53 protein-coding genes, 1 tRNA gene and 1 pseudogene (1 of these 55 running past the window's edge) are annotated in these 56195 nt (G+C 66.7%); 35 read left to right on the forward strand and 20 right to left on the reverse strand.

Translation table 11 applies throughout. The features are described 5' to 3' along the window. The first annotated feature begins 59 nt into the window (after positions 1-59). Positions 60-665 (forward strand): sensor histidine kinase, encoded by a 606-nt coding sequence (locus tag AC3WLD_RS16485; RefSeq protein WP_492558065.1) that lies wholly within the window; start codon positions 60-62, stop codon positions 663-665. Between the two features lie 117 nt (positions 666-782). Here the strand turns inward: AC3WLD_RS16485 and AC3WLD_RS16490 are convergent, their stop codons facing one another. Together AC3WLD_RS16490 and AC3WLD_RS16495 are read right to left on the reverse strand one after the other, a co-directional pair. After that, positions 783-1238 carry an Lrp/AsnC family transcriptional regulator gene (locus AC3WLD_RS16490; protein ID WP_492558066.1) on the reverse strand — a complete coding sequence of 152 codons (456 nt, stop codon included), beginning with the start codon at positions 1236-1238 and terminating at the stop codon, positions 783-785. After that, positions 1235-1699: an Lrp/AsnC family transcriptional regulator gene (locus AC3WLD_RS16495; RefSeq protein WP_492558067.1), complete on the reverse strand. Its 465-nt coding sequence runs from the start codon at positions 1697-1699 to the stop codon at positions 1235-1237. The genes AC3WLD_RS16490 and AC3WLD_RS16495 overlap by 4 nt, the downstream gene beginning before the upstream one ends. A gap of 537 nt (positions 1700-2236) precedes the next feature. Between AC3WLD_RS16495 and AC3WLD_RS16500 the strand changes: the two genes are divergently transcribed. The 8 genes from AC3WLD_RS16500 (at position 2237) to AC3WLD_RS16535 (ending at position 13389) form a co-directional block, all read left to right on the forward strand. Then, complete coding sequence (locus AC3WLD_RS16500) at positions 2237-3940, forward strand: N-acyl-D-amino-acid deacylase family protein (protein ID WP_492558068.1); 1704 nt, start codon at positions 2237-2239, stop codon at positions 3938-3940. Between the two features lie 56 nt (positions 3941-3996). After that, positions 3997-5670, forward strand: a complete 1674-nt coding sequence (locus AC3WLD_RS16505) for a TonB-dependent receptor (protein WP_492558069.1) — start codon at positions 3997-3999, stop codon at positions 5668-5670. Beyond that, positions 5667-6254, forward strand: coding sequence for a TonB-dependent receptor domain-containing protein (locus AC3WLD_RS16510; protein ID WP_492558139.1), 588 nt, complete (start codon positions 5667-5669; stop codon positions 6252-6254). The genes AC3WLD_RS16505 and AC3WLD_RS16510 overlap by 4 nt, the downstream gene beginning before the upstream one ends. 36 nt (positions 6255-6290) lie before the next feature. Next, positions 6291-6554 carry a 4Fe-4S dicluster domain-containing protein gene (locus tag AC3WLD_RS16515; RefSeq protein ID WP_492558070.1) on the forward strand — a complete coding sequence of 88 codons (264 nt, stop codon included), beginning with the start codon at positions 6291-6293 and terminating at the stop codon, positions 6552-6554. Continuing rightward, the gene (locus AC3WLD_RS16520) at positions 6500-7894 is read left to right on the forward strand and encodes an FAD-dependent oxidoreductase (protein ID WP_492558071.1); all 1395 of its coding nucleotides are present in this window, start codon (positions 6500-6502) and stop codon (positions 7892-7894) included. Before AC3WLD_RS16515 ends, AC3WLD_RS16520 begins: the two co-directional genes overlap by 55 nt. A gap of 1 nt (position 7895) precedes the next feature. After that, positions 7896-10049 carry a molybdopterin-containing oxidoreductase family protein gene (locus AC3WLD_RS16525; protein WP_492558072.1) on the forward strand — a complete coding sequence of 718 codons (2154 nt, stop codon included), beginning with the start codon at positions 7896-7898 and terminating at the stop codon, positions 10047-10049. Between the two features lie 132 nt (positions 10050-10181). Then, complete coding sequence (locus tag AC3WLD_RS16530) at positions 10182-12074, forward strand: N-acyl-D-amino-acid deacylase family protein (RefSeq protein ID WP_492558073.1); 1893 nt, start codon at positions 10182-10184, stop codon at positions 12072-12074. A gap of 4 nt (positions 12075-12078) precedes the next feature. Continuing rightward, entirely contained in the window at positions 12079-13389 is a 1311-nt protein-coding gene (locus AC3WLD_RS16535) for a cytochrome P450 (protein ID WP_492558074.1), read from the forward strand. A gap of 163 nt (positions 13390-13552) precedes the next feature. Here AC3WLD_RS16535 and AC3WLD_RS16540 read toward each other — a convergent pair whose 3' ends face one another. Beyond that, positions 13553-13708 carry a hypothetical protein gene (locus tag AC3WLD_RS16540; protein WP_492558075.1) on the reverse strand — a complete coding sequence of 52 codons (156 nt, stop codon included), beginning with the start codon at positions 13706-13708 and terminating at the stop codon, positions 13553-13555. Between the two features lie 185 nt (positions 13709-13893). On the opposite strand from AC3WLD_RS16540, the gene AC3WLD_RS16545 reads away from it, so the two are divergent. From AC3WLD_RS16545 to AC3WLD_RS16555, 3 genes are all read left to right on the forward strand, one after another. Continuing rightward, complete coding sequence (locus AC3WLD_RS16545) at positions 13894-16827, forward strand: TonB-dependent receptor plug domain-containing protein (protein WP_492558076.1); 2934 nt, start codon at positions 13894-13896, stop codon at positions 16825-16827. 343 nt (positions 16828-17170) lie between these two features. Beyond that, the gene (locus AC3WLD_RS16550; protein ID WP_492558077.1) at positions 17171-17824 is read left to right on the forward strand and encodes an NrsF family protein; all 654 of its coding nucleotides are present in this window, start codon (positions 17171-17173) and stop codon (positions 17822-17824) included. Positions 17825-17929: 105 nt separating this feature from the next. Then, positions 17930-18850 (forward strand): YeeE/YedE thiosulfate transporter family protein, encoded by a 921-nt coding sequence (locus AC3WLD_RS16555; protein WP_492558078.1) that lies wholly within the window; start codon positions 17930-17932, stop codon positions 18848-18850. On the opposite strand, the gene AC3WLD_RS16560 is transcribed toward AC3WLD_RS16555, so the two are convergent. Together AC3WLD_RS16560 and AC3WLD_RS16565 are read right to left on the reverse strand one after the other, a co-directional pair. Further along, positions 18822-19268 carry a DoxX family protein gene (locus AC3WLD_RS16560; protein WP_492558079.1) on the reverse strand — a complete coding sequence of 149 codons (447 nt, stop codon included), beginning with the start codon at positions 19266-19268 and terminating at the stop codon, positions 18822-18824. The two genes, AC3WLD_RS16555 and AC3WLD_RS16560, sit on opposite strands and share 29 nt — an antisense overlap. 68 nt (positions 19269-19336) lie before the next feature. Continuing rightward, positions 19337-19606: a BufA1 family periplasmic bufferin-type metallophore gene (locus tag AC3WLD_RS16565; RefSeq protein WP_492558080.1), complete on the reverse strand. Its 270-nt coding sequence runs from the start codon at positions 19604-19606 to the stop codon at positions 19337-19339. A 229-nt stretch (positions 19607-19835) separates the two neighbouring features. On the opposite strand from AC3WLD_RS16565, the gene bufA2 reads away from it, so the two are divergent. From bufA2 to AC3WLD_RS16580, 3 genes are all read left to right on the forward strand, one after another. Beyond that, the gene (gene bufA2, locus AC3WLD_RS16570; protein WP_492558081.1) at positions 19836-20105 is read left to right on the forward strand and encodes a BufA2 family periplasmic bufferin-type metallophore; all 270 of its coding nucleotides are present in this window, start codon (positions 19836-19838) and stop codon (positions 20103-20105) included. A gap of 113 nt (positions 20106-20218) precedes the next feature. Continuing rightward, a complete protein-coding gene (gene bufB / locus AC3WLD_RS16575) occupies positions 20219-21049 on the forward strand; it encodes an MNIO family bufferin maturase (protein WP_492558082.1) in 831 nt (276 codons plus the stop codon). After that, positions 21046-21795: an HvfC/BufC family peptide modification chaperone gene (locus tag AC3WLD_RS16580; protein ID WP_492558083.1), complete on the forward strand. Its 750-nt coding sequence runs from the start codon at positions 21046-21048 to the stop codon at positions 21793-21795. The genes bufB and AC3WLD_RS16580 overlap by 4 nt, the downstream gene beginning before the upstream one ends. 13 nt (positions 21796-21808) lie before the next feature. Here the strand turns inward: AC3WLD_RS16580 and AC3WLD_RS16585 are convergent, their stop codons facing one another. Together AC3WLD_RS16585 and AC3WLD_RS16590 are read right to left on the reverse strand one after the other, a co-directional pair. Continuing rightward, the gene (locus tag AC3WLD_RS16585; RefSeq protein ID WP_492558084.1) at positions 21809-22378 is read right to left on the reverse strand and encodes a sigma-70 family RNA polymerase sigma factor; all 570 of its coding nucleotides are present in this window, start codon (positions 22376-22378) and stop codon (positions 21809-21811) included. Between the two features lie 145 nt (positions 22379-22523). Then, on the reverse strand, positions 22524-23786 hold the full coding sequence (locus AC3WLD_RS16590; RefSeq protein WP_492558085.1) for an NAD(P)/FAD-dependent oxidoreductase: 1263 nt from the start codon (positions 23784-23786) through the stop codon (positions 22524-22526). On the opposite strand from AC3WLD_RS16590, the pseudogene AC3WLD_RS16595 reads away from it, so the two are divergent. Then, positions 23785-24081, forward strand: a pseudogene (locus tag AC3WLD_RS16595) (DUF2924 domain-containing protein); the annotation flags it as partial. The gene AC3WLD_RS16590 and the pseudogene AC3WLD_RS16595 overlap by 2 nt on opposite strands. Positions 24082-24135: 54 nt before the next feature. Here the strand turns inward: AC3WLD_RS16595 and AC3WLD_RS16600 are convergent. Beyond that, positions 24136-24222, reverse strand: a tRNA-Leu gene (locus AC3WLD_RS16600). 98 nt (positions 24223-24320) lie between these two features. Continuing rightward, positions 24321-25166 (reverse strand): zinc-ribbon domain-containing protein, encoded by an 846-nt coding sequence (locus AC3WLD_RS16605; RefSeq protein ID WP_492558086.1) that lies wholly within the window; start codon positions 25164-25166, stop codon positions 24321-24323. 138 nt (positions 25167-25304) lie between these two features. Here AC3WLD_RS16605 and ftsE point away from each other — a divergent pair, with 138 nt between their 5' ends. The 4 genes from ftsE to AC3WLD_RS16625 are packed head-to-tail and all read left to right on the forward strand — an operon-like array spanning position 25305 to position 28202. Then, positions 25305-26036, forward strand: a complete 732-nt coding sequence (ftsE, locus tag AC3WLD_RS16610; protein ID WP_492558087.1) for a cell division ATP-binding protein FtsE — start codon at positions 25305-25307, stop codon at positions 26034-26036. Continuing rightward, positions 26036-26971, forward strand: coding sequence for a cell division protein FtsX (locus AC3WLD_RS16615; protein ID WP_492558088.1), 936 nt, complete (start codon positions 26036-26038; stop codon positions 26969-26971). Before ftsE ends, AC3WLD_RS16615 begins: the two co-directional genes overlap by 1 nt. After that, positions 26968-27510 (forward strand): YdcF family protein, encoded by a 543-nt coding sequence (locus AC3WLD_RS16620; RefSeq protein WP_492558089.1) that lies wholly within the window; start codon positions 26968-26970, stop codon positions 27508-27510. Before AC3WLD_RS16615 ends, AC3WLD_RS16620 begins: the two co-directional genes overlap by 4 nt. Then, positions 27507-28202 (forward strand): lysophospholipid acyltransferase family protein, encoded by a 696-nt coding sequence (locus tag AC3WLD_RS16625; protein WP_492558090.1) that lies wholly within the window; start codon positions 27507-27509, stop codon positions 28200-28202. Before AC3WLD_RS16620 ends, AC3WLD_RS16625 begins: the two co-directional genes overlap by 4 nt. A gap of 30 nt (positions 28203-28232) precedes the next feature. Here the strand turns inward: AC3WLD_RS16625 and AC3WLD_RS16630 are convergent, their stop codons facing one another. Together AC3WLD_RS16630 and AC3WLD_RS16635 are read right to left on the reverse strand one after the other, a co-directional pair. Further along, positions 28233-29150, reverse strand: a complete 918-nt coding sequence (locus AC3WLD_RS16630) for a prephenate/arogenate dehydrogenase family protein (RefSeq protein WP_492558091.1) — start codon at positions 29148-29150, stop codon at positions 28233-28235. Next, entirely contained in the window at positions 29147-30247 is a 1101-nt protein-coding gene (locus tag AC3WLD_RS16635) for a pyridoxal phosphate-dependent aminotransferase (RefSeq protein ID WP_492558092.1), read from the reverse strand. The genes AC3WLD_RS16630 and AC3WLD_RS16635 overlap by 4 nt, the downstream gene beginning before the upstream one ends. A gap of 340 nt (positions 30248-30587) precedes the next feature. Between AC3WLD_RS16635 and metX the strand changes: the two genes are divergently transcribed. From metX to AC3WLD_RS16650, 3 genes are read left to right on the forward strand one after another with little or no spacing between them, the layout of a single operon-like run. Then, on the forward strand, positions 30588-31697 hold the full coding sequence (gene metX / locus AC3WLD_RS16640; RefSeq protein ID WP_492558093.1) for a homoserine O-acetyltransferase MetX: 1110 nt from the start codon (positions 30588-30590) through the stop codon (positions 31695-31697). Next, positions 31694-32302, forward strand: coding sequence for a methionine biosynthesis protein MetW (metW, locus tag AC3WLD_RS16645; RefSeq protein WP_492558094.1), 609 nt, complete (start codon positions 31694-31696; stop codon positions 32300-32302). Before metX ends, metW begins: the two co-directional genes overlap by 4 nt. 4 nt (positions 32303-32306) lie before the next feature. Next, positions 32307-32948, forward strand: coding sequence for a phosphoribosylanthranilate isomerase (locus AC3WLD_RS16650; protein ID WP_492558095.1), 642 nt, complete (start codon positions 32307-32309; stop codon positions 32946-32948). A 71-nt stretch (positions 32949-33019) separates the two neighbouring features. Here AC3WLD_RS16650 and AC3WLD_RS16655 read toward each other — a convergent pair whose 3' ends face one another. Next, the gene (locus tag AC3WLD_RS16655) at positions 33020-33481 is read right to left on the reverse strand and encodes an outer membrane protein (protein ID WP_492558096.1); all 462 of its coding nucleotides are present in this window, start codon (positions 33479-33481) and stop codon (positions 33020-33022) included. A 332-nt stretch (positions 33482-33813) separates the two neighbouring features. On the opposite strand from AC3WLD_RS16655, the gene trpB reads away from it, so the two are divergent. From trpB to AC3WLD_RS16675, 4 genes are all read left to right on the forward strand, one after another. Further along, positions 33814-35034 carry a tryptophan synthase subunit beta gene (trpB, locus tag AC3WLD_RS16660; protein WP_492558097.1) on the forward strand — a complete coding sequence of 407 codons (1221 nt, stop codon included), beginning with the start codon at positions 33814-33816 and terminating at the stop codon, positions 35032-35034. Positions 35035-35651: 617 nt separating this feature from the next. Then, positions 35652-36431 carry a tryptophan synthase subunit alpha gene (gene trpA / locus AC3WLD_RS16665; protein ID WP_492558098.1) on the forward strand — a complete coding sequence of 260 codons (780 nt, stop codon included), beginning with the start codon at positions 35652-35654 and terminating at the stop codon, positions 36429-36431. Between the two features lie 225 nt (positions 36432-36656). Further along, positions 36657-37505: an acetyl-CoA carboxylase, carboxyltransferase subunit beta gene (gene accD / locus AC3WLD_RS16670; protein ID WP_492558099.1), complete on the forward strand. Its 849-nt coding sequence runs from the start codon at positions 36657-36659 to the stop codon at positions 37503-37505. A gap of 109 nt (positions 37506-37614) precedes the next feature. After that, the gene (locus AC3WLD_RS16675) at positions 37615-38922 is read left to right on the forward strand and encodes a bifunctional folylpolyglutamate synthase/dihydrofolate synthase (protein ID WP_492558100.1); all 1308 of its coding nucleotides are present in this window, start codon (positions 37615-37617) and stop codon (positions 38920-38922) included. Here the strand turns inward: AC3WLD_RS16675 and AC3WLD_RS16680 are convergent. Beyond that, complete coding sequence (locus AC3WLD_RS16680; RefSeq protein WP_492558101.1) at positions 38900-40582, reverse strand: AmpG family muropeptide MFS transporter; 1683 nt, start codon at positions 40580-40582, stop codon at positions 38900-38902. The genes AC3WLD_RS16675 and AC3WLD_RS16680 overlap by 23 nt on opposite strands. Positions 40583-40641: 59 nt before the next feature. Between AC3WLD_RS16680 and AC3WLD_RS16685 the strand changes: the two genes are divergently transcribed. The 4 genes from AC3WLD_RS16685 to AC3WLD_RS16700 all read left to right on the forward strand — a co-directional run bounded on the left by AC3WLD_RS16685 (position 40642) and on the right by AC3WLD_RS16700 (position 44052). After that, positions 40642-41802 carry an aromatic ring-hydroxylating oxygenase subunit alpha gene (locus tag AC3WLD_RS16685; RefSeq protein WP_492558102.1) on the forward strand — a complete coding sequence of 387 codons (1161 nt, stop codon included), beginning with the start codon at positions 40642-40644 and terminating at the stop codon, positions 41800-41802. A 71-nt stretch (positions 41803-41873) separates the two neighbouring features. Continuing rightward, positions 41874-42935, forward strand: a complete 1062-nt coding sequence (locus AC3WLD_RS16690) for a pseudouridine synthase (RefSeq protein WP_492558103.1) — start codon at positions 41874-41876, stop codon at positions 42933-42935. Next, positions 42932-43483, forward strand: a complete 552-nt coding sequence (gene rsmD / locus AC3WLD_RS16695) for a 16S rRNA (guanine(966)-N(2))-methyltransferase RsmD (RefSeq protein WP_492558104.1) — start codon at positions 42932-42934, stop codon at positions 43481-43483. The genes AC3WLD_RS16690 and rsmD overlap by 4 nt, the downstream gene beginning before the upstream one ends. A 59-nt stretch (positions 43484-43542) precedes the next feature. After that, a complete protein-coding gene (locus AC3WLD_RS16700; RefSeq protein ID WP_492558105.1) occupies positions 43543-44052 on the forward strand; it encodes a YybH family protein in 510 nt (169 codons plus the stop codon). A 14-nt stretch (positions 44053-44066) separates the two neighbouring features. Here the strand turns inward: AC3WLD_RS16700 and AC3WLD_RS16705 are convergent, their stop codons facing one another. The 6 genes from AC3WLD_RS16705 to AC3WLD_RS16730 form a co-directional block, all read right to left on the reverse strand. Then, complete coding sequence (locus AC3WLD_RS16705) at positions 44067-45326, reverse strand: MFS transporter (RefSeq protein ID WP_492558106.1); 1260 nt, start codon at positions 45324-45326, stop codon at positions 44067-44069. A gap of 180 nt (positions 45327-45506) precedes the next feature. Continuing rightward, positions 45507-45758 carry an SLAP domain-containing protein gene (locus AC3WLD_RS16710; protein WP_492558107.1) on the reverse strand — a complete coding sequence of 84 codons (252 nt, stop codon included), beginning with the start codon at positions 45756-45758 and terminating at the stop codon, positions 45507-45509. 124 nt (positions 45759-45882) lie between these two features. Further along, on the reverse strand, positions 45883-47049 hold the full coding sequence (purT, locus tag AC3WLD_RS16715; protein ID WP_492558108.1) for a formate-dependent phosphoribosylglycinamide formyltransferase: 1167 nt from the start codon (positions 47047-47049) through the stop codon (positions 45883-45885). Between the two features lie 88 nt (positions 47050-47137). After that, entirely contained in the window at positions 47138-49306 is a 2169-nt protein-coding gene (locus tag AC3WLD_RS16720; RefSeq protein ID WP_492558109.1) for an EAL domain-containing protein, read from the reverse strand. 95 nt (positions 49307-49401) lie between these two features. Next, positions 49402-51000: a GMC family oxidoreductase gene (locus tag AC3WLD_RS16725; protein ID WP_492558110.1), complete on the reverse strand. Its 1599-nt coding sequence runs from the start codon at positions 50998-51000 to the stop codon at positions 49402-49404. A gap of 98 nt (positions 51001-51098) precedes the next feature. Then, entirely contained in the window at positions 51099-51629 is a 531-nt protein-coding gene (locus AC3WLD_RS16730) for a hypothetical protein (RefSeq protein WP_492558111.1), read from the reverse strand. Positions 51630-51795: 166 nt separating this feature from the next. Here AC3WLD_RS16730 and AC3WLD_RS16735 point away from each other — a divergent pair, with 166 nt between their 5' ends. The 4 genes from AC3WLD_RS16735 (at position 51796) to AC3WLD_RS16750 (ending at position 54996) form a co-directional block, all read left to right on the forward strand. After that, the gene (locus tag AC3WLD_RS16735; protein ID WP_492558112.1) at positions 51796-52029 is read left to right on the forward strand and encodes a hypothetical protein; all 234 of its coding nucleotides are present in this window, start codon (positions 51796-51798) and stop codon (positions 52027-52029) included. Continuing rightward, positions 52026-52271 carry a hypothetical protein gene (locus AC3WLD_RS16740; protein ID WP_492558113.1) on the forward strand — a complete coding sequence of 82 codons (246 nt, stop codon included), beginning with the start codon at positions 52026-52028 and terminating at the stop codon, positions 52269-52271. Before AC3WLD_RS16735 ends, AC3WLD_RS16740 begins: the two co-directional genes overlap by 4 nt. Before the next feature lie 45 nt (positions 52272-52316). Beyond that, on the forward strand, positions 52317-54599 hold the full coding sequence (locus tag AC3WLD_RS16745; RefSeq protein ID WP_492558114.1) for an ATP-dependent helicase: 2283 nt from the start codon (positions 52317-52319) through the stop codon (positions 54597-54599). A gap of 94 nt (positions 54600-54693) precedes the next feature. After that, entirely contained in the window at positions 54694-54996 is a 303-nt protein-coding gene (locus AC3WLD_RS16750; RefSeq protein ID WP_492558115.1) for an endonuclease domain-containing protein, read from the forward strand. Between the two features lie 136 nt (positions 54997-55132). Here AC3WLD_RS16750 and AC3WLD_RS16755 read toward each other — a convergent pair whose 3' ends face one another. Beyond that, positions 55133-56195, reverse strand: partial view of a DEAD/DEAH box helicase gene (locus AC3WLD_RS16755; protein WP_492558116.1) — the 3' portion only. 332 nt of this gene lie beyond the right edge of the window; 1063 of the gene's 1395 nt are visible here — the last part of the coding sequence; its start codon lies off the right edge, out of view; its stop codon occupies positions 55133-55135.

The following is a 56195-nucleotide window of genomic DNA, read 5'->3' on the forward strand; positions in this document are numbered from 1 at the left end:
AAACCATCGAAATGAGGGGTCCCTTTTAGACGCCGATCACCCCGCTAACGGGGTCCTTTTTGCACGCCGATCCACAGATTCAGGGTGTCCAGGGCCTCATCCTTCGTTTTCAGGCGGTTGCAGATCGGTTTGCTCATGATCACGAAGTTCAGGCGGTACTCGCCCCTGCACTGGAACGCGCAGAGGAAATGCTCGTCGAAGGCCGCGAGCGGGTTACCGGCCTGCGTCAGCACAAACGGCGCGATCTCCTGACCGAGCTGGCAAGAATTCTCGCCGACGATATCTACCCGCAGGATCTGATTGCCCCGCTCGAGATCCAGGGCACTCCACGTCCGATCATTGAAGGCTTGCTCGACGACGTGCTGGCTGTCCTGTGCGAGGCATTGAACAATGCCGCGTGCCATTCCAAGGCTTCACGGATCGAAGTTGGCGTGCGGTATGGGCGCTGGGAATTTTCGGCACACGTCCGCGACAACGGCATCGGCATGCCGAGCGAGGTGCTCGAGAAGGGCAGTCCGCACGGCCATTTCGGTGTGATCGGCATGCGCGAACGGATGCTATCGATCGGCGGCAGATTGGGTGTGGAAAGCGCTGAGGGCTTTGGCACAGATATAACCATCAGGCTGCCCGCGAAGCTGGCCTATGGCAGATCCGCGAAGATGTGAGCTTGAAGGGTCGGTCGGGGGTTGCTCAGCGCACCCTGATCGGCCAGTTGCGCGATGCGTTTTTGGATCTGGTGGCCTTGAACGCGGCTTGTTGAAAAACGACGTCGACCCGACAAATCAGTCGCGAATGAACGTCACGTCCAGTCGCATCCCTCCGACGGCAACCGTTTCCACGACCTCGATATCGTGAATGCCTGGCAGGGTGCGGATGGACTTCTGGATAAGCCGGACGAGAGCTTGCCGATCCGCGGCATTGACGAGGACGGCGATATTGAAGCGCCCAGTGACCAGCGCGACATAGGAAATCGCGGTATTGTCGCGCAAGGCGGCGGCAATCTCGCGGGTGCGGGCCGGTTCGGTCTGCAGGCGCACAAACGCCGAGGCCGATATGTTCGCGGCCGCTACATGAACAAGCGCGGTGAATTTCGCCGAGCGATCGCGTTCAAGCGCGGTCAGCCGCTTGCGCACCGCGGTTTCGGATATGCCCAATGCCTCGGCGACCTCGCGGTTGCTGGTCCGCGCGTTTCTGCTCAGGATCGCGAAGATCTGTTCGTTGAGATCATCGTGCTTCACAGGTCATCTCCTTCCGAACGATGCCGGTTGTCGAACTTCAAGAGTTCGGTGGAGATGGACATGTCTTTGAAGAACAACCCTTCGAACTGGGAAAACTTTGTGTCGATCAAATGCTGAAGCTCTACGACATCTTTCACGCAGACATGAACGATGAGATCGGGGTCGCCCATGGTGATGACAACCGCGAGGGCTTCCTCCATTTCGTAGAGCTTTGCAGCGACCGACTTGATGTCCTTCGCCACAATATTGATGTACAAGAGGACGCTCAGATACTCGGGCCCCAGGTTGCGCTGAAGGACGATCCGGAGAGCCTCCTGCTCTTCCATCGCGCGAATGCGATTGCCGACCGATGCCTCTGATATCCCGATGCGCCGGGCAATCTCGTTGTTCTTCAGGCGGGCATTTTCCTGAAGTGCTTCGATGATTTTCCAATCCGTTTCATCGAGCTTGATGTTCCGCAACACATGCTCCTTTCGCAGCGAACGTTGCCGCGTTCAGGGCGGGTAGCCTGCCCTATTCGCACTGTCCAGCAGCCGACAACCAGACCATCGAGCCTAGCCGGACCATTTCCAGAAACAAACTCATAACACGACCTATGCGCGCGAAAATTCGCAGAAATTGGCGCTTCGCCGCGATTGCCGAACCTAATACGGTTTATATGGCAATCAAAATGCATTGATGGATGCGGGACTGCGTGCCTAGCATGCAAAAAACAAAAAGCGACTCGGTGGAGAGACTGAAGGGCAAACCGACCCCGAATGCGCGATCCGATCGTACCGCGGCGATACTGCGGCGAAGGCTGAATTCTCGCAATCAGAAGAGCTGGGCCGCTGTAGCAACTTGGCCTGCCCTTCAGACAACTTCGAACAAGATTTGAAATGACGGTTGATGTCGGGCGTGTCTCGCCCCGGCCCCGCCGTGTGTGCATTGCATCGGGCAAAGCCCGAGGGGAGATTCCTGTGGCTCACTACAATCTTATCATCCGAGGCGGCACTGTCGTGGACGGAACCGGCGCCGAACGCCGTGTTGCGGACGTCGCGATCACTGGCGGCAAGGTTGCAAGGATCGGCGACCTTTCAGCGGACAGTGCCGACCGCGACATCGACGCGACCGGGCTGATCGTCGCGCCGGGGTTCATCGATCTTCACACACACTATGACGCGCAACTGTTCTGGGATCCCTATTGCACCATCTCTGGCTGGCACGGGGTTACCTCGGTCGTCATCGGCAATTGCGGTTTCGGCTTCGCCCCTTGCCGAAAGGAGGACCGCGAACGTTCGATGCTCGCAATGACCCGCAACGAGCAGATCGACATGGAAGCGATGCGGCAGGGCATGCCGTGGGACTGGGAGACGTTCCCCGAATTCCTCGACAGCGTCGAGCGCACGCCCAAGGGCGTCAATGTCCTCACTTTTGCTCCGCTCACGCCGATCATGATCTGGGCGATGGGGCTGCAGGAAGCCAAATCACGTCGGCCCAACCCGGAGGAACTGAAGAAGATCCAGGGCTTGATCCACGAGGCGATGGATCACGGGGCGGTCGGCTGGTCAGTGCAGCGACTGGGCGAGAACTCGGTGCAACCGGACTATGACGGCACGCCGATGGTGACCGACATCATGACCGACGAGGAAGGCTACGCCTTTGCCGAAGTGCTCAAGGAGCGCGGTGAAGGCGTGATCCAGCTGACCTATGCCCCGATCGGCAAGGAGAATCTGGCTCAGTCCTTCCTCAATCAGCGCGTGTTCGATTGGGAAGAGCGGCTGGCGGAGATTTCCGGCCGGCCGATCATCCACAACATCATCGCCGCCACAAACGGACTGCCAGAACTGCACCGCACGCCGATCGAATGGCTGAAGGCGTGCCAGCAGCGCGGCCTTGAAATCTACGGACAGGGCGAGACCAATCGCAACTGGCAGCAGTTCGACTTGACCACCTGGAACGGTTTCGATCTCGCCCCCTCGTGGAAGTCGGCGCTGATGGGGACTCCGTCCGAGCGACTTGCGAATATCCGCAATCCGGAGATCCGGGCGGCCATGCTGGCCGATTCCGCCTATATCGACATTCTCGGCTCTCAGGGGGCGCCGATCGATGTCTATCGGCTGACCGGTGACGGCGGCAATGCACAGCTGACGCCGTTGATCGGCAAGACCATGGCGGAAATCGGGGCGCTGCGGGGCAGCACGCCGCTTGAGGCCTTTATCCAGATTGCCGATGAATCCGAGCTGCTGGCCGAATTCATGTCGCCGTTCGTTCGGGCGCCAAGCGCCGAATACACCGCGGAGATGATCAAGTCGGGCGTTATCATGCCGGGCATTTCGGATGGCGGTGCGCATACCAAGTACTTCATTGGCGGCACCTACACCACCGACTTCCTGACCTGGCTGGTCCGCGATGCTGGCGTGCTGACGCTGGAAGAAGCGCACGAGGCGCTGAGCGGACTCCCGACGAGGGTCGCGGGCTTCAAGGATCGCGGTACGCTGGTCGAAGGCAATGCGGCAGACATCGTGGTCTACGATCTGCACAAGCTCAAGCGTACGCCGGAGGATACGTATCTCACCTTGCACGACCTGCCCGGCGGAGACTGGCGCCGCGTGCAGAAATCGGAGGGCTACCGCTACACTATCGTCAATGGCGCGGTGACGTTTGAGGACGGGACGACAACCGGTGCGCATCCCGGGCGGCTGCTGCGCCACGGTGCGTGAATGGCCGCGCGCCACAAATAGGACTTTAAAAAGACAAAGATTGCGGAGGGGGAGTTATGAAAATCAAGTTTGAGAGCATCATCCCTGCTATTGTTCTTGCCGCTGCAGCCGGTGCTGCGCCGGCCTTCGCCGAGGATGCTGCTGCAGCAGATGCAAGCGCAGAGGATCCCCGCGAGATTATCGTGACGGCGCAGAAGAGCGCGCAGTCTCTCCAGTCTGTCCCGATGGCGATTTCGGCGGTGTCGGGCGAAGACCTCTCATCCCGCGCAGTGATGAACATCGGGGATGTCACGCGCGCGGTTCCCGGTCTGAATTACCAGGAAACGAATGGTGCCATCCAGATCACCATTCGCGGCGTTGGCCTGCAGGTCCAGACGGGTCTGGCCGAGCCAAACATCGCACTGCACATCGATGGGGTGTTCCAGCCCGCCTCAACCGAGGCAGATGTGCCTATCGTCGATCTGGAGCGGGTGGAAGTGCTGCGCGGCCCGCAAGGTACGCTCTATGGGCGCAACGCCACCGGCGGCACGATCAACTTCATCACGAAGAAGCCCACGCCGACGCTGGAAGCGGGCGCATCGCTCGGCACCGGATCGTTCAATGCGGTGCGCGGCAATGCCTACGTGTCAGGGCCACTTTCGGGCGACACCCTGATGGCCCGCGTGTCCGGCTACTACAACCGGGACGACGGCTACTATTACAACTCGTTCCTCAAGACGCGCCAGATGGGCTTCGAGAAGTGGGGACTCAAGGGGGCCATTCGCTACGCGCCCAGCAATGATGTCACGGTCGATCTCAGCGGTTATTACCAGCACGGCAGCGGGGATACGCCGGTCCAGTCGATCTTCCGCGGCACAAACCCGCTGATCGATGGTCTTGTCGCGGCAGGGTTCCTGCCTGCCGGCAGTGTCGCCATCGATACGGGCAACTGGCGCACGGCTGGGGAAACGCCCAGCACCGCCAAGTTCTGGACGGCCGGTGCCACGCTTGACGCGCAATACGATGCGTCCGATGCGATTTCCGTCCGGTCGATCACTGGCTTCATCAAGCATCGCTATGGTCCCTTCGTCTACGATGCAGATGGCACCTCGCTCGGGATCGTCACCGTAGGCTCGCCGACCGGGGAGGCGCGCTCGCAAGGGTCAAAGTCGATCAGCCAGGAGTTCAATTTCTCCGGCCAGGCCGGCGGCCTGAAGTACGTCGCGGGCCTGTTCTATTTCCATGAGGATGCGGATGCGGTTTCGCCCGCGTATTTCCCCAGTCCGCTGATCCAGGCCGTCTTCGGCGCGGGCTTTGCGCCGTTTACCGGCTCGCCCAACACGCTTTACACCGGCCTGCGCTCGGCGATGACGGCGAAGACTGAGGCGTATGCCGGCTTTGCGGACTTGACCTACTCGTTCACGCCGTCGCTCAGGCTCAACGTCGGCTTGCGCCAGACTTTCGATCGCAAGACTTTTGTGCAAAGCGGCGAGAACAACCTCCTCGTTGATGGCGCGCCGTTGTCACTGGTCAGCTGCACGGCGCAAGTGACCAAGCAGCGCTACGACCGGTTCGACTACAAGGTGCGCGGCGAGGCCGATGTCTCGGATCGCGTGCTTGTCTATGGCCAGTACCAGACCGGCTTCAAGGACGGCGGCGTGAACCTTTCGGTCTGCGGCGACGAGTTCGGGCCAAAAAAGTCCGCGCGTTCGAGGCCGGCATCAAATCGACCACGTCGGACAAGACGCTGACGCTCAATGCATCGGCATTCCACTATAACTATGTCGGTCTGCAGGTGCTCTCGTTCATCTCTGCGACCGTTCCGCTGATCGAGAATGTTGACCGGGCAACCGTAACCGGCGGCGAAATCGAGGCGGTGCTGCGGCCCTCGCGCCGGCTGACCACGAACCTCGCGTTCTCGTTTCTCCATACCGACATAAAGAAGTTCTCGAGCTTCGACTCCCGACCGAATATCCTGCGTGATCTCAAAGGCTTGCCGCTACCCAGCGCACCCAAGTTCACCGTCAACGCGGGCCTCGAGTATTCCATCCCCGTAGGAGACAACAACATCTTGCTGCGGGCGGAGACCTTCTTCTCGTCGGCCTACAACTTCCGTCTGTTCAACGACAAGGAAGACGAGCAGGGTTCGTACACGGTGACCAACCTTTCGGCTGCCTACGAATTTTCCGGCGGCAAGTATCAGGTACGCGCCTTCGTGAAGAACATCGAGAACACTGCCTATCAGCTCAACGGCCTCTTCGCGGGCACCGTCGGCAGCGCGGGCACCTGGGCGCGTCCGCGCGAATGGGGCATCGATGTCAGCGCACGGTTCTAGACCGGCAGGGCAGTTTGCCCGGGAGCAGGGCGCGCCATGACCTATGTCATCGCCGCGCCCTGCGTTGCCGACTATTCGTGCGTGGAAATCTGTCCGGCCGATTGCATCGGTCCACATCCCTCGAGCCCGGAGTTCGACACGGCCGAGCAGCTCTACATCGATCCCGCAAGGTGCATTTCCTGCGGCGCGTGCGTGGGAGCCTGCCCCGTCGATGCCATCTTCCGCCATGATGAACTGCCCCAGCGTTGGCGGCACTACGCCGAGGTGAATCGGCAACATTTCGCAGCGGTGAGCGGATGATGGAGCACTCGCGCGCCATTGCGATCGTGGGAGCAGGACCTGCGGGCGCCTATGCCCTGCAGCATGTACTCGTTCGCGCGCCGTTCCCGGTCGAGATCGACCTATACGACCGGCAGCCGGTCCCTTGGGGTCTGGTCCGGCACGGCGTGGCGGCGGACCATCAGGACAAGAAGCGGATCATCGACCGGGCGTTCGAGCCGCTGATGCGGGACAGCCGGGTGCGCTTTCTTGGCGGGGTGGAAGTCGGCAGCGCGCCGGGATTCGATGACCTGAGAGACGCCTATGATGCGGTCATCTGCGCGGTGGGCGCGGATGGAGACAATCGGCTCCATATTCCGGGCGAAGATCTTTCCGGAAGCTGGTCCAGCCGGGAGTTCGTCGGCTGGTGCAATGGTGATCCGCGCCACGCGCGGCACGCGGTCGCGCTGTCCGGCGAGCGAGCGGTGATCATCGGCAACGGCAATGTCGCCCTTGATATTGTGCGGCTGCTCCTGCGACCGGCCAGCGACCTTGGTACGACGGATATTGCCGATCATGCGCTGGATGTGCTGGCGAAAAGCACGATCCGGGAAGTGGTCATCGCGGCGCGGCGCGGTCCCCGTGATGCTGCTTTCCACAATCCGGAGCTGGAGGAGTTTGGCCTCCTCGAGGATCTCGATGTCGCGGTGGCGCCCTCGATTGGCGCGCTTGATAAGGCACTGGGCGATCCAGATCTGCCAGGCGGCACGCGGCGAAAACTCGAAACCTTGCATGCACTGGCGCTCCGGCCGCAGCGCGGTACCAAACGCCTGATCTTCCGCTTTTTCGCCGCCCCCGCCGCCATTTGCGGGACCGAAACGGTAACCGGCATCCGGCTGGCCGCGAGCAGCGAGCCACTGGAAAGCGAACTGCCGGAAAGCGAACTGCCATGTGACATTGTGATCCGTGCGACGGGCTATCGCGGTACGCCTCGCCCCGGGCTTCCTTTCGACCCCGAGACCGGCGTCGTGCCCACGCAGCAGGGGCGGGTGATCGGTTCGAGCGGTGTCATCAGCGGGCTCTATGCGACCGGCTGGGCACGGCGCGGATGCAAAGGTGTGATCGGCAGCAATCGCAAGTGCGCCGGCGAGGTGGTGAACGCCGTTCTCGACGATCTCGCCGGGGTCTCGTTCAGCGCGGAGCGGGCCGCGCACCGCGCGGCCTTGCGGCGCAGGTTCGAGGCATCAGACGCAGTGCTGGACAAGGCAGGCTGGTGGGCACTCGACCGCGCCGAGCGCTTGCGCGGGCTGCAACGCGGCAGTCCGCGGGTGAAGTTTACCAGCGCCGGGCAGATGGTGCAGGCGGGGCGGATCGGGCGGTAGGATGACGTACAGAGAGACCCACACCTTCTGCCGCATCTGCGAACCCTCGTGCGGCCTGATTGCCTCGATCGACGCCGAAGGAGACGTGGTGGCTCTACGGCCCGATTCCGGGCACCCGGTCGGAGGAACCGCCTGCCACAAGGGCCTTTCGTTCCTCGATATCCATCGTGACCCGGACCGGCTCAACTGGCCGCTGCGGCGAACCAACGCCAAGGCTGATTTCCCTGGCAGCTTTGAGCGGGCCGAATGGGCGGACGCGCTGGATGCCATTGCGGACAAGGTTGCACAGCTCAAGCAGGCGCATGGCCCGAACTCTGTCGGGATTTACTTCGGCAATCCGTTCGGTGTCGGAAACTCGGCCGGCTGGGCTGCCGTGGAGCCGCTGCGTCAGGCCATCGGCACCCAGATGATCTTCAGCGCGGGCACGCAGGATGTGACCAACAAGACCGCCGTGGCGCAGGAAGTCTACGGCGCCGCCGGTGTACTCACGATCCCTGATCTTGCGCGGACCAGCTACCTGCTGTGCATCGGCGCCAATCCGCGCGTTTCGCGCTGGACGGCGATGTCGCACCCGAACGATGACCTGGCCAGCATCGAGGCGATCCGCGCGCACGGCGAAAAGGTTCTGTTCGTCAATCCGCGCCGGATCGAATCCTCGGGCCCCTCGACCGGGCCGACCCTGCACATCAGGCCGGGGACCGATGTCTATTTCCTCGCGGCGCTATTCAACGAACTGAAGGCAATCGGAGCGTTCAAGGCCGACCTCATCGCCAGCCGGGCCAAGAATTTCTCGAGGCTTGCGGACCATGCCGCGCGCTTCACGGCCGAGGAAGTCGAAGCCGTCACCCAGATCGCGCCGGAGCAGGTGCGCGACATCGCGCGCGACATTGCCGCGGCATCAGGGGCCGCCGTCTACATCTCGACCGGCGTGAACCAGAGCCGACACGGTGCGCTCGCGTATCTGCTTTCCGAAATGATCAACTTCGCCACCGGCAATCTCGGCCGGACAGGGGGCACTTTCAAACCCGGCGCCCTCGTCGAGAGCTTCGTGCCAGTGGCCTCGATGACGACCGTCAAGACCTCGATTGGCACCTTCACGCTCCCCGAGCCGCTTGGCGGGGCCACCTTGCCCGCCGCCGCCATCGCCGATCTGATCAAGGGCGGCGACATTCGCGCCATGATCATCTGCGGCGGGAATCCGATCCTCACAGTGGGCGGCGAGGCCAGCATGCGGGAGGCATTTGCCGGTCTCGACCTGCTCGTCGCGATCGACATCTTCCAATCGGCCACCGCCGAGCTTGCAGACTACGTCCTGCCTTCAGTCGACTGGCTCGAGCACAGCGACGTGAATCTCCTCGGCAGCGGCCTCCAGCCCCGCCCCTATGCGCAATACACTCCGGCGGTCGTGAAGCCCCGGCATGAGCGTCGCAATGGCTGGTGGATCCTGCATTCGCTGACGCAGCGGCTGGGTGGACAGACCCCGCTTGAAGTTCTGCCGGACGATCATGACGGCGACAGCATGTTCGACGCCATCCTCGGCTCAAAAGGCTTGTCGATCGCAGACCTGCTGGCACGGCCCAGCCACACAGCGCTGCTCGATGCCTTGCCGCCCGAGACCTTCTTCGATCGCTGCGTGGTCCATCCGGACCGGCTGATCGATTGCTGCCCCGCGGCCATGGTCAACGCCGGCCTCTTTGCGCGGATGGACAGGATCTTCGCCGAATTGGCAAACGAGGGAAGTGGCACGCTCAAGCTGATTTCGATGCGCACGCGCACCATGCACAACAGCTGGATGGGCAATTCGGCCCGCATGAGAGGAGCCGACCGGCGGGGTGGCATGCTCCACATCAATCCCGGTGACGCGACGGCGAGAGGGATGGTCGAAGGCGACCGGGTCGTGGTCCGCAGCGCCGCAGGGGCAATCGAAACCAACATTGTCCTCGATGCCGACCTCGGCCCCGGCGTCGTCGCGATGACGCACGGCTTCGGCCAGTCGCGGGCACCCGGCATGCGCGTTGCAAGCCGCAATGCCGCCGCAAACTGCAACGCCCTGATGCCCACCACCGCGCAGGACATAGAACCGGTCAGCCACATGTCGTGGATGACCGCGATCCCGGTCGAAATCGAACGCGCAAGATTGTCCACCAGGCCGTAGCGCCGCCGAGTCCCCGGATGGCCGCCTACCAGCGATTGCACGTGCCAGTTCGCGCGGCTCGGTGGTGTGACCTGTCACGCGGAATGGATGTATATAACGAACCAATATTAGCTTTATAGGTTCGCAAAATATTTGACTCAGGACCGATTCGCAAATATCTCGCTTCCAGAAGAGCGACCGGGGCCTCATGCTCGAAGCGGCCTGCTGATAGAAGAATGCCAGAGGCGCAGCGCGATCGGCGGTTTGATTGGCCGCCATCCCGCACCGCCCTTTGCGAGGGAGAGACAGATGTACGATCTCATCATCAAGAACGGCACGATCGTGGACGGCACCGGGGCGCCCCGGTTTGCCGGGGACATCGCCATACACGATGGCGTCATCGCGAGGGTGGACAGTGCGATCTCCGCGCCCGCCGGCCGCACCATCGATGCGCAGGGCCGCATCGTCGCACCAGGGGTGATCGATCCACACACGCACTATGATGCGGCAGTGCACTGGGATCCCTATTGCACAAGCTCCAGCTGGCACGGCAACACCACAGTAGTCGTCAGCAATTGCGGCTTCGGCTTCGCGCCCTGCCGTCCCGCAGATCGCGACCGTTACATGCTGATGATGGAAAACACCGAGCAAGTGCCCGCAACCGCCATGCGCACGGCCCTGCCGTGGACCTGGGAGTCCTTCCCGGAATGGATGGCCCACATGCGCAAGCTCAACAAGGGCATCAACCTTGCATCCTACATGCCGCTCAATTCACTGATGATCTATGTCATGGGGTTGGATGCGGCAAAGTCCCGCCCGGCGACGAAGACCGAGCGCGGCCGGATGCGCGATCTGCTGCACGAGGCCATGGACGCGGGCGCGATCGGCTTCGCACTGTCCCATCTCAACGAGTACAACGGCCACAAGGACATCGACTTCACACCGATGCCGACGGACTCGATGCTCCCGGAAGATGCGATCTATCTCTCCGAGGTCCTGCGCGAGCGCGGGCAAGGCGTGATCCAGTGCCTCGCGCAACTGAATGCCGTAGTGAACAACAGCTTCCTCGTCGAGGAAATGGCCCGGGTTTCCGGCCGGCCGATCCTCCACAATGTCGTCATCGGCTTCGATTCCGCACCCGAACATCACCTCAACGTGCTCAAGTGGCTCGACAGCACGGCAGAGCGCGGCCTGAACATCTACAGCCAGTCTCTGGTTCATCGCTCATGGGCGGAATTCACCGCGCTCACGGTCGATACGCTATGGCAGAATGTCGAACCGTTTGCCGAGTTCAGCACTTACGTCGGGCCGGAGGACAAGACGCGCGTGCTGCATGACGCATCCTTCCGCCAGCGCGCCCGTGAGCGGTACAATCCCGATGTGATGTACGCCTCGGGCGGCCCCATCGAATCGCACAAGCTCGTCGATGCCAAAGCCTCCCGGTTTGCGAAATACAACGGCAAGCTGGTTGCCGAGATCGCGCGGGAGGAAGGCTGCCTTCCTATCGATGCGCTTTTTGACATCATCGCGGAAACGGGTGGCCATGCCGATTTCCGGACAACGGAAGCAACGACAAAGGACCCCGAGAAGGTCGATGCCATCCTGCGTCATCCGCGTGTGCTGGCGGGCACTTCGGATGGCGGAGCTCACGTGAAGTTCAGCGACGGCGGCGTCTTTGCGACCGACACGATCGCCTGGATGGAACGCGAGGAACAACGCTTTACGCTCGAGCAGCTGCACCAGCTCCTGTCGCAGCGGCCTGCCGATGTCCTTGGGCTCGAGGATCGCGGCTCGCTCGTCGAAGGCAAGGCAGCCGATCTCTACATCTACGATTACGACAAGCTCGACTACAACCGCGAGCAGATGGACATTGCCTACGACCTGCCGAACAACGACTGGCGGCGCGTGGTGAAGGCGCAGGGTGTCGATTGGGTTGTCGTCAACGGCGAGCCGATCCTGCGCAACAGCCAGCCAACCGGGGCGATGCCGGGCCGCATGCTGGAAACGGTACGCGACAAGCAGGTTCTGCCTGAGCCGGCGGAGTAGGTTCGTGAACCAGCGCCGAGCTGCCGCAGGAAATGCGGTGGACGCGAGCGTCCCGGACGATTTCGCCCGGGCCGTGGTGACGCCAGCATCCTACGCTGCCCCGGAGCGCCTGCACGAAGGCTTTGCCTGGCTGCGCGGCAATAGACCGGTCGCAAAGCTGACAGCGCCCAACGCACGGCCTTTCTGGCTCGTGACACGCCACCAAGACATCGTCCGGATCGAACGGGATCCGGACTTGTTTCACAATGGCGACCAGTCGACCGTCTATGCCCCTGCCGACATGCTGGCGGGCATCGAAGCCGCCACAGGGGGGCCGCATCTGACCCGCAACATGGTCAACATGGATGGGGCGGAACTTCGTGCCTACCGGTCACTGACACAATCCTGGTTCATGCCAGGCAACGTCAAGAAGCTGACGGATCGCATCCGGCAGATTGCCCGCACACATGTCGATCGCCTGCTGGCAACGGGCAGCACGTGCGACTTCGTTCGGGACGTGGCGCTGCACTATCCGCTGCATGTGGTCATGGAGATCCTCGGCGTTCCCCGCGAGGACGAAGGCCGGATGCTGCTCCTTACCCAGCAGCTGTTCGGTGCGCGTGATCCGGAACTCGGGCGATCTTCGGCGGCGAGGGCCGATCCTGCGCAGGCGCTGCAGGTGTTTCAGGCCGTCCTCGGCGACTTCTACGCTTATTTCCGTGCTCTCACTGCGGAACGCCGCCGCGCGCCGCGGGATGACGTCGCTTCGATAATTGCCAACGCCGTGATCAAGGGAGAGCCGATCGCCGATCATGAGGCGAACAGCTATTATATCCTGCTGGCGACTGCCGGGCACGATACGACGTCGGCCTCGACATCGGGCGCCATGATGGCGCTCGCGCAGGATCCGGAGCTGCTATGCACGGTGCAGGCCAATCCGGCGCTGATCGGCAACCTGGTGGATGAGGCCATCCGCTGGACCACACTCGTCAAGCACTTCATGCGCAGCGCGACCCGCGACTGCGAACTCGCCGGGCAGCAGATCCGCCAGGGCGACTGGCTAATGATGTCGTATATGTCGGCCAACCGGGATGAAGCAGTCTTTGCTGATCCCTTCGCCTTCCGTCTCGACCGTGATGGCAGCAGCCACCTCGCTTTCGGCCAGGGCGCGCACCTCTGCTTCGGTCAGCACCTCGCCAAACTCGAGATGCGCATCCTGTTCGAGGAACTGCTTCCCCACATCAAGGAACTGCGCCTCGATGGTGAACCGGTCTGGACACAGTCCGTCTTCATCAGCGGCCCGAAGCATCTGCCGATTGGTTTTGTGACACATTGACGGGCGATAGCGCGCTCTGACAGCCCGTTTTTCCTCCGACGTGCTGCGACGGTTCGAACGACAGCTTACAATTCTAAGCGGACATACAACCGCCTCCCGTTGAATGGCGTGTCTGGAGGGCCGACCTCCGGCCAACTCATGATTCCTGCCGATATTCAAGATCCTACGCGAACAGTCGTGATGGCACCATCTCCGCCATCCCCATCGCGTCATCGGCGGGGTTTCCGAGGGCTGCCGCGACCAGGCTGGCAACGCTGCGGGCGTCCGCGCGGTGCATGCCGGGCAGCTCGCCGGGTCTTTCGGCGCCTTGTCGCAGCATGGCTCCAGCCCCTTTTCACAACCCCGAACGGAGTTGGCGGTCGCCAGCCGTGCCAAGCGTGCCCGACAGCCACGTCCACAGCGCAAACCTTGCATTGACATGCAACATTCGTGGCGCTACGAATTCTGCACATGAGGTCATATTAAGGGCGGGGAACGTGCCCGCCCTTCATGGGAGGATGCAAAATGAAGGTTCGTGCTTTAGCGACATTGCTGACCACCAGCGCGCTCTCGCTCGCGGTTCCGGCCTATGCCCAGGACGCCGCGTCCGATGGCGACCAGTCCGCCGACTCGGCCCCTGCTTCGGACATCGTCGTCACGGGCACCCGCATCGTCCGTGACGGCTATACCGCTCCGACCCCGGTGACCGTGGCAACGACCGAAGACCTGCAGAAGTCGACGCCCTCGAGCATTCCCGACGCGCTCAACAAGCTGCCGCAGTTCCAGAACTCGCTCAGCCCGGCGAAGTCGGCGAGCAACTTCTCGGCGATCCCGATCCACGGCAACATCCTGAACCTGCGCGGCCTGGGCACCCCGACCGCGAACCCCAAGGGTCCGCTGCGCACGCTGATCCTGTTCGACGGCGTCCGCGTCGCGCCGACCACCTACATCGGCACGATCGACACCAACGTGATCCCGAACCTGCTCGTGCAGCGGGTCGACGTGGTCACCGGCGGCGCCTCTGCAGCCTGGGGTTCCGATGCGGTGGCCGGCGTCGTGAACTTCATTCTCGACAAGAAGTTCACCGGCATCAAGGGCGTCGCCCAGGCCGGCATTTCCGAGCGCGGCGATGTCGGCAACCAGCGCATCGGCGCGGCCTATGGCACCTCGTTCGGTGACGACCGCGGGCACATCCTGCTGAGCGCCGAATTCTACAACAACGAAGGTCTCCGGCGGAACCAGCGCGATATCGGGACCAAGGGCTTTGCCTATGTCGGGTCGACCGTGGGCTGCGCCGTGCCGACCGGCCAGCCGGCCAGCCTGTGCTCGCCCGGCGGGGCGCTCAACCCCTATACGCTCGCCAGCGATGTCCGCCTCTCGGCAGCAAGCGAGTTCGGCAAGATCCTCGCCCCGGGCAATCCCTTCAATAACTACAAGCTCGACGCAAACGGCGTACTGTCGCCGTTCAACAACGGCACCGCGACCGGCTCTGCCTCCGTGTTCATTGGCGGCGACGGCTATCGCATCCCCGACCGCACCACCGCGATTGCCCCGTTCAAGACCTACCAGACCTTCGGCCGCCTGAGCTACGATGTCGCCGACGACGTCAACGTCTATGTCCAGGGCACCTATTCGCGCCAGGACCTGGCATACGACGCGCTGGCCAACAGCCTTGTCCAGGGCAACCCGACCGCGACCCTTTACCAGGGCAACCCGTTCCTGCCGCCCGCGCTGGCCGCGACCCTCGCCCCCGGCGGATCGGTCGGCTTCAACGCCTACTGGGGCGCGCAGCAGGCGACCACCGTCAAGGAACGCACCGACTTCTGGCAGGCGACCGGCGGTCTCGACGCCACCTTCGGCGGCTGGAAGGCCGCGGTGAGCTACACCCACGGCGAATCCGTGCACAAGATGGCCCAGTCGGGCCTGTTCGACTGGCGCAAGTTCTTCGCCGCGGTCGACGTCGTCTCGGTCAATGGCACCCCCACCTGCCGCGTGCTGACCGATCCGGCGTTTGCCGCCTCGTTCGCGGGTTGCCAGCCGATCAACCTGTTCAACGGTGCGCCGATCAACGGCAGCAGCGCCGGCTATGAATACGCGACCGGCACTTCGCGCTACCGCGCCAAGTTCAACCATGACTCGGTCGTGGCCAGCCTGAGCGGTTCGTTGTTCGATTTGCCGGCCGGCCCGGTCGACGTCGTGATCGGCGCGGAATACCGCAAGCAGTCGCTCCACCTGACCTCGAACGCAGACCCGGCGCTGCTCGATACCGCAGGCGAGAAGGCCGCCTACTTCGCGGGTCTGCGCGGCGTGCAGGCGTCCTCGCTGTTCTACTGGCTGACCAATGTCGGCGTCGCCAACGGCAGCCTCGACGTCAAGGAAGCCTTCGGCGAAATCGCGGTACCGATCCTCAAGGACACACCGTTCTTCCAGGAGCTCAGCATCAACGGCGCGGCGCGCGTGACCGACTATTCGACCTCGGGCACCGTGACCACCTGGAAGGTCGGCGGGACCTGGAAGCCGGTTGAGGACTTCCTGCTGCGGGCTACCTATTCCCGCGATATCCGCGCGCCCAATCTCTACGAGCTGTACCGCGGCGATACCTCGAGCATTTCGATCGTGCTCGACCCTGTCTCCACGCTTAACCAGAACGTCTCGCAGGTCAGCGGCGGCAACCCGAACCTGAAGCCGGAAGTGGCGAAGACGCTGACCATCGGCGGCGTGTTCAGCCCCTCCTTCATGCCGGGCTTAAGCATTTCGGTCGATTACTACCGGATCAAGCTGAAGGGCGCGATCGACGCACTGACCGCACAGCAGATCCTCAACAACTGCTCGCAGTTCGGATCGGGTACACCCGAATGCCAGCTCATCACCCGGCCCTCGGCCAACGCGTTCCCCTCGCTGGTGCGCATTTCGGAAGCCAACATCGCGTTCCTCAACACCTCGGGGATCGACTTCGACGCAAGCTACCGTACCGGCCTTGGCAACGGCGCTCTCAGTATCCGGCTCTACGCCAACTACCTGAAGAACTTCGACACCCAGGCCTTCGCCGGCCAGCCGGTGATCCACTATGCCGGCGCCAACGTGATCGGGTCCAACCCGGTCGCCTATCCGCACTGGCGGGGCTCGCTCTCGGTCGACTACTCGACGGAGAACTTCGGGGTGACGGTGAGCGAGCAGTACATCGGCACGATGGACCGCTTCATCAACGCCTCGGCGCCGCTGCTGTCGAACTTCACCGATCCGGGTGTCGGCGCGGTCGTCTACACCGACCTGTCGCTGCGCTATCGCATCCCCAGCGGCAACGGGTACTTCGAGCTGTTCGGCACGGTGAACAACCTGTTCGACAAGGATCCGCCGCTGCTGCCGGGCACCACCCCGGGCGTCAACATTCCCACGAACTTCTCGACCTACGACATCGTCGGCCGGGCGTTCACCGCGGGCGTGCGCGTGAAGATGTAAAGGCCTCCCTCAGGGCGGCCATGACGCGGTCGCCCCATCCAACGAAAGAGCCGGCCGGATCACCCGCGCCGGCTCTTTTTTGTCCGTCCAGTGTCACGCTGCTGCGCTGCGGCCTCAAACCGCGCGGCGGCACCTGACGGGAATCAGGCCTGCGCAGCCCGAGCAGGCTCGAACACGCCGGTGGACTTGGCGCCGTCGCCGGACGATGCCGCCGCGCTTCGTGGGCGGCCATTCGATCTGCGCATGATTATGGCAATAGCTGCAACCAGACGGCCCTCCGCGCCGAACCCGTTGAAAAGGGTTGCCCTCCGGGTGCTGCCGGTTTCGGATGCCTGGAGGTTGGATGACCAGCGAGGAAGACCTGATCGATCGGCTCAGCCGGAAAGCCGCGCCGATCCGCCCCAACAGGCTCCGCTCGATCCTCGCGCTGCAGGTCCTTGCCCTATCCGCTACCTTGATGATGGCGGCATTCTGGCCAGGGCTTCGGGCGGATCTCGCTGCCGGAGCGCCGGCCGGCCAGCTGGTCGCAAGGGAGCTGATCCTGGGCATCGCAGCCCTGTGCTTCATGGTCGGCGCAGCGCGGGAAGGGTTTCCTGCAAGCTGGAGCCCGGTCCCGATCAGGATCGGCCTGGGCGTGCTGATGTTCCTTCCCGTCATGGCGCTCGTGTCGCTGGCGGGACAGGACTCGGGCGACCCCATCCGGGCCGACGCTTTTGCGGAGCTGCGCGCCTGGCACCATTGCTTCGTCTCTGCGAGCGTGCTCGCGCTGCCCAGCGTTGCCGCTCAGGTCTGGTGGATCCGCACACGCGGGACCAGCACCGCGCCGCGCCGCGCAGCCGGTTCGATCGGCCTTGCGGCGGCCGGAACGGGGATGTTGGCCTATGGCCTGACCTGTCCATCAACCCATTGGCTCTATGCCGGGACCGTATACCCGCTCGTGATCCTCGCGGTCGTGACGTCGGCGCGGGCGGGGCTGGCGGGCATTCTGCGATGGTGACTCCGCCGCCTGTGCGCAGACCTTGTGGTTCGAGGTAACCTCCGGCCCAGCCTGCACGAATATGCGAGGTTGTGCCCCATCCTGCGGGCCGCGGGAGAGGAAATCGTGACCGGACTGATCATGGCGCTGGCGGTGGCAGGCGTCCTCGGCTTCGCCAACCATCGCGGAAGCACCTGCCTGGTGGCGGCGGTGGCCGAGCCTTTCCATGCGCGGCGCGCGACGAGGCTGCTGGTTCTTGCCGAGGCGAGCCTGTGGGCGCTCGTCGCCGGAAGCATAGGCAGTGCGGCAGGGTTCGGTACGGCGGCACATGCGCCTCCTTCGCTCGGCCTTGCAGTACTGGCCGGCGGTATTCTGCTTGGCCTGGGCGCATGGCTCAACGAGGCCTGCATCTTTGGAACGGTCGCACGGATCGGCTCGCGCAATTTCCACTACCTGCTGACCCCGCTCGGCTTTTACCTCGGCCTTCTGGCGTTTGCGAAGGCCGGCCTGATGGCCCGCGAAGCAGCCGGTGTATCAGGCGCCACGCCCAGCCCGGTCGCTGCGGCGGTGGCCATCGTCGCGATCTTGGGTCATTGGCTGGTGACGGCCCGTCGCGGCAACCGGATTGCGACCCCCTATCGCGTAGCGACCTTGGCGATCGTGGGCTGCCACCTTGTCCTTTCGGTGCTTGTCGGGGCGTGGAGTTACACCGAGGCACTGGCGCGGCTGGCGGATGGCCGGATGGTCGAGGTGGCGGCGAGCACCGGGCTGTTCGCCGGGGTGCTCGCGGGCGCCCTCGCCGGTGGCTGGGGACGATCTGCCCTCGCGACGTTTTCGACGGCCCGTGCCTTGCGGTGCCTGACCGGCGGTGGGCTGATGGGGGTGGGCACAGCGCTGGTGCCAGGCGGGAACGATACGCTGCTGCTTCAGGGCGTGCCGGGGTTGCAACCCTTCGCGCTGCTGGCGCTGGCGGTGATGGTGGCCACGATCGCGGCCTGCATCACCGCCAGCCGCGCCGTCAGGGCCGTTTCCGCCCACGCGCGATAAGCGCATCGAGCGAGAACGCGCCAGCGCCCTTGGCGAGGATCGGCAGCAGCAGGCCGGCCCAGCTGAGGTGGGTCGACCAGGCATCGGGATAGACGAAGACTTCGATCACCGCGGTCATGCCCAGCAGGCCGAGCGCGGCAAAGCGCGAGCCGAGGCCCAGCACCAGCAGGACCGGGAAAAAGTGTTCGGCGTAGGTCGCCGCATGCGCCGCGATATTGGGCGGCAGCAGCGGCAGGGCATAGTCGGTCTCGAACAGGTAATAGGTGCTGTCGGTAATGGTCAGCAGCCCCTCGACCTTGGTCCTGCCCGACAGGAAGAAGATCGAGGCCGCGCCAAGGCGAGCCACCAGCAGCAGCACGCTGTCAGGCAGGACGCGTGCAGCAAGGCCGGTCAGCTGGTCGTAGGTTCGGGTAAGCATGGTGTGTTCTCCCCTCGCAGGTCGCTGGCCCCGGGGCAGGCAGGAGAACCCGCCTGCCCCGGAGACGATCACGCCTTCGGCTTCAGCGAACCCGGCCCCTTCGGGGTCTGGATCTTGGTGCAGGTGCCGGCCTTGACCAGCTTCCAGGCATTGCCCTGGTAGTCGACCCGCGAGGTCCCGGCGCAGCTGGTGCCCGGTCCGGCGGCGCATTCGTTCTGGCCGGCCTTGGCGACGCCGTAGCACTTCTCCATGGCCGGCTTGCCCTCGGCGGCGAGGGCGGCGCCAGCGAGGAGGCTGGCGGAGAGCGAAGCGGCGATGGCAGCAGTGGTCAGTTTCATCGGTTGGTTCCTTTCAGATGGGCTGTGGCTTGAGCCGGAACCGCCCGGGCCTGCGGGGCCCCGGCCAGCCGGTCTCGGCCCCTTGATTCGTCGGGAACGCAGGTTTGGTTACGCCGCCTCCGCCGAACGCTTTGACGCCGCCAGAGGCAAAATTTCCTCCCGACGCGTAACCGGCCGCCGCACCCACCCGAACTGGTCACTGCCACCACGGCAAACTGGAGACATGACGATGACATCGATCAAGAGCACCCTCGTCCTTGCCGCCAACGCGGCGCTGGTCGCGGCCGCGGTTGCGGCGCTGCCGGCCCCGGCGCTGGCCGCCAAGGCCAAGGCCGAAGTCGTGCACTGCTATGGCGTGAACACCTGCAAGGGCACGTCGGACTGCGCCACCGCGACGAACTCGTGCAAGGGCCAGAACAGCTGCAAGGGCCAGGGCTTCAAGGCTCTCACCGAAGCGCAGTGCACTGCCCAGGGCGGCAGCCTGACCCCGCCGAAGTAAGCGCACGCGTCCCCGACTTGACGCCGGGTCGGCGCCTGTGGCGCCGCACCCTGACCCGAACCCCCCGCTCGGCGCTTCCGCCGGCCCGGCGTCATCTTTTTGCGAAGCCGACCATGATCCCACCCCTGTCCGGCTTTGGCCTCGGCATGCGACGCGAGCACTATGCCGCGTATGTCGACGGCAGCGCCGAAGTCGATTTCATCGAAGTCATTTCAGAAAACTTCATGATCGACGGCGGACGTCCGCTCGATACCCTGCTCAGGGCCCGCGCGCATTATCCGCTGGCGCTCCACGGCGTCTCGCTGTCGGTCGGCTCGGCCGACGGGCTCCGCCCCGATTACCTCGCCAAGCTGCGCGAGCTGATCGACCTGACGGAACCGGCGGTGGTTTCAGACCATCTGTGCTGGACACGGTACGGCACATTCAACTCGCACGACCTCCTGCCCCTGCCGATGAGCGAGGAGGCGCTGAGGATCGTCTGCGACAACATCGATTGCGCACAGGACACGCTGGGTCGGCAGATGCTGTTCGAGAATCCCTCCAGCTATGTCGCCTTCGCGGGCGTGATGACCGAATGGGAGTTCCTGTCGGAAATGACCCGCCGGACCGGCTGCGGACTGCTGCTCGACATCAACAACATCTATGTCAGCGCGGTCAATCACGGGTTCGATCCGCGCGACTACCTGACCGGCGTGCCCTGGGCCTCGGTCCAGCAGGTCCATCTCGCCGGGCACACCCAGGGCGCAACCCTCCTGATCGACACGCACGACCAGCCCGTGCCGGATCCCGTCTGGCAGCTTTATGCCGAGGCGGTGACGCGGGCGGGCCCGCTGCCGACCATGATCGAGCGCGATGACAACATCCCGCCGCTTTCCGAACTGCTTGGCGAACTTTCAATCGCGCGGGGAATCGCTTCGCGCCTGCCGTCGCTGGTCACGCCATGAGCGGAGGCGATCTTGCTGATCTCCAGCGCGAATTCACGCGGTGGCTGACCGACGGGAGCGAAGAGGCGGTTAGCCGGCTTGGCCGCGCCGATGGGCTGGCCATCTATCAGAACAACTACCGGGTGGCGCTCGTCTCGAGCCTCGAGGCGAGCTTCCCGCGGGTCCACGCGTGGCTGGGCGACGAACACTTTGCCTCGGCGGCCGCGCACTACGTCGACGAGCGCCCGCCCCATGCCTGGACGCTCGATGCATACGGCGATCGCTTCGCCGCAGCGCTGGGAGCGCGCTATCCGCACGATCCGGAGGTCAGCGACCTCGCAGCGATAGACTGGGCCATCGACCAGGCGTTCGTTGCCGCCGATGCCGATCCGCTCGACGTGGGGGAACTCGGCGATGTCGACTGGAGCCGGGCGGCCATCGCGCTGGTCCCGTCGCTCCGCGTGTTCACGGTGACCAGCAACGCCGACGCCATCTGGCTGGCGCTGGCCGGCGGGCAGGCCCCCCCGGCCGCGGCTGGCGGGGATCGGCCGGCGCAGGTCATGGTCTGGCGGCAGGGCTTCGAGGCCGTGATGCGCCGGGCCGATGCGCTCGAGTCGCAAATGCTCGACATGGTGCGGCGAGGTCTGGGCTTTGCAGAGTGCTGCGGGGAACTCGCCGCGAAGATGGGCGATGATGCGGCGGTCGATGCGGCCGGGACTGTCCTGGGGCGCTGGATCGCGGAAGGGCTGGTGGCGCGGCTCGGCTGACCGGCACCTCGCGTCAGGCGGCGCGCTGCGCCAAGGCTTCGCCGCCCAGCATCGAGCGCATGGCAAGGATCCCCCGATGGATGTTCACCTTGACCAGCGATTCCGACTGGCCTGAAAGCTCAGAGGCTTCGCGGATGGAACGCCCCTCCAGTTTGACCAGGCGGATCGCCTCGGCCTGCCCGGCCCGTAGCCGGCCCAGCAGGCGGCCAAGACTGAGGCCGCTGAGGACATCGATCTCATGGCTGGCGGCTTCGGCCTCGATCAGTTCCTCGGTCTGGTGCCGGCGACCGCTGCGCAGGGCGTCGATCCACTTGTAGCGGGCAATCGCGACCAGCCACGGCAGGTAGGGCCGACCCGGGGTGAAGCTGTCCCGCCGGGTGTGAATGGCCATCAAGGTTTCCTGGACCAGGTCATCGACCAGGTCGGCCGGAATCCGGCGGGCATAGAAGCGCCGCAACCATCGCGCCGACTGCTCGAGAAGCTCGCGGTACGTGGCGCGGTCGCCTGCCAGACTGGCCACCATGGCGCCATCCCAGTCGAACCAGGCGGGGCCGCTCTTTGCCTTGTGCTGCTGCTGTTGCATCGGTTCCTCCATCCCGTGGATCACGGGGTGGAGAGTGCTGAAAACTGCGGCGACTGCCCACGTACCGGGTGGTTATAGGTTCCATTCCAGTCGGGAATGGACGTCCCCTATTGCATTTATATTCAATACTTTACCTGCATGACCATCAGGCTGACCCGGCTGCCCCTTCGCCGGTTATGAGGCGCGCCGAGCGCGCGAACGTCAGGTAGCTCCAGAACCAGGTCATCGCGACCGACAGCCTGTTGCGCAGTCCGTTGAGATACCAGACGTGGACCACGCACCACAGCAGCCATGCCGGCAGACCGCTCAGCGAGAAGCGACCAATGCTGCAGACCGCCCGGGCGCGACCGATCGTCGCCATTTGCCCGAAATCGCGGTAGCGGAACGACTCGACCGGTTGCCCGCGCAACTGCGCGAGGATCGCGGCAGCGGCATATCGCCCCTGCTGCTTGGCCGCCGGGGCGACGCCCGGAACGATCCGGCCGTTGGCGTCTTCGCAATGCGCGGTGTCGCCAACGACGAAGATCGATTGCGAGCAGTCGGGGTGGAGATTCTTGTCGACGATGACCCTGCCGCTGCGGTCGAGCGAGCAGCCGAGCCATTCGGCCGCGGGCGATGCCATGACCCCGGCCGCCCAGATGACCGTCGCCGCCGGGATGAAGTCGTTCCCCAGGGAAACGCCCCGTGCGCACACCGCGTCGACCCCGGCATCGACCCGGACGGTGACGCCGAGCTGCTCAAGCGCTTTCGCCGCGTAGGCGGACAGCGGGGGCGGGAACGACGGCAGCAGGCGGTCGCCGCGCTGGACAAGCCATACTCTCGAGCAGTGCGGGGTGATGTGGCGGAAGTCGCGGCTGACCGACTGGCGCGCCAGTTCGGCGATTGCGCCCGCCATCTCCACCCCGGTCGGTCCGCCGCCCACGACCACGAAGGTCAGCAGGGCATCGCGGACCGCCTTGTCGGTCTCGGTTTCGGCGCGTTCGAGGGCGATGAGCACGCGGCGTCGAACCGCTGTCGCATCGTCGATCGTCTTGATGCCGGGCGCGAGCGGAGCCCAGTCGTCCTTGCCGAAATAACTGTGGCGCGCACCGGTCGCGAGGATCAGCCAGTCGTAGGGTATCGCCCCGGTACGGGCTGTGCGGACCCGGCGCTGCGGCTGGTCGATCCCGCAGACTTCGTCGAGGAGGACGCGGACGTTCTCCTGGTCGCGCAGGATCGAGCGTATCGAGCCGGCAATGTCCGCAGGGGAAAGGCCCGCCGTTGCCACCTGGTAGAGCAGCGGCTGGAACAGGTGATGGTTGCGCTTGTCGATCAGGGTGACGTCAACCGCCTCCCCGGCCAGCGCCCGCGCAGCTTCGAGGCCGCCAAAGCCGCCTCCGATGATCACGACCCTGGGACGGTTTGCCATGTTCTGTCCTGCTGGATTGGAGCCTGTGTATTGCCAATCCAGTTCGAACCCGGCGATCGCGCGGTTACAGGTTCAATCGGGCATCGGCAGGGGCGCGCCGCGGATCCATTCGACCAAGGGCTGCCTCCCTGCTCCCAAGGCCATCCCTGGTCTGCGGCCGGCGCGAAACTGGCATGGGGTGGGGTACACCGTTGCCGCGCTCAAAAAAGGTTTCGAGAACACCGGCAATCCATCGAAGTTGCTGAGCGCCATCGCAAGGGCGATGACCGGGGCCTCATGGAACGGCCCGCCGCTCTTCGCCCTTCGGAGCCGCGCAAATGAGCGCGAGGCCTGCGAGGCCGATCTGTTCTGGTGCGGTCGAGAAGACTCGAACTTCCACGGGCTTTCGCCCACAACGACCTCAACGTTGCGCGTCTACCAATTCCGCCACGACCGCTAAATCATCGGAGCCAGAACCGGCCCCGGGGGGGGTAGGAGCGCGCCCCTAGCAAAGGACCATGCGGGGCGCAACACGGCGACGCGAAGTTTTTTGGGCTACTGCGCCTTCCAGCCGATATCGGCGGCGACGACTTCGCGCGGAACGTCGGTCAGCGCCTCGTTCACCGTCACGCTTTCGCCCGGCTGCAGGGAAGCCTTGGGCGGCGCGACTTCGCGGTGGTCGACCATCTTGCCCGAGCCGTCGACCAGCACGATCAGCAGCGGCGGGATTTCGGCGACGTCCTTGCCGATGTTGGTGATCGTGCCGCTTGCCCCGAAAAATTCCGCGCCGTTGGGCAGCGTGCGCCGATCCTGCTTGGTCGGCGGGAACGACAGCTCGAGCCCGGGCACCGCCTTGCCGAATGTCGGGCGGTTCCACGGCAGCCAGTCCGGCAGGCCGAACCACCACACCGCGCCCATCAGCGCGGCGATCACCAGCGCGAAGGCGAGTGCCGCGGCGGTCCACAGCTTCGCCGGATTGCGGCGCGGACGGAATGGCGGCTCATGCTCGAACGAGGAGTGACTCTCGTCGAAGCCCGCTGACGAGCCTGGACCCGGTGCGAAATCGCCGCCGGGACGGTCCCAGCTTCGATCCTCGGGGATAGGAGGTTCGGCCGGCGCGGTCTGTTCCTCGGCGGCCGGCGGAGCGGGATCGGGCGTGGCGGCCGCCGCGGGAGTGGGAGCGGGAGCCGGAGTCGGCGCAGGCGCCGCGACTGGGGGCGGCGCTGGAGCCGCGACGGGCGGCGCAGGCTCGGGAGCCGGCGGCGGGGCGACCGCGACGTCCGGCCCGGCCTGGAACCAGGAATGGCGGCATTTGGCGCAACGAACCGTGCGTCCTTCTGCCCCAATGGCGCTGTCTGGCACGACATAGCGCGTCGAGCAGGCGGGGCAGGCGATGATCATGGGGCATGGTAAAGCATGGCGCGGGGCCCATGAACAATACCGCCACGGACCCAACTTGGCCGTCGCGGCCTTTTTTCCACACCGATTGACGCCTATAGGCCTTTTCCGGATCGAGGACGGGACGCAAGAACACTTCCGATGAGCAATGCCGCGCCGCCCGAGATCGTGCAGTTCGACAACGTCGGGCTGCGCTATGGCACCGGCAAGGAAGTCCTGACCGACATTTCGTTCACGCTCTTTCCGGGAAGCTTCTATTTCCTCACCGGGGCGAGCGGCGCGGGCAAGACCAGTCTGCTCAAGCTGCTGTACCTCGCCCAGCGCCCCTCGCGCGGGCTGATCCGGATGTTCGGGACCGACGCGATCACCCTCCCGCGCGAGCGCCTGCCGGGCTTCCGCCGGCGGCTGGGGGTCGTGTTCCAGGACTTCCGCCTCGTCCCGCACCTCTCCGCCTTCGACAACGTGGCACTGCCGCTGCGCGTCGCGGGGGTGAGCGAGAAGGACCTGGCCAAGCCGGTAACCGACATGCTCGAATGGGTCGAGCTCGGCGACCGGATGCACGCCCGCCCCGCGACGCTTTCGGGCGGGGAGCAGCAACGCGTCGCCATCGCCCGCGCGGTCATCGGCCGGCCCGACATGCTCGTGGCCGACGAACCGACCGGCAACGTCGATCCCGAGATGGCGGTGAAATTGCTGCGCCTGTTCGAGGCGCTGAACCGGCTGGGCACGACGGTGGTCGTGGCAACCCACGACGTCCACCTGCTCAAGAAGGTCCCGGAGTCGCTGATCATGCGGCTCGACAAGGGGCGGCTGTCCGATCCGACCGGCGCGCTGCGCTATCCGCCGCGGCGGACGATGCAGGGGGCGCAGTGATGGCCAGCGCCCCACAGCCCTCCCCCGCCCGCCGCAAGTGGAAGTCGCTCAGCGGCTCGAGCGAGGCGCCGCTGCTGCCGCAAGGGCGGCTCGCCGGGCCAATGCCGTGGGTGATCGCAATCATGATTGCGCTGACCGTCGTCGCGGTCGCCTCTGGGCTGTCGCTGCGCAACGCCGCCAGCGCTGCCAGCGCGGACCTCGAAGGCGGGCTGACCGTGCAGGTGGTCAATGCCGCCCCGGCCGAGCGCAATCGCCAGGCGGCGGCGGCGAGCGAGGTGTTGCGCCGCACCGCCGGCGTGGCGAACGTGCAGCCCGTGGCCCAGGACGAGCTCAACCGGCTGGTCGAGCCGTGGCTCGGCACCAGGCCCGGCGATGACATCGACGCGCTGCCGATCCCGGCGCTGATCGACGTGAAACTGTCAGGCCCCGCGACGCCCGAGCGGATCGAGGCGGTGCGCACGGCGATCAGGTCTGCGGCGCCCTCGGCCCGGGTCGATGCGCAATCGGCCTGGCTGGCCCCGGTGTTCGGGGCGCTCGCCTCGCTGCAATGGCTCGCTCTGGGGCTGGTCGCGCTGCTCGGGTTCGCGACCTCGGCGGCGGTCCTGCTGGCAGCGCGAACCGCGCTGGGGACCAATCGCGGGACGATCGAGATCGTCCACCTGCTCGGCGCGACCGACCGCCAGATCGCGCGGATATTCCAGCGCTCGATCATGATCGACGCGGCGGCGGGCGGCGCGGCCGGCCTTGCGCTCGGACTTGCCGCCATCTTCGTCCTCGGGCGCCAGTTCGCCGCGCTCGGTTCGGGGCTGGTGACCGCCGGCGGGCTCGGGTGGGGCGACTGGGCTATCGTCGCCGCCATTCCGTTTGCCGGCGTCGCCTTGGCGGTGCTGACCGCCCGGATCACCGTGCTGCGCGCACTGGGGCAGATGCTGTGAAGCCGCCTGGCACCATCCGCCGGCTTCTCTCGCTGCTGCTGCTGGCCTGGGCGTTCGGCTTCCTGTGGTTCGCGCTGTTCCTTCCGCGGGGGATGGACGGGCACAAGACCGACGGGATCGTGGTGCTGACCGGCGGCGAGGGACGGATCCCCCGCGGCCTCTCCGTGCTGCGCCAGGGCGATGCGAAGACCATGCTCGTCGCGGGCGTCGACCGCGAGGTTCGCCCGGTCGAGTTCGCCGCCGAATACAAGGTCGAGCCGGCGCTGATGGAATGCTGCGTGACGCTCGGTTTCGAATCGGTCGATACCCGCAGCAACGCGCTCGAAGCGGCGCGGTGGATCGCGCAGAAGAAGATCAGGTCGGTGCGGCTCGTCACCACCGACTGGCACATGCGCCGCGCCGCGCTCGACCTCCAGCGCGCGGCGCCGCCCGGTACCGAGATCGTCGAGGATGCCGTGCCCTCGCGCCCCAGCTTCCGCATCCTGTTCCTCGAATACCACAAGCTGCTGGCACGCTGGGTCTCAGGGTTTAACGGATGATGGCGACGCTGCTTGCCGTGCTGCGCAGCGCGGTGTTCTACCCGGTGTTCTATTTCGGCAGCCTCTACCATGTGCTGGGGGCGACGGTGGTGTGGCCGTTCTCGCAGTCCGCGTTCCAGGACAAGGTCCACGGCTGGAGCTCCTGGCACCGCTGGTGCGCCGCAACGATCCTTGGCATCCGCCCGCGCCTCGAAAACACCGACCTGCGCGGCGGGGTGATCTATGCCGTGCGGCACGAGGCGTTCTACGAGGCGATCGACCTGCCGACGCTGTTCGACCGCCCGGTGGTGTTCGCCAAGGTCGAGCTGACCCAGATCCCGCTGTGGGGGCGGCTGGCGGTGGGCTATGGCATCGTGCCGGTCGAGCGCGAAGCCGGGGCGAAAGCACTCAGGGCCATGCTGAAGGCGGCGCGGACCTATTCCGACAGCGGCCGGCCGCTGGTCATCTTTCCCGAGGGCACCCGCGTGCCCCACGACGAGAACCGCGAGCTGCAGGCCGGGTTCGCGGGGCTCTACAAGCTGCTCGGCCTCCCGGTGGTGCCGGTCGCGGTGAACTCCGGACCGCTGTACCACCGCTGGATCAAACGGCCGGGACCGATGACCTACCGCTTCGGCGAGGAAATTCCACCGGGCCTGCCGCGCGACGAAATCGAGGCGCGGGTGCGAGAGTCGATCAACGCGCTGCACGACTGATTCCGCTCCCGCTGACGGGAGGCGAGGGGGTCAGTCCCCGTCGTGCTTGCGCCCGAAGTCCGGCGCGGCGTCGTCCTGGCCCTGCTCGATGATCGAGCGGCGGATGGCGCGGGTTCGGGTGAAGGTATCGAACAGCGCGTCGCCGTCGCCCTTGCGGATCGCCTTCTGCAGCTCCGTCAGGTCTTCGGTAAAGCGCTGGAGCATGGTCAGCACCGCGTCGCGGTTCGAAAGGAACACGTCGCGCCACATCGTCGGGTCCGACGCCGCGATCCGGGTGAAGTCGCGGAAGCCGCCGGCCGAATACTTGATGACCTCGCTCTGGGTCACTTCCTCGAGGTCGGAGGCGGTGCCGACGATCGTGTAGGCGATCAGGTGCGGCAGGTGGCTGGTGACCGCGAGGACGAGATCGTGGTGCGCGGCGTCCATCGTCTCGACCCGCGCGCCGAGCGCTTCCCAGAACGCGGTGAGGCTCGCCAGCTTCGCGGGATCGGCGTCCGCTGGCGGGGTGAGGATGCACCAGCGGTTGTGAAACAGCGTGGCGAAGCCCGCGTCCGGCCCGCTCTGCTCGGTGCCGGCGACCGGATGCGCCGGGATCACCGCGTGGCCGGGCAGCGCCTCGGCCAGCGCGCGGGCCACGGTCTCCTTCGACGAGCCGACGTCGCTGATGAGCACGCCAGGTTCAAGCCCCGTCGCGACCGCCCGAGCCGCCGCGTCCATCGCGCCGACAGGGACGCAAAACACTACGAGGTCCGCGCCCCGGACCGCTTCGGCCGCATCGTCGGGGATGGCATCGGCCAGCCCGATCTCCCGCGCCCGCTCCCGAACTGTATCACTTGCGTCCCATCCAGCGAGCGCGACATCGGGCAAGTGCGCCCGCGTCGCCCGCAGGATCGAGCCGCCGAGCAGGCCCAGCCCGATCACCGCGACGCGCTGAAACGAGGCGGTCATCGCGCGGCCTCGGCCATTTCGCGAAGGGCTGCGGCGACATCGCGCATCTGGGTCTCTTCACCGATCGTGATGCGCAGGCCTTGGGCGAGGCCCTGCCCCGGCAGCCAGCGGACGATGTACCCACGCTCGGCCAGCCCGTTGTAGGCGGTCTCCGCTGTCAGCTTGCCTTCGAACAGGACTAGCACGAAGTTGGCCTTGCTTGGCAGCGGCCGGAGGCCGTGGTTGCCAAGCGCCTCGATCGCCGCGACGAACTCGCCGCGCAGCCGCTCGTTTTCGAGCCGCGAGCGTTCGACGAAGTCCTGGTCGGCGAGTGCCGCCTGGGCCGCCGCTTGCCCGGTCAGCGTCACGTTGAACGGACCGCGGATGCGGTTGAGGTTGAGGATCAAATCGGGATGCCCGGTCGCCCAGCCGATCCGCTCCCCGGCAAGGCCGTAGATCTTCGAGAAGGTGCGGGTGACCAGCACGTTGCACGACACCGCCGCCAGCGAGAGGCCCCCGTCGTCCTCGTCGGCGCTCAGGTACTCGGCATAAGCCTGGTCGAGCACCAGCAGCACGTCGCCGGGCAGCGCGGCGTGGATCCGGGCGATCTCTCCGCGCGGCAGGTAGCTGCCGGTCGGGTTGTTCGGATTGGCGAGGAACACGACGCGGGTCTTGTCACTCACCAGCGACAGCAGTGCATCGACGTCGGTGCCGTAATCGAGATCGGGCGCAACCACCGGGGTCGCCCCGCAGCGCCGCGCGGCGATGTCGTAGACCGAGAAGCCGTAGCGGACGAACAGCACCTCGTCGCCCGGCCCGGCATAGGCCTGCGCGGCAAGGTTGAGCAGTTCGTCGGAACCGGTGCCCATCACGATCCGCGCCGGGTCGATCCGGTGCAGCCCCCCGATGGCTTCGCGCAGCGCGGTGCTGTCCGGATCCGGATAGCGCGACGGCGCGGCAGCCGAGACCTTCGCCGCCAGCGCCAGCGGGCTGGTGCCGAGCGGGTTCTCGTTGGCCGAGAGCTTGACCAGGGGACGACCGTCGGCACCCGTGCTCTTGCCGGGGACATAGGCGTGGATCGCTTCGATCCAGGGCTTGGGTGTGGGTGCGTCGGCCATTTCGCGGCGCGCATTAGGGGAAACCGGGCCAAAAGAAAATGCGCGTGGACGCTCGCCGGCTCGAGAGGGTGCGCAAGGTGACACAGGGTTACACCGTGTCACCCCGAATTTCGTTGCGATAACAGGGCGATCACTCCGGTGGACAGGGTTACGGCCGGCGCGGAAACACGGCGGCCCGCGCGCTCGGAACGGACAGGAACGAAAAGGTCAAAGAGCCTCTCCGGCATGGCACGGACCGCGCCCTGTAGGAAAATGCAAAATCGCCGGTGAGCGCGCCGCGCCCGGCGCGATCCGGGCCGGCTTGTTGACATCGTCCGCCCCAATCCCCAATCCCGCGCCCATGGCCGACGCCGCCGCCCTCCACGCCAGCAAGCGCGTGACCTTGCCCGCGCCTCTCCCGCTCGACAGCGGGCAGAGCCTCGCGCCCGTGGAGATCGCGTACGAAACCTACGGCGAGCTCAACGCCGACAAGTCGAACGCCATCCTCATCTGCCACGCGCTGACCGGGGACCAGTTCGTCGCCAGCCCGCATCCGATCACCGGCAAGCCCGGATGGTGGGTGCGCATGGTCGGCCCCGGCTTGCCGATCGACACCAGCCGCTTCCACGTGATCTGCGCCAACGTGATCGGCAGCTGCATGGGCAGTTCCGGCCCGGCGAGCCCGGCCCCCGACGGCAAGCCCTGGGCCATGCGCTTTCCGGTCATCACCATCCGCGACATGGTCCGCGCGCTCGTCGGCCTGCTCGACGTGCTCGGGATCGACAGGCTCCACGCCGTCGTCGGCGGATCGATGGGCGGGATGCAGGCGCTCAGCCTCGCCGCGAATTTCCCCGACCGCATCGCGGCCGCGCTGGTCATCGCCTCGACCGCTCGCCATTCGGCGCAGAACATCGCGTTCCACGAAGTCGGCCGGCAGGCGATCATGGCCGACCCGGAATGGCGCGGCGGCGACTATTACGGAAACGGCAAGGGACCGGAAAAGGGCCTAGCGGTTGCCCGCATGGCCGCGCACATCACCTACCTTTCCGAAGAGGGGATGCACGAGAAGTTCGGGCGGCGGCTGCAGGACCGGGCGGAAAAGACGTTCACCTTCGACGCCGACTTCCAGGTGGAAAGCTACCTGCGCCACCAGGGCCTGTCGTTCACCGACCGGTTCGACGCCAACTCGTATCTCACCATCACCCGGGCGATGGACTATTTCGACCTCGCCGAAGAGCATGGTGGGCGGCTGGCCGATGCGTTCGCGGGGTCGAAAGCGCGGTTCTGCCTCGTCAGCTTCGATACCGACTGGCTTTATCCCACAGCCGAGTCGCGTTCGATCGTCCACGCGCTCAACGCCTCCGGCGCGCAGGTCAGCTTCGTCGAACTGTCCGCGCCGTTCGGGCACGACTCGTTCCTGCTCGACGTGCCCGCGCTCGACCGGGTGACCGCAGGGTTCCTCGGCCGATGAGCGCGACCATCGCCAGCCTTCGCCCGGACCTTGCGGTCATCGCCGCCAACGTCGCGCCGGGCAGCCGGGTCCTCGACGTCGGCTGCGGCAACGGCGACCTGCTCGCCGCGCTGCGCGACGAGCGCGGCTGCGATGCGCGGGGGATGGAGATCGACGGGGCCAACGTCGCCGAATGCGTTTCGCGGGGGCTGTCGGTGATCCAGGGCGACGCCGACCGCGACCTCGCCGACTATCCCGACGCCGCGTTCGACTACGCGATCCTCTCGCAGACCTTGCAGACGACGATGCGGCCCGACCTCGTGCTCGACCAGCTGATGCGGATCGGGCGCAAGGCCTTCGTCAGCTTTCCCAACTTCGCGCACTGGAGGGTGCGGCTGTCGCTGCTGTGGGGCGGGCGGATGCCGGTGACCCGGCTGCTGCCAGTCGCGTGGTACGAAACGCCCAACATCCACCACGTCACCGTGGACGACTTCCGCAGCCTGGTCACCGAGCGTGGCATCCGGGTCGAAGGCGCGTGGTTCCTGCGCGGGGACAAGCAGACCAGCGCCGCCGCCGCCAACTTCCGCGCCGAACATGCAGTGTTCCTGCTCTCGCAGCGGGGCTGATCGGGTGGCCGGACCGAAGATCAAGATCTGCGGGGTGAGCACGCCCGCCGCCCTCGACGCCGCGATCGAGGCGCGCGCCGATTACGTCGGCTTCAACTTCTTTCCGCCCTCGCCGCGGTTCCTGAAGGCGAGCGATGCCGCCGCGCTGGCGGCGCGCGCCGAAGGGCGGATCGTGCGCGTCGGGGTGTTCGTCGACGAGGCCGACGGGCCGATGGCCGAAGCGGTTGCCGCCGGACGGCTCGACGTCATCCAGCTCCACGGCCTCGAGCCGCCCGAACGCGCCGCGCAGGTCCGCGCCCGCTTCGGCAAGCCGGTCTGGAAGGTGATCTCGGTGGCCGGGCCGGGCGACGTGTCGCGGGCCGACGCCTATGCCGGCGCGGCGGATTTCCTGCTGTTCGATGCCAAGACGCCCAAGGGCGCGGCGCTGCCGGGCGGGCTGGGGCTGGCGTTCGACTGGTCGCTGCTCGGGGCCTACAAGGGCCCGCTGCCGTGGGGCCTCGCCGGCGGGCTGGAGCCGGGCAACGTCGCCGAGGCGATACGCGCCACTGCAGCCCCGCTGGTCGATGTCTCGTCGGGCGTCGAAAGCGCGCCGGGGATCAAGGACGTCGCCCGCATCGCCGCGTTCTGCCGCAACGCGCGCGGATAACCTGTTGCATTGACGCAACAAAAAAGGGCGACCCGAGGGCCGCCCTTTTCCATTCGTTCGATCCGGGAAGATCAGAACTTCATGCCGACGCCGGCGACAACGCCGTCGAAGTCGTCGAAGCCGTTCTTCACGAAGAAGTGGCGGTACTCGACCTTGCCGTACAGCTTCTGGCCGAAGCTGTGCTCGTAGCCGGCACCGGCAGTCCAGGTGCCGTCGCAGGTGTCGCACGATTCGGTGTTGTAGCCACCGACGGCGTAGAGCTTGCCCTGCTCACCGAGCTTGGCGCCGAGGCGGCCGTTGAAGCCGAAGGTCACCTTGGTGCCGTCGGTCAGGACCTTGTCGGCGGTCACTTCCATGCCGGCGAAGGCCGACGAACCGAGGTCGTAGTCGTAGCCCGCGGCGACGCCGGCGATCGCTTCGCTGTCACCGCTGCCGAACACGACACCGCCGCGCGCTTCGAGGCGGCCTTCGTTAGCAAGAGCCGGAGTAGCGGCAACAAGAGCGGCAGCAGCCGAAAGAAGAACCAGACGCATAATTAAGTACTCCTGAGTATTGGCCCCTTCTTGGCGGGGGCAAGCGGCGAACTAGGGATTGCAAGCTTTCGGCACAATGAACAATTTCACATCTTGCTGCATTGCCGCATCCCTGTGTGGCAATTTTGCAACTGACTGATTCCCCGTCATTTCTGACATGGGTGTCAGCAAGTCGCTTTCCATGGGAGCGCCCCTAGAGCGGAGGCGGCTTCTATTCTGTGCGCGGCATCACTGTCACGAACACTGGTCGATACCTGTATGCCGTTTGTCGGCTGCGCGCCCGGTTCCGGGGCAATCTGGACATTCCGCCCCGCCTCTGCGAATGGCGGCGGATGACCGCCACGCCCACCGCCAACAGCTTCACCAACCAGCCGGACGAGCGCGGCCACTTCGGCCAGTTCGGGGGCCGCTTCGTCGCCGAGACGCTGATGCCGCTGGTCCTCGATCTCGAGAAAAACTACCGCGCAGCGAAGCGGGACCCGGCGTTCCAGGCGGAGTTCGACGACCTGCTCGAACACTACGTCGGCCGGCCCAGCCCGCTCTATTTCGCCCCGCGCCTGACCGAGGAACTGGGCGGCGCGCAGGTCTGGTTCAAGCGCGACGAGCTCAACCACACCGGCGCGCACAAGATCAACAACTGCATCGGCCAGATCCTGCTCGCCATCCGCATGGGCAAGACCCGGATCATCGCCGAGACCGGCGCGGGCCAGCACGGCGTCGCCACCGCCACGGTCTGCGCGCGCTTCGGCCTGCCCTGCGTCGTCTACATGGGCGCGACCGACGTCGCCCGCCAGGCGCCGAACGTGTTCCGGATGAAGCTGCTCGGCGCCGAAGTCGTGCCGGTGACCGCCGGCGCGGGCACCCTGAAGGACGCAATGAACGAGGCGCTGCGCGACTGGGTCGCCAACGTCCACGACACCTTCTACATCATCGGCACCGCCGCCGGCCCGCACCCCTATCCCGAGCTGGTCCGCGACTTCCAGAGCGTGATCGGCCGCGAGGCCCGCGCCCAGATGCTCGCCCGCACCGGCCGCCTTCCCGACCTGCTGGTCGCCGCGATCGGCGGCGGCAGCAACGCGATAGGCCTGTTCCACCCGTTCCTCGACGATGCCGAGGTCAGGATGCTTGGCGTCGAGGCAGCGGGGCTGGGGCTCGACGGCGAGAAGCACGCCGCGAGCCTTGCCGGCGGCCGCCCCGGCATTCTCCACGGCAACCGCACCTACCTGCTGCAGGACGCGGACGGGCAGATCGTCGAGGGCCATTCGATCAGCGCAGGGCTCGACTACCCCGGCATCGGGCCCGAGCACGCGTGGCTGAAGGAAGTCGGCCGGGTCGACTACACCTCGGTCACCGACCAGGAAGCGCTGGGGGCATTCCAGCTGCTCTGCCGCACCGAAGGCATCATCCCGGCGCTCGAGCCCAGCCACGCCATCGCCGCCGTCCAGAAGGTCGCGCCGACTATGGGCAAGGACCAGATCATCCTCGCGAACCTCTGCGGACGCGGCGACAAGGACATCTTCTCGGTCGCGGAGCATCTGGGGGTTTCGCTGTGAACTGGCGGAACTCCGCCGCAAAGACGTTGACGCCGTTTGCGGCGCTCTGGGCTGTCCACGAAAGCCGCAGGGCCCAGCTGCGGGCCCTTGCGGTTCAGGCAGGACTGATTGCCTTGGTCATCTGGGCATCGGATCGGGTGCTCGCCTACTTCGGCGATCATCCGCCACATGATCTTTCCTATCTTCTTCCGGGATTCATCGGCGGGGTAATCGGGCTGATCCTCGCTGGCTCCTTGGCGGGGAAGGGCCCGAAACCATGATTCGGTGCCGGAGCACGGTAACTTCGTCGATTGCGGAGCATCCGGGGGTGGCGATGTGATGCCAGGAGCAAACACCCTCGTGATTGTCGGTGTCTGTCTAGTTCTGCTCACACCGCTCGCACTCTATTGCATCGGAAACTACGAACCACCGACATCCTTCAGAGAGGCTCTGAAGGGCGCTTTAACCAGCACCGGAACAGCTCTGCTAACTCTCGCAGCAATGAAAATCGTATCCCACCATTTGGGAATCGAGCACTGGCGTTGGAAGGATATGGCTGCGGGATTCGTTGTTGGCGGGGTATTGCGACTAATTATTGACGTGGTCGTTTTGCGGCGCCGTCAGGAAAGAAACGAATTATGACCCGCCTCTCTAACGCCTTCGCCAAGGGCCGTCCGGCCCTCGTCTGCTTCGTCACCGGGGGCGACGGGCCGACCGCGCAGATCCTCGACGCGCTGGTCGAGGGCGGCGCCGACGTGATCGAGCTCGGCATGCCGTTCACCGATCCGATGGCCGACGGCCCGGCGATCCAGCTCGCCAACCTGCGCAGCCTGGGCGCGGGGACGACCACGGCGGAGATTTTCCGCCTCGCCGCCGAGTTCCGCGCGCGGCACCCGGACACGCCGCTGGTGCTGATGGGCTATGCCAACCCGATGACCATTCGCGGCGCGGACTGGTTTGCCGCAGAGTGCCGCAAGGCCGGGGTCGACGGGGTGATCTGCGTCGACATTCCGCCCGAGGAGGACGACAGCCTGGGCCCGCAGCTGCGCGCCGCCGGGGTCGACCTGATCCGCCTCGCCACCCCGACCACCGATGCCGCGCGGCTGCCCGCCGTGCTCGAAGGGTCGAGCGGGTTCCTCTATTATGTCTCGGTCGCCGGGATCACCGGCATGCAGCAGGCCGCGCAAGGCTCGATCGAAGAGGCGGTGGCGCGGTTGAAGGCCACCGCCAAGATTCCCGTCGCGGTCGGCTTCGGCGTGCGCACCCCCGAACAGGCCGGGGCGATCGCCAGGGTGGCAGACGGCGTCGTCGTCGGCTCGGCGTTCATCGACCTGGTGGCGAAGCACGGCGCGGATGCGGCGGGCCCGGTCCGCGAACTGGCCACTGCGCTGGCGCAGGCGGTGCATTCGGCGCGGTAGTAGGGGTTCGCGCAGAGGCGCGGAGGAAGAAGAGAGACGCGAAGGGGTCGCGTTTGCGGCGAAGCCGCTCTCCATCTCGACCTTGCGGGTAACAGAACGAATGCGCAACGAGGTCCCTTCGGCGAGGCGCGACACTTCTCTGCGTCTTTCTTCTTCCTCCGCGCCTCTGCGTGAACCCCTCTTTCCCCCCTCGCAAACCTAGAGACACTGCGCTAGACGCCCCGCATGAGCTGGCTGGATCGCGTCCGCAAGTCGTTGCCCTTCGCCCCGAAGCGCGACACCCCCGACAACCTGTGGATCAAGTGCCCGTCGTGCGGGGAGATGCTGTTCACCCGCGAGTACGAGGAGAATCTCTCGGTCTGCCCGCGCTGCGAGCATCACGGCCGGATCGGCGCCGATGCGCGGCTCGCGCAGCTGCTCGACGAAGGGTTCGAGGTGCTGCCCGCCCCGAAGGTCAAGGAAGACCCGCTGAAGTTCAAGGACAGCAAGAAGTATACCGACCGATTGAAGGCCGCCCGCGCCGCCAACCCGCACGCCGACGCGCTGACCAACGCGTTCGGCACGGTCGAGGGGCACAAGGCGGTCGTCGGCGTGCAGGAATTCGCCTTCATGGGCGGCTCGATGGGCATGGCGGTCGGGGCGGCGTTCGTCGCCGGGGCGGAACGGGCGATGGCCGAAAAGTGCGCATATGTGATCTGCACCGCCGCCGGCGGCGCGCGGATGCAGGAGGGCATCCTCAGCCTGATGCAGATGCCCAAGGCGACCGTCGCGGTCAGCCGCCTGCGCCGGGCCGGGCTGCCTTACATCGTGGTGCTGACCGATCCGACCACCGGCGGCGTCACCGCGAGCTATGCGATGCTCGGCGACGTCCAGATCGCCGAACCGGGCTGCCTGATCGGCTTCGCCGGCCAGCGCGTGATCCAGGACACCATCCGCGAAAAGCTCCCCGAAGGCTTCCAGCGCGCCGAGTACCTCCACGACCACGGCATGGTCGACATGGTCGTCCACCGCCGCGAGCTGAAGGCGACGCTGGCGTCGTTGCTCGACTACCTGGGCGCGAAGCAGGCGGCGTGAGCGCGTTTCCCCTCCCGCTGGCGGGAGGGGTCGGGGGTGGGCCTGTCGGCACGAGCCGCGCCCAGCCCTGCCCACCCCAAACCCCTCCCGCCCGCGGGAGGGCCTTCTCGTGAAAGACTTCGCCGTCTCCGACCACCCCGGCGTCCAGGCCCAGCTCGACCGGCTCGGCGCGCTGTCGCTGCCGCAGGGGCGGCTGAGCCTTGACCCGACGCGCGAGCTGCTGCGCCGGGTGGGCGATCCGCACAGGCGCCTGCCGCCGACGTTCCATGTCGCCGGCACCAACGGCAAGGGCTCCACCTGCACGTACCTGCGCGCGATGCTCGAGGCGCAGGGGCTGACCGTCCACACCGCGACCAAGCCGCACCTTGTCCGCTATAACGAGCGCATTCGCGTGGCCGGCGAACTCATTTCCGACGAAATGCTGGCGGACCTGCTGAAACAGGTGCTCGATGCCGCAGACGGCCTCTCCCCCAGCTTCTTCGAGGTGACCACCGCCGCCACCTTCCTCGCCTATGCCCTGGTCCCCGCCGATGCCTGCGTGATCGAGACGGGGCTCGGCGGGCGGCTCGACGCGACCAACGTGCTCGAGGACCCGGCGGTCTGCGGGATTGCCACGCTGGGGCTCGATCACGAAGCATTCCTCCTTGCGCCCGAGGACGGTACGCCCGCCCAGCCCCTCGCCCGTATCGCCTTCGAGAAGGCCAGCATCGCCAAGCCCGGCGTGCCGCTGGTGACGCAGGCCTACCCCGCGCTCGCCGCCGGGGAGGTCGCCGCCACCGCCGCGCGGATCGGCGCGCCGCTGGTGATGCGCGGCTCCGGGTGGGAGGCGGAGATTGCCGGCTCGATCGCTTACCGTGACGAGGGCGGCGAACTGCTGCTCCCGCTCCCCGCGCTGCTCGGGAGCCACCAGGCCGACAACGCCGCGCTCGCGGTCGCGATGCTGCGCCACCAGTCGGCGGTCTCGGTGTCGCCCGAGGCGATGGGCAAGGGCATCGTCACCGCGCGCTGGCCGGCCCGGCTGCAGCGGCTTGGTGAGGGCCCGCTGACCGCGCTCGCGCCGGGACGGCAGGTCTGGCTCGACGGCGGGCACAACCCCGATGCGGGTGCAGCGATCGCGGCGCATTTCAAAGGCGGAGAGAAACTCCACCTGATTATCGGCATGCTCGCGAACAAGGACCCGCGCGCGCTGGTCATGCCGCTCGCCCCAATGCTCGAGAGCCTCACTGTAGTGCCGATTCCCGGCCATGAAGCCCACGCGGCGGACGCCTTCATCGCCGCTGGCGGGACCGAGGCCGTGGCCATGCCCGACGTCGCCACTGCCCTCGCCGCGCTGCCGGGCCCCGGCGACGTGCTGATCGCGGGCTCGCTCTACCTCGCGGGCGAGGTGCTGAAGCTCAACGAGGAGGTGCCGGAGTAGACCGTTCCTTGGCCGCCACCCGCGCCCATTCCAGAAGGCACAGCACGACCGCAACGAGCCCGAGCGCAGCGGTAAAGTAGAACACCGGCGCGTAGCCGCCTGCGTCGATCTTCTCGCCCAACGCGGCGCGGCCAAGCGAACCCACGAGGAAGGTCAGCGACGAAAGCAGGGCGTACTGGACCGCCGCATGACTCTTTGAAGTGATCGAGGACAGGTAGGCGACGAACGCCGCTCCGGCATAGCCGCCGGACAGGTTTTCGCCCGTAATTGCCAGCAGAAGCCGGCTGAAGCGGTCGTCGGATCCGAACTGTTCAGCCAGCCAATAGAACCCGCTGCCTCGCCCGAAAACATCGAGCCCTGCCCCGCCCAGCGCTAGGTCGGCGTAAAGGAGGTTGCTTGCCGCAGCGACCAGTGCGGCGAAGGCCAACGTCGCCATTCGACCGACCAAGGCAAAGCTCACGGCCCCGAGTGCGATCCCCGCCATGGTCATTCCGACGCCGAAGAACTTGCTTGCCACCGCGACCTCGTCGTTGGTGTACTTCAGTTCCTGCAGGTAGAACGGAAGGGCAAAAGGCCCCCAGACGCTGTCGGTCAGGCGATAGGTCAGGATGATCGCCAGAACGAGGATCGAAGCCCAGCCAAGACGGCCGACCAGTTCGGCCAATGGCTCGATGAGCGCCTTGTAGGCATGGTCGAGAAAGCCGTGACGGCGAGCCGGAACCCCGTGGTCGTAGTCGTTGGTGAAACGGCCATCGCGTCGCCAGAAATCCAGAACCGCAGCGACGATGGCAGGGATGACAACCGTCGCGATGACGATCACCGGACCGTAGAATTTGATGAAGGCGGTCGCGTCGGGGCGCTGATCCGGTTCGGCACCCAAGGATAGCACCATATACGTGAGCACTGCCGCCAGCGAACCTGCCCACAGCACGCCCACGATGCCGAGGGCAATGGCTCGCACGCGGAGAGGGACGTCCGCGGCCTGGGCCTCTTCCCGCACGCCGTCCGTGGTCCACTGCGTATCGGGTGCGAACCAGCTCGCAGCAGTCGCGAAGAGCATGAATACGCCCATGGCGAAATAGACCCCCGGCCAGCCGATCCGCGCCGCCAGGACCAAGGCCAGAGCTCCGCCCGCCAAGGCGGCAATGCGGTAGCCGAACTGATATGTTGCAGAGAGAATGTCGAGCGTGGCCTCCTCGTCCGCCGCCTCGACACGCCATGCGTCGATCACGATGTCCTGCGTGGCGGAGGCGAATGCGGCAATCCCGGCCAGCAGCGAAAACATGCCCAGTGACGTCTTCGGATCCATCGAGGAAAGCGCGATGAGGACCAGCCCGACCAGCGCCTGGATCGGCACGAGCCAGCCGCGCCGCTTGCCCAGGCGCCAGGCGAGCGGAAGCCGCGCCTTGTCGACGATCGGCGACCACAGGAACTTGAACGCGTAGGCGAGCCCGATCAGCGAGAAGACGCCCATCGTTTCGAGGTCAACACCGGTCTCGCCGAGCCAGGCGTAAAGCGTACCGAGCAGCAACGCATAGGGCAGGCCGGATGCCATGCCGAGCACCAGCATGATGGCGGTCTTCCGGTTCGAGACCGCTGCGGCGAGCAGTTTCAAACCCTTGGGCCGAACAGGCTCGTCCTGCACTGCTTCGCCAGCCATCTTCCCTCCACAGCCGTATTAGGTCACACTCCCTACGGGAGAGCATTGGAAATAGCGAGATGAACGCAACCACAACTGCGTCCGCCACACGGCGTCCGACCGACGGGCAGCTCGCGCTGGCCCGGAAGGTCGCCGCAGGAGAGGCGAAGAGCACTGCGGGGATCGTCCATGTCCCCGCATCGGCCTATACCGACCCGGCGTGGTGGGAGCGCGAGAAGGCGCAGCTGTTCGGCAGGATGCCGCAGGTGCTGTGCCCTTCGGCGCTGCTGCCGCGGCCGAACATGGCGGTGCCGCACGACCTGACCGGCAAGCCGCTGCTGGTCTCGCGGGATGGCGAGGGCCGGGTCCGCGTGTTCCTCAACGTCTGCCGCCACCGCGGCACCCGGCTGATCGAGGGCGGCGAGGTCCAGTGCGGGAAACGGCTGGTCTGCCCTTACCACGCCTGGTCCTATGCCACCGACGGACGGCTGCTTGCCCTGCCCCGGCCCGAAACCTTTCCCGGGTTCGACAAGACCACTCACGGCCTCGTCGAACTGCCGAGCCACGAGAGCGGCGGGCTGATCTGGTATTCGCCCGACGAGGCCGATTTCGCCGATGCCGCGACGATCGGCGAGGACTTCGCCGCGGTCGGCCTCGCCGGCCTGCACCTCTATGCGCGCAAGACGCACACCGTGGCCGGCAACTGGAAGCTGATCATGGACGCGTTCCTCGAAAGCTACCACGTCCTGCGGCTCCACGCGCAGACGATCGCGCCGTTCTTCAAGGACGGGGTTACCGCCGGCGACACCGTCGGCCCGCACAGCCGCAGCCTTGTCGGCCGGGCGCAGGAGATGGAGGGCATCGACCTCACCGACTGGGACCAGCTCCGCCGCGTCGGGACCTTCGCTTACCAGCTGTTCCCGGCGACGGTTGTGGTGGTCAGCCCGGACTATGTGAACCTCATGGCGATCTGGCCGCAGGCGCACGACCGCACGCTGGTCGAGGACTTCATGCTGATCCCCGAGGCCCCGGCAAGCGAGAAGGCCGAGGACCACTGGCGGCGCAGCTGGGAACTGCTCGACGGCGGGGTCTTCGCCGGCGAGGACTTCCGCGCGGCGGAACTCGGCCAGCAGGGGCTTTCGACCGGCGCGGTGCCGGAGCTGGTCATCGGCACGCTCGAGGGCGGGATCCGGCGGTTCCACGAGATCTGCCTGGAAGAGATGGCAAAGCGCGAGGGCTGAATCCCCGCGCAGGCGGGGACGCGGCTTTGGAAGGCGTGACCTTTTCCCCCGGTCCCGCTAAGGGCCGACCCATGACCGACCCCACCTCCGCACCGACTGGCGACCGTACCGGCGAACGCATCGCCAAGCTGCTCGCCCGCGCCGGCGTTGCCAGCCGGCGGGAGATCGAGCGGATGATCGCCGAGGGGCGGGTGCTGCTGAACGACCAGCCGGTCACGACCCCGGCGACGCTGCTGACCACGCTCGCCGGGGTGACGGTGGACGGCAAGCCGGTCGCGGCGCCCGTGGCTGCGCGGATCTTCCGCTTCCACAAGCCTTCGGGCCTGATCACCGCCGAGCGCGATCCTGCCGGGCGGCCGACGATCTACACCGCGCTGCGCAACGCCCTGCCCCCCGGAACCCCGCGAATGATGCCGGTCGGGCGGCTCGATCTCAACACCGAGGGGCTGCTGCTCCTCACTAACGACGGCGAACTGAAGCGCGCGCTCGAGCTTCCCAAAAGCGGGATCCCGCGCACCTACCGCGCCCGCACCTTCGGCGAGATCAGCCAGGCGCGGCTCGAGGACCTGATGGAGGGGATCGAGATCGACGGGGTCCGCTATGGCCCGATCAACGCCAACCTCGAACGCAGCGCCGGGCACAACAAGTGGATCGAGCTGACCCTGGCCGAAGGCAAGAACCGCGAGGTCCGCCGCGTGCTCGAACACCTCGGCCTGCAGGTCTCGCGGCTGCTGCGGCTCGCCTACGGCCCGTTCCTGCTCGCCGACCTGCCGCGCGGCGCGGCGATGGAGGTCGATCCGGTCTCGGTCGAGAAATTCCGCGCGACGCTCGATATCGCGCCGGAGAAGTTCGAGCGGGTGAAGCCGGCGCGCACCGCCAGCGTCGTCCCGGGCCCGACCCGGGACCGCGGGCAGCAAAGTGCCAAGCCCGCAGCGGCCCCGACCCCGGCTCGGGACGAGGCCAAGCCCAAGACCGCGCGCAAGCCCGCCCCGCGCCGCCGTTCGGACGACGGCCAGCTGGTCGACCGGCCCAAGGCGGTGCGTCCGCCCGCCCGGAAGCCCGGCAAGGGCTGGGCCAAGGCCAAGCCGAAACCCGGCACCAAGCCGCGCAAGCCGAAGGGGCCGCGCGCGTGAGAATCGTCGCGGGCGAATGGCGCGGGCGCAAGCTCGTCGCGCCGGAGGGTGACTTGACCCGCCCCACCGCCGACCGCACCCGCGAGACGCTGTTCTCGATGCTTGTCAGCCGCATCGGCAGCTTCGAGGGGCTTAGCGTGGCCGACCTGTTCGCCGGCTCCGGCGCGCTCGGGCTCGAGGCTCTGTCGCGGGGTGCCGCCAGTGCGATGTTCGTCGAGCAGGCCGCGCCCGCGATCCGCGCCATTCGCGCCAACATCGCCGCGCTGCGCGCCCAGCCCCGCTGCGACGTGCGCGCCGCATCGGTCCTGACGCTGGCCGCGGTCAAGCAGCCGGTCGACCTCGTGTTCCTCGACCCGCCTTACCACACCGGCGCGGGTGCGGTGGCGATCGACCGGCTGGTGCGGCTCGGCTGGATCGGACCGGCAACCTGGGTGGCGCTCGAAACCGCCGCCGACGAACCGCCGCAGGTCCGCACCTGCGAGGTCGAGGCGGAGCGCAAGGTCGGCAAGGCACTGATTTCCTTGCTGCGACTCAAGCAGGCCGCTTGACCAACCCGCCCATCGGGCGCAGCGTCTGTTCCGGGTCGCGACTTCGAGGGGGAGTTCGCATGCCTGTGTCCCGCACCATCATCCTTGCCACCTGCGCCGCGCTGGCACTGGGCGGCTGCAAGGTTTCCACCAGCACGACCACCGATGCCGTCGACACCGCCAAGGTCGCGGAGGGGATCAAGGCCGATGTGACCAAGGCCGTCGCCGGTTTCAACGCCAAGGACGTTGCCGCCGCGACCGCCATCGACGCGGACAACTATGTCTCGATGTTCCACGGCATGCCCAACGCCGAAGGCAAGGCGGCGGACGTCAAGATCACCCAGGAGCAGATGGCGGGCTCCGAAACCAAGCTCGAAGTCAGCGATCCGGCTGTTGATGTCGCCGCATCCGGCGATCTCGCCGTGGTGCGCATGACCTATTCCTTCACCTACCTCGATCCGGCGACCAAGAAGCCGGCGACCGAGCAAGGCAACTGGCTGCTCGGCTTCAAGAAGCAGAAGGACGGATCAATGAAGGCCGAATGGGGCGTCGTCTCAGACACGGGCAAGGCTGCCGCGCCGGCCACCTGATCAGCGCGGCATGATCAGCGGTTGAGGGGCCTTGCCAGCAGCACGCCGGCAAGGCTCAGCACGCCCGCAGCCGTCAGCAGCAATCCGACCTGCGCCACACCTCCGTTCGTCGCGACGAGCTGGGCGAGGTTGGGCGCGAAGCCGCCGCCGATCACCCCGCCGGCATTGAAGGCGATCGACACGCCGGTATAGCGCACCGGCACCGGAAACAGCGTCGGCAGCCACGCGCCGAGCGGGCCATAGACCAGCCCCATCACGAACAGCGCACCGGCCAGCGTCGCGAAGATCGTCGCGGTCGCACCGCTCGCCAGGCCGGGTCCGAAGACAAGCCCGACCAGCACGGTCAGCGCCGCGCCCCAGCCGAGCACGGCGCGCGGGCTCGCCCGGTCAGCCCAGACCGCGGCGACGACGATGCCTAGGGCGAGGAAAAAGTTCGCGGCCAGCTGCACAGCCAGAAAGCCCTCGCGTGCGTAGCCGAGCCTGGTCGTCCCCCACGACAGTGCGAACGCGGTCGAGAGGTAGAAGATCGCAAAGCAGGCGACCACGCCCGCGCTGCCCGCCAGCACCGCGCCCAGGTGGTGGCGCAGCAACGCGCCGAGCGGGACGGCGGGCGGTGGGGCGCGTTCGAGCGCCTCGCGGAACGCCGGGGTCTCGCCGATCCGCAGCCGCACCCACAGCCCGAGGATAACCAGAACCGCACTGGCGAGGAACGGGATGCGCCAGCCCCACGCCGCGAACGCCGCGTCGTCGAGCCACAGCCCGAGCAGCAGGAACAGCCCGTTGGCGGCGAGGAAGCCGACCGGCGCGCCGAGCTGCGGGGCGGCGCCGAACCGTGCCTCCCAGCCATTTGGCGCGTTCTCCACCGCGAGCAGCGCCGCCCCGCCCCATTCGCCGCCGAGGCCGAAGCCCTGACCGAAGCGCAGGATGCACAGCAGCAGCGGGGCGAGCCAGCCGACCATGGCGTAGGTCGGCAGCAAGGCGATGCCGACGGTCGAGCCGCCCATCAGCAGGAGCGAGGCGACCAGTGTCGACTTGCGGCCGATGCGATCGCCGAAGTGCCCGAATGCGATCGCGCCGACGGGGCGGGCGATGAAGGCGAGTCCGAAGCTCATGAACGAAAGGAGGGTCTGGACCTGCGGGTCCTCGGCCGGGAAGAACAGCGGCCCGAACACCAGCGCCGCGGCGGTGGCGTAGATGTAGAAATCGTAGAACTCGACCGCGGTGCCCGACAGGGCGGCGGTGAGGACGCGGGAATTGGCGCGCAGCGGGTTCATCGCCGCATCCCCGCAAATCCAGCGATGTTGACGAAGTTGACACTGTCCTGAGGACGAATGCCACAGGCCGGAGAGGTTGCCCGCTCCTGCGCTGCAATCTGTTGGTTGCCCCTGTCCATGGGGCGTCCTGCTAGCAGGGCCGTCCGCGGTAGGACAGCCCCGCCAGCCGGGTTTGCAGGCTCAGAGCTTGCGGACGTCCGCGACGGTCAGCGTGGTGGTCGCCTTGCCGTCCGCTTCCGAAACGGTCGCGGCCGGGACGGTCTTCACTTCGCCGCCATAGATGACCCACAGCGATCCCGACTCGAGCACGCGGGTGATCTGGCCGACCTTGCGGCCGTTCGCGTCATAGAGGTACGCGCCCTTCTTGACCGCGGCGAAAGCGGGGGCGGCGACGGCGGCGGCGAGCGCCAGGCCGAGAATGATCTTCTTCATGATGACAGACTCCGAGAAAGTCCGGGGAGGACCATGCCAGCCCTGACCCCCAGGCTGACGGAGCGTCAATTGCAAATGCTGCAGGTGCGAATGCATTTTTTGCAGCCGCGAAGGCGAATTGGTGTCAGTCGTAATCGATCCGCACCTTGCCGGCCGCGGTTTCCGCCACGCTGCGCGCCGCATCGGCGGTCGCGGCGAGGGCCAGCGCAACCCCCATCCGCCGGTACGGCCGGGTGCTCGGCTTCGCGAAAATCCTGAGATCGACCGACCCGCCAGGGGTGGCCAGCGCCTCGGCCAGACCGGAGAAGCGGAACGAGTCGCTGTTGCGGTCGGCGAGGATCACCGCCGACGCCGCAGCACCGAGCAGCCGCACTTCCGGCACCGGCAGGCCCATCACCGCCCGGGCGTGGAGGTCGAATTCCGAGAGGTCCTGCGAGATCAGCGTGACCATCCCGGTGTCGTGCGGTCGCGGGCTGAGCTCGGAGAAGATCACCTCTTCGCCCTTCACGAAGAATTCGACCCCGAAGATGCCGTACCCGCCGAGGTTGTCGACGACCTTGCGCGCCATCTCCTCGGCATCTGCCAGCGCCCTGGCCGACATCGGGGTCGGCTGCCACGATTCCTGGTAATCGCCGCGCTCCTGGCGGTGGCCGATGGGCGGGCAGAAGGTGACGCCGTCCATGTGCCGCACCGTAAGCAGCGTGATCTCATAGTCGAAGGCGACGAACTCCTCGACGATCACCCGTTTGCGGTCGCCGCGCATGTTGGCCACGGCATAGTCCCACGCAGCCTCGAGATCGGCGGCGTCGCGCACCGTCGACTGGCCCTTGCCCGACGAGGACATGACCGGCTTGATCACGCAGGGCAGTCCGGTGTGTTCGGCCCCCGCGCGAACCTCGTCGAGGCTTTCCGCATAGCGGTAGCGCGAGGTGCGCAGGCCCAGCTCGACCGCGGCGACCTCGCGGATGCGGTCGCGGTTCATGGTCATGACCGTGGCACGGGCCGACGGGACGACGTTAACGCCCTCGGCCTCGAGTTCGGCCAGCACTTCGGTGCGGATCGCCTCGACTTCGGGGACGACGTAGTCGGGCCGGTGCCTGAGGATCGCCGCGCGCAGGGCATCGCCATCCAGCATCGAGAACACCTCGCGGCCATCGGCCAGCTGCATCGCCGGAGCGTTGTCGTACGCGTCGCAGGCGATGACCTGCGCGCCGAGGCGCTTTGCCGAAATCACGAATTCGCGCCCCAGCTCGCCCGAGCCGAGGAGGAGGATCTTGGCGGTGTAGGACATGGGCGCGGCTCCGGAATGGCGAGCCGCCGTGGTGTTGTGAGGCGTGCGCGGCGTCAAGACCGGAGCGCGCCGCGCTGTGGATTGGCCCTCAGGCCCAGTCGTTCTTGGTCCGGAACGCCGGCAGCACCAGCGAGCCACCCTCGCCCTTGGTGATCAGCGGCGAGGCGATCTTGGATTCGCCGAACAGCCCGCCGGCCGCGGCGATCGCATAAGGCGAGACGCGGTGACGGGTGCACAGGCCGCCCTGCCCGTCGCTGACCAGCTTCTGCTCGAACTCCACGCCCTGCTGGTCGTTCTGCGAGCGGCGCACGGTCGCCACCGCAAGCTGGCCTTCGCCAAGGTCGACGACGAACTGGGTGCCCACCGGCACGTCGAGCAGCCCTTCGATCAGCGCGCCGGTTTCGGAGATGTTGCGCATCAGCACGGTGTAGCGGTGGTCTTCGTGGACCACGCCAATGCGGCGGAGTACCGCGAAGCGCGGGGCGCGCTGCTTGGCGGGGCCCGACGGCACGATGGTCCACTCCCCGCCATCGCCCAGCGCATCGGCGACGAGCTCGTTCGGGACGGCCTGGCTGAACAGGAAGCCCTGGATGAGCTTCACCCCGAGCTTCTTCATCAGCTCGAGCTGGTCGAAGGATTCGATGCCCTCGGCGGTGGTCTCCATCCCCAGCGCGTCGGCCAGCGCGACGATGGCGGCGATGATCGCCCGGTTGCGCGATTCCTCGGCTGTGGCGCCGCGGATGAAGCTCTGGTCGATCTTGATCTTGTCGAACGGCGCGGACTTCAGATAGCCGAGCGAGGAATAACCCGTCCCGAAATCGTCGAGCACCAGCCGCACGCCCAGCGCCTTCAAGGCAGCGAACTTGGCGTTGTTGTCGTCGCTTTCCGAAAGGAACACGCCCTCGGTGATTTCCAGCTCGACCCGCTCGGGCGATATGCCGGTGTGCGCGAGAATACTGGCGACGGTCGAGACGAAGCCTTCCTCTGCGAACTGGATCGGCGAAACGTTGATCGCGACCTTGGCGCCCCTGGGCCAGGCAGCGGCGTCTTCGCAGGCCCGGCGCAGGGTCCATTCGCCGATCTGGACGATCAGCTTGGTCTCTTCGGCGATGGGTATGAACACCGCGGGCGAGATGTTGCCGAGGGTGGGGTGGGTCCAGCGGATGAGCGCCTCGAACAGGGCCACGTCGTTGGTCGCGGCCGCGACGATCGGCTGGTAATGGACCGCGAGCTGGCCCTTGGCGACCGCATCGCGCAGGTCCTGTTCGAGCTGGCTGCGATCCTCCGCCGCCTTCGACAACTGCTCCGAGAAGAACGTGTAGCGCCCGCGCCCGTTGCCCTTGGCCGCATAAAGCGCGAGGTCGGCGTTGCGGACGAGGACTTCGGAGGTGTCGCCGTCGAACGGGCTGATCGCGATGCCGACCGAGGCGCCGATGTTGCAGCGCGATCCGCCGATCGAATAGGGCTGCGAGAGGGTCGAGATGAGGCTCTGCCCCAAGGTGCCGAGATAGCCGCGGTCCTCCTGTTCGGGGATCGCGATCTGGAACTCGTCCCCGCCGATCCGGCAGACCTTGCCCTTTTCCCCGATCAGCAGCTGCAGCCGCTCCGCGACCTGCTTGAGCAGCGCATCGCCGACCGGGTGGCCGAGCGAGTCGTTGACCTGCTTGAAGCGGTCGAGGTCGATCTGCAGCAACGCGCAGGGCCGCCCGACGGTGCGCGTGGCGTTGAGCGCGGTCTCGAGGAAGATCGCCATGTGGCGGCGGTTGAGCAGCCCGGTCAGCGGATCGTACATCGCCAGCTGGGTGTTGCTGGCAGCCGAGGCGCGCTCGGCGGTCACGTCGCTGGCGTGGCCGATGAACCCGGTGAAGCGGTTCCGCGCATCGTGCTGGGCACGGCCCGAGAGCGACCACCAGCGGTCGACCCCGTCGATCCGCAGCCGCACCGCGACGCCTTCGAACTTGTTGTGCCGGGCGAGGTGGAACGGCAGCGTCCGCTGGTCCTCGTCGTCGCCGGCCTGGAACAGCTCGGTCAGCGGGCGGCCAATCACCTCTCCGGCTTTCGACAGCGTTTCGACGATGTAGTCGGACACGTAAGTGATCCGCCCTTCCTCGTCGGACGACCAGAACCAGCCGAGCTGGAGCGCCTCGTAATTCTCGATCAGTTCGTGGGGCGCCGGGCGGCCGTGTGCGGCACGCGTGCTGCTGCCCGAGCCGAGCAGCCCTCCGATCCTGCCGCGTAACGAACCACCTTGCGCCATGGCGCGGAAATTCCTTCCTCTTTCCCGGAAGGATAAATTCTTGTGGTTTCTACTAAGTAAAAATGCGGAACAGAGCGGCGCAAGCCAGGGGCGGACTAGCCTGCGAGAATCAGCTTCGCCGCCTTTTCCGCGATCATCACCACCGGCGAGCAGGTGTTGCCGGAAGTAATCGTCGGCATGACCGAGGCATCGGCGATGCGCAGCCCGTCAATCCCGTGGACCCGCAGTTGCGGATCGACCACCGCCAGGGGATCGCGGCCCATCCGCGCGGTGCCGGCGGGGTGGAAGATCGTCGTGCCGATTTCCCCGGCGGCGCGGACCAGGTCCTCGTCGCTGGCGTACTCGGGGCCGGGGCGGAACTCCTCGGGCCGGTAGCGGGCGAGCGGCGGGCGGGCGGCGATCTCGCGGGTGGCGCGGATCGCCCGGACCGCCGTCTGGCGGTCGCCTTCGGTCGAGAGGTAGTTCGGACGGATCAGCGGCATCGCGGCAGGGTCGGCCGAGGCCAGGTGGACGCTCCCGCGACTCTCCGGCCGCAGGTGGCACACGCTGGCGGTGAAGGCGTCGAAGGCGTGCAGCGGCTCCCCGAACCTGTCGAGGCTCAAGGGCTGGACGTGGAACTGGAGGTCGGGCGTCTCGACCTCCGGGCGCGAGCGAAAGAACGCGCCGAGCTGGCTGGGGGCCATGCTCAGGGGACCGCTGCGGTAGAGCGCGTATTCGAGCCCCATCAGCCCTTTGCGCCACAGGCTCGCGGCGCGGGTGTTGAGCGTGCCGCCGCCGTGCACCCGGAACGCGCAGCGCAGCTGGAGATGATCCTGCAGGTTCGCGCCGACGCCCGGCAGGTGGTGGACGGCCGCGATCCCGTGCCCGGCCAGCAGCGCCGCGTCGCCGATGCCCGATCGCTCGAGCACGACCGGCGACGACACCGCGCCCGCGGCCAGAACGACCTCGCCCGCCCGCGCTTCGAACCGCTGCGCACCCACCCGCCACGCCGCGCCGGTGGCGCGCCGGCTCTCGACGAGCACCCGCTCGACCAGCGCGCCGGTCACCACCCGCAGGTTGGCCCGCTTCAGCGCCGGCCGCAGGAACGCCTGCGCCGCGTTCCACCGCAGCCCGCGCTTCTGGTTGACCTTGAAGTAGCCGATCCCGAAATTGTCCCCGCGATTGAAGTCGTCGCTGGCAGGAATGCCCCAGTCGACCGCGGCCTCGCGGAACGCGTCGAGCAGGGGCCAGTGGAGTCGCTGCTCTTCCACCCGCCATTCGCCGCCCGCGCCGTGGTGCTCGTCCTCGCCGGAACCTGCGTCCTCGCTCGCCCGGAACAACGGGAGCACGTCGTCCCAGCCCCAGCCTTCGTTGCCGAGCTGGCGCCAGTGGTCATAGTCCGCGGCCTGACCGCGCATGTAGATCATGCCGTTGATCGACGAGCAGCCGCCGAGCACCTTGCCGCGCGGATAGCCGAGCGTGCGGCCGTTCAGTTCGGGCTCGGGCTGGGTCGTCCAGCACCAGTCGGTCGCCGGGTTGCCGATGCAGAACAGGTAGCCGACCGGCACATGGATCCACGGGTTCCGGTCGCGCCCGCCCGCCTCGAGCAGGAGCACCCGCTTGCGGGGATCGGCCGACAGGCGATTGGCAAGGACGCAGCCCGCGGTGCCGCCACCGACGACGATATAATCGTACTGTCCCTCATCCTGCGCCACGAGGTCCGGTTAGGGACACCCTCGCGATCTGCGCAAGCGAAAAGGGCGCCGGTTTCCCGACGCCCTTCCCTGCGACCACCGAGGGGGAGGAGGCGGTCTCAGACACCGCCGCGATTGCGGCAGTTGTCCTGCACGGTGCGACTGCACACCGGATAGCTCTTGTTCATCGCGCTCGCCGGCGGCGGGGTCATCTTGCCCTGCGGCGGCCCGGCATCAACCATGCCGGGGCTGGCTGGGCTGGCCGCCATGCCGGTGCCCGGATACGGGGTCGCCGGCATCGTGCCCGACGGCGTTGCGCCGGCGAGCTGCGCCTCGATCGAGGTCCAGGCCTGGGCGCGCTGTACCGGCGTCATTGCATAGAGCTGCGTGCGCTGGTCGTCGGTGAGCGCCCACCAGCCGGTCTGCTGGTTAGGCGTGAGGCTCCAGTAGTATTCCTGCCACGGCGACGCCCATGCATTGTAGGCGGTCTGGCGGTCCATCGGCCACGTGCTGATCATCGCCTGCTGCTCCGGGCTGATCGTCCAGCTCGAGGTCGCCATCGGCATCGAGCCCATGTCCTGGGCCGAGAGCATGGCGGGCGCACTGGCCGCCGCAAGCGCCAGCGCGCTCGCGCACATAAACATACGCATAATCAATCTCCTGCGGGTATCTCTTCGTCGCTCACTACGTCCCGCGAGGCCAAGCGGTTCCGGAAGCGCGACCAAACGGTTCGTCGCAGGGACGGTCCGAAACGGTGAGCAGGTTGAAGCTCCATTAACGATCCCGTGGCACTACTGCGGGCGAAGGGGGACCGGGATGGACATCGTTCGCAACATTCTGATGGGAATAGGCTGTCTGGGCCTGCTTTATCTCGGTTCGTGCACGCTGGTTGGTGTGGGCAGCGTCGTCGCCATCAACGAAGCGACCAGCCCGGAAAATCTCGAACGTCTCGCCGACGAGGCCGAGGAGCGCGAGAATGCCCGCCACAACGAGGAAATGAACGAGGAAGCCGCCTACGGCGTCGACCGCGACAGGAGCTACGCCGAATGAACGTGATCAAGGTCATGGCCGCCGGAACCGGCCTGCTGCTGATTCTGATCGTCGGTTCGTGCGCGGCGATCGGCTACACCACCGTCGCGACGGTCGAGGGGCTGGCCAATTCCGACGCGGCGCACAAGACGGGCCGTAAGCTCGACGAATGGGAGCTCAAGGCGCATAACGAGATCGGCAACCGCGACGCGCCGTATCACGAATATTCGGACTACAATCGCGACTACTACGACAATTATTGAGCGCTTCCCCTTGAACGGGGGCCCCGCGTTCCCTACCCGTTCCGGGTGACCCCCGACACGCAAACCGTTCCTTCCTGGCTCGCCGGCCTGAACCCGCCGCAGCGCGAAGCCGTGCTCAACACCGAGGGCCCGGTGCTGATGCTGGCCGGCGCCGGCACCGGCAAGACCGCCGCGCTGACTCACCGCCTCGCCTATCTGCTGCGCGAACGGCTGGCCTTTCCCGGCGAGATCCTCTGCGTCACCTTCACCAACAAGGCGGCGCGCGAGATGCGCGAGCGCGTGGGCCAGCTGATCGGGCCGAGCGTGGAGGGGATGCCGTGGCTCGGCACGTTCCACGCGATCGGCGCAAAGATGCTGCGCCGCCATGCCGAACTCGCCGGGCTGCAATCGAACTTCACGATCATCGACACCGACGACCAGCTGCGCCTCCTGAAGCAGCTGATCACCGCCGCCGACCTCGACGAGAAGCGCTGGCCGGCCCGCCAGCTTGCGGGCCTGATCGACCGCTGGAAGAACCGCGGGCTCAACCCGGCCGATCTCGATGCGACGGAGAACGAGGCCTATGCGAACGGCAAGGGGCGGCAGTTCTACCAGCTTTACCAGGACCGGCTGAAGGCGCTGAACGCTGCCGATTTCGGCGACCTGCTGCTCGGCGTGCTCAACCTGCTGCGCAACAACCGCGAGGTGCTCGAGCATTACCAGCGGCGATTCAAGTACGTGATGGTGGACGAATACCAGGACACCAACGCGGTCCAGTACCTGTGGCTGCGGCTGCTCGCGCAGGAGCGCAGGAACATCTGCGTGGTCGGCGACGACGACCAGTCGATCTATTCGTGGCGCGGCGCGGAAGTCGCCAACATCCTGCGCTTCGAGAAGGACTTTCCGGGCGCGAAAGTGATCCGGCTCGAGCAGAACTACCGCTCGACCCCGCAGATTCTCGCCGCCGCCTCGGGGCTGATCGACGCCAACTCGCAGCGCCTCGGCAAGACCCTGTGGACCGAGGCCGAGGCGGGCGAGAAGATCCGCGTCATCGGCGTGTGGGACGGGCCAGAGGAAGCGCGGCGGATCGGCGACGAGGCGGAGAGCCTGATGCGGCGCGGGGTCAGCCTCGCCAGGCAGGCGATTCTCGTGCGCGCCCAGTTCCAGACCCGCGAGCTTGAAGACCGGTTCATCGCGATCGGCCTGCCTTACCGCATCGTCGGCGGTTTCCGCTTTTACGAGCGCGCCGAAATCCGCGATGCGATGGCGTACCTGCGGGTCGTCGCCCAGCCGTCCGACGACCTCGCGTTCGAGCGGATCTACAACACCCCCAAGCGCGGGCTCGGCGACAAGACGCTGGAAAAGCTCCACCGCCATGCCCGCGCGCGCGGCATCCCGCTGGCCCTCGCCGCGATCGAGATCGCCGACACCGATGAGTTGCCGGCCCGCGCAAGGAATACGCTGGTCGCGCTGATGCGCGACTTCGCCCGCTGGCGCGAGGTGGCCAAGACGCTGGTCCCCGCGGAGCTTGCCCGCACGATCCTCGACGAGAGCGGCTACACCGCTGCGCTCCAGGCCGAGCGCAGCGCGGAGAGCGCGGGACGCCTCGAAAACCTCTCCGAACTCGCCCGCGCGATGGAAGAATACGACACGCTCGGCGCGTTCCTCGAACACGTCAGCCTGGTCATGGACAACGACGCAGACGCGGAGGCAGACAAGATCACGATCATGACGATCCACGCCGCCAAGGGGCTGGAATTCGACCACCTCTACCTCCCCGGCTGGGAAGAGGGCGTGTTCCCCAGCCAGCGGGCGATGGACGAGGGCGGGCTCAACGCGCTCGAGGAGGAACGCCGCCTCGCCTATGTCGCGATCACCCGCGCGCGGCGGGAATGCACAATCTTCCACGCCGCCAACCGGCGGATCTACGGCCAGTGGACCAGCTCGATCCCCAGCCGGTTCATCGGCGAACTGCCCGAAGCGCATGTCGAGCAGGAAACCACGCTGAGCGGCGGGGCCTCGCTGTGGCGCGCGCAGTGGTCGGAAAACGGCGATCCCTTCGCCCACGTCGCCGCCGTCCAGCCGTCACGCACGATGACCCGCGGCCCCGGCTGGCAACGCGCCGCCGCCGGCACCTACGACTCCGCGCCGAAACGCATCGCCGAACCCGGCCGCTCTGCTGCCAGCTTCGCCGCCAAACCGCGCAGCGACATCGCCGTGGGCGCGCGGGTGTTCCACGACAAGTTCGGCTATGGCACCGTCGCCGCGCAGGAAGGCAACAAGCTCGAAATCGACTTCGAGACCGGCGGGCGGAAGCGGGTGATCGACAGTTTCGTGAAGGCGGGGTGATTGCTCGGGAGTCGAGGCGACTCCCGTTGCGAAACTGGATCCTCCCCTGCACGGGGAGGGGGACCATCCGCAGGATGGTGGAGGGGCACCCGCCGTGATCACAGGTCCCGCAGAAACGATCCGCCGCGCCCGCAAGCTGCGTGCCGACATGAGCTTGCCGGAGTCCATCCTTTGGCGCGCCCTCCGCGAGCGCCCCGGCGGGTTCAAGTTCCGGCGGCAGCATCCGGCTAGCGTCTATGTGCTGGACTTCTACTGCGCCGCCGCCCGGCTCGACATCGAGGTCGACGGCTGGGGCCACAACTCTGGCAGCGTGATCCACCGTGACGAGCGGCGGTCTCGGTTCCTGCGGTCACAGGGGGTGGCGACGCTGCGGGTGCCGGCTAAGGTCGTGCTGTAGGACGTTGCCCGCGCGGTTCAGCGGATCGTCGAGGTGTGTGAGGAGAGGGCAGCGAGGTTGCGTTCACTGCCCGTGCCCCTCCACCCTCCTGCGGATGGTCCCCCTCCCCCGGTAGGGGAGGATTAGCGTCACCGCGTCACAGCGCCGATACGCTGAGGAAGCCGGGGATCGGGCCGTTCCACACGCCGGGCTCGCTGGGCGCGTCCTGTTCGTAGCGGCGCTGGCGCGGGCCGGCTTCGTCGCGGGCGTCGCCGCGGGGGCGGCGCTGGCGCTCGGGCCGTTCCTCGCGGGGGGCACGTTCCTCGCGCGGAGCACGCTCTTCTCGCGGGGCGCGCTCTTCGCGGGGCGCGCGTTCGCGGCGGCTGCGCGCGGGGCGTTCCTCGCGTTCGCCCACGTCACCGTCTGACGCGCTCGCAGCGTCCAGGTTGAATTCGGGGATCTTGCCGCCGGTCAGCTTCTCGACGTTCTCGATCGCCTCGGCATCTTCGGGCGCGACGAAGGTGAAGGCGCGGCCGGTCGCCCCGGCGCGGCCGGTGCGGCCGATGCGGTGGACGTAGTCGTCCGGGTGCCACGGCGTGTCGAAGTTGAAGACGTGGCTCACCCCCTTCACGTCGAGGCCGCGGGCGGCGACGTCGGAGGCGACGAGGATGTTGATCGTGCCCGCCTTGAACCGGTCAAGCTCGGCGATGCGCGAGGACTGGTCCATGTCGCCATGGATCTCGCCCGCGGAGAAACCGTGCTGCTTGAGGCTCTTGGCCAGTTCGCGCACCGTGGTCTTGCGGTTGCAGAAGATGATCGCGGTGCCGACGTTGTCGGTCCTGAGCAGCGTACGCAGCGCCTCACGCTTGCCGCGCGTCGTGACCGCGACCTTGTGCTGGGCGATGTTGGTGTTGTTCGAGGCCGGACGGGCGACCTCGATGTATTTGGGATTGCTGAGGAAGCGGTCGGCCAGCTTCTTGATCGGCGGCGGCATCGTCGCGCTGAACAGCAGCGTCTGGCGGTTGGCCGGCAGTTTGGTGCAGATGTTCTCGATATCCGGGATGAAGCCCATGTCGAGCATCCGGTCGGCTTCGTCGATCACCAGCAGGTCGCAGCCGGTCAGCAGGATCTTGCCCCGCTCGAACAGGTCCATCAGCCGGCCCGGGGTGGCAATCAGCACGTCGACGCCCTCGTTCAGCGCCTTGACCTGGTCGCCCATC

The organism is Novosphingobium sp. FW305-C-111 (assembly GCF_058783565.1).

Bases quoted from the DNA above. Each gene is read 5' to 3' on its own strand.
- trpB (WP_492558097.1), top strand. From the start codon at position 33,814: ATGACCGCCACGCCCACCGCCAACAGCTTCACCAACCAGCCGGACGAG.
- AC3WLD_RS16735 (WP_492558112.1), top strand. From the start codon at position 51,796: ATGGACATCGTTCGCAACATTCTGATGGGAATAGGCTGTCTGGGCCTG.
- AC3WLD_RS16550 (WP_492558077.1), top strand. From the start codon at position 17,171: ATGACCAGCGAGGAAGACCTGATCGATCGGCTCAGCCGGAAAGCCGCG.
- trpA (WP_492558098.1), top strand. From the start codon at position 35,652: ATGACCCGCCTCTCTAACGCCTTCGCCAAGGGCCGTCCGGCCCTCGTC.
- AC3WLD_RS16580 (WP_492558083.1), top strand. From the start codon at position 21,046: ATGAGCGGAGGCGATCTTGCTGATCTCCAGCGCGAATTCACGCGGTGG.
- AC3WLD_RS16565 (WP_492558080.1), bottom strand. From the start codon at position 19,606: ATGAAACTGACCACTGCTGCCATCGCCGCTTCGCTCTCCGCCAGCCTC.
- AC3WLD_RS16740 (WP_492558113.1), top strand. From the start codon at position 52,026: ATGAACGTGATCAAGGTCATGGCCGCCGGAACCGGCCTGCTGCTGATT.
- AC3WLD_RS16540 (WP_492558075.1), bottom strand. From the start codon at position 13,708: ATGCTGCGACAAGGCGCCGAAAGACCCGGCGAGCTGCCCGGCATGCAC.
- AC3WLD_RS16710 (WP_492558107.1), bottom strand. From the start codon at position 45,758: ATGAAGAAGATCATTCTCGGCCTGGCGCTCGCCGCCGCCGTCGCCGCC.
- AC3WLD_RS16545 (WP_492558076.1), top strand. From the start codon at position 13,894: ATGAAGGTTCGTGCTTTAGCGACATTGCTGACCACCAGCGCGCTCTCG.
- AC3WLD_RS16690 (WP_492558103.1), top strand. From the start codon at position 41,874: ATGACCGACCCCACCTCCGCACCGACTGGCGACCGTACCGGCGAACGC.
- AC3WLD_RS16635 (WP_492558092.1), bottom strand. From the start codon at position 30,247: ATGGCCGACGCACCCACACCCAAGCCCTGGATCGAAGCGATCCACGCC.
- AC3WLD_RS16625 (WP_492558090.1), top strand. From the start codon at position 27,507: ATGATGGCGACGCTGCTTGCCGTGCTGCGCAGCGCGGTGTTCTACCCG.
- bufA2 (WP_492558081.1), top strand. From the start codon at position 19,836: ATGACATCGATCAAGAGCACCCTCGTCCTTGCCGCCAACGCGGCGCTG.
- AC3WLD_RS16730 (WP_492558111.1), bottom strand. From the start codon at position 51,629: ATGCGTATGTTTATGTGCGCGAGCGCGCTGGCGCTTGCGGCGGCCAGT.
- AC3WLD_RS16560 (WP_492558079.1), bottom strand. From the start codon at position 19,268: ATGCTTACCCGAACCTACGACCAGCTGACCGGCCTTGCTGCACGCGTC.
- AC3WLD_RS16615 (WP_492558088.1), top strand. From the start codon at position 26,036: ATGGCCAGCGCCCCACAGCCCTCCCCCGCCCGCCGCAAGTGGAAGTCG.
- metX (WP_492558093.1), top strand. From the start codon at position 30,588: ATGGCCGACGCCGCCGCCCTCCACGCCAGCAAGCGCGTGACCTTGCCC.
- accD (WP_492558099.1), top strand. From the start codon at position 36,657: ATGAGCTGGCTGGATCGCGTCCGCAAGTCGTTGCCCTTCGCCCCGAAG.
- purT (WP_492558108.1), bottom strand. From the start codon at position 47,049: ATGTCCTACACCGCCAAGATCCTCCTCCTCGGCTCGGGCGAGCTGGGG.
- AC3WLD_RS16605 (WP_492558086.1), bottom strand. From the start codon at position 25,166: ATGATCATCGCCTGCCCCGCCTGCTCGACGCGCTATGTCGTGCCAGAC.
- AC3WLD_RS16515 (WP_492558070.1), top strand. From the start codon at position 6,291: ATGACCTATGTCATCGCCGCGCCCTGCGTTGCCGACTATTCGTGCGTG.
- AC3WLD_RS16585 (WP_492558084.1), bottom strand. From the start codon at position 22,378: ATGCAACAGCAGCAGCACAAGGCAAAGAGCGGCCCCGCCTGGTTCGAC.
- metW (WP_492558094.1), top strand. From the start codon at position 31,694: ATGAGCGCGACCATCGCCAGCCTTCGCCCGGACCTTGCGGTCATCGCC.
- AC3WLD_RS16505 (WP_492558069.1), top strand. From the start codon at position 3,997: ATGAAAATCAAGTTTGAGAGCATCATCCCTGCTATTGTTCTTGCCGCT.
- AC3WLD_RS16700 (WP_492558105.1), top strand. From the start codon at position 43,543: ATGCCTGTGTCCCGCACCATCATCCTTGCCACCTGCGCCGCGCTGGCA.
- AC3WLD_RS16685 (WP_492558102.1), top strand. From the start codon at position 40,642: ATGAACGCAACCACAACTGCGTCCGCCACACGGCGTCCGACCGACGGG.
- AC3WLD_RS16655 (WP_492558096.1), bottom strand. From the start codon at position 33,481: ATGCGTCTGGTTCTTCTTTCGGCTGCTGCCGCTCTTGTTGCCGCTACT.
- AC3WLD_RS16525 (WP_492558072.1), top strand. From the start codon at position 7,896: ATGACGTACAGAGAGACCCACACCTTCTGCCGCATCTGCGAACCCTCG.
- ftsE (WP_492558087.1), top strand. From the start codon at position 25,305: ATGAGCAATGCCGCGCCGCCCGAGATCGTGCAGTTCGACAACGTCGGG.
- AC3WLD_RS16680 (WP_492558101.1), bottom strand. From the start codon at position 40,582: ATGGCTGGCGAAGCAGTGCAGGACGAGCCTGTTCGGCCCAAGGGTTTG.
- AC3WLD_RS16630 (WP_492558091.1), bottom strand. From the start codon at position 29,150: ATGACCGCCTCGTTTCAGCGCGTCGCGGTGATCGGGCTGGGCCTGCTC.
- AC3WLD_RS16590 (WP_492558085.1), bottom strand. From the start codon at position 23,786: ATGGCAAACCGTCCCAGGGTCGTGATCATCGGAGGCGGCTTTGGCGGC.
- AC3WLD_RS16720 (WP_492558109.1), bottom strand. From the start codon at position 49,306: ATGGCGCAAGGTGGTTCGTTACGCGGCAGGATCGGAGGGCTGCTCGGC.
- bufB (WP_492558082.1), top strand. From the start codon at position 20,219: ATGATCCCACCCCTGTCCGGCTTTGGCCTCGGCATGCGACGCGAGCAC.
- AC3WLD_RS16705 (WP_492558106.1), bottom strand. From the start codon at position 45,326: ATGAACCCGCTGCGCGCCAATTCCCGCGTCCTCACCGCCGCCCTGTCG.